Annotated in this window: 53 protein-coding genes and 1 tRNA gene (2 of these 54 cut by a window edge); 33 read left to right on the top strand and 21 right to left on the bottom strand. The window is 61.9% G+C overall.

The genetic code is table 11. The annotated features are described in order from the left end of the window. The 3 genes in view from A4A58_RS04695 to A4A58_RS04705 are tightly spaced (at most 56 nt apart) and all read right to left on the bottom strand, a layout consistent with a single transcriptional unit that may run on beyond the window. Positions 1 to 1,240 carry the 5' portion of a heme biosynthesis protein HemY gene (locus A4A58_RS04695; protein ID WP_068730183.1) on the bottom strand. Its footprint begins 476 nt before the window's first position, so 1,240 of the gene's 1,716 nt are visible here — the first part of the coding sequence; its start codon is at positions 1,238 to 1,240; the stop codon falls past the left edge of the window. A gap of 7 nt (positions 1,241 to 1,247) precedes the next feature. Beyond that, entirely contained in the window at positions 1,248 to 2,411 is a 1,164-nt protein-coding gene (locus A4A58_RS04700) for a COG4223 family protein (RefSeq protein ID WP_068730184.1), read from the bottom strand. Between the two features lie 56 nt (positions 2,412 to 2,467). Continuing rightward, the gene (locus tag A4A58_RS04705; RefSeq protein ID WP_068730185.1) at positions 2,468 to 3,214 is read right to left on the bottom strand and encodes a uroporphyrinogen-III synthase; all 747 of its coding nucleotides are present in this window, start codon (positions 3,212 to 3,214) and stop codon (positions 2,468 to 2,470) included. A 145-nt stretch (positions 3,215 to 3,359) separates the two neighbouring features. Here A4A58_RS04705 and tsaD point away from each other — a divergent pair, with 145 nt between their 5' ends. The 5 genes from tsaD to A4A58_RS04730 are packed head-to-tail and all read left to right on the top strand — an operon-like array spanning position 3,360 to position 7,065. Beyond that, on the top strand, positions 3,360 to 4,433 hold the full coding sequence (gene tsaD, locus A4A58_RS04710; protein ID WP_068730186.1) for a tRNA (adenosine(37)-N6)-threonylcarbamoyltransferase complex transferase subunit TsaD: 1,074 nt from the start codon (positions 3,360 to 3,362) through the stop codon (positions 4,431 to 4,433). Between the two features lie 10 nt (positions 4,434 to 4,443). Beyond that, complete coding sequence (locus tag A4A58_RS04715) at positions 4,444 to 5,424, top strand: NAD(P)H-dependent glycerol-3-phosphate dehydrogenase (RefSeq protein WP_068730187.1); 981 nt, start codon at positions 4,444 to 4,446, stop codon at positions 5,422 to 5,424. 2 nt (positions 5,425 to 5,426) lie between these two features. Next, positions 5,427 to 5,966, top strand: a complete 540-nt coding sequence (locus A4A58_RS04720; RefSeq protein WP_244499659.1) for a L,D-transpeptidase family protein — start codon at positions 5,427 to 5,429, stop codon at positions 5,964 to 5,966. Positions 5,967 to 5,977: 11 nt separating this feature from the next. Then, entirely contained in the window at positions 5,978 to 6,391 is a 414-nt protein-coding gene (locus A4A58_RS04725) for an EVE domain-containing protein (RefSeq protein WP_068730189.1), read from the top strand. Then, positions 6,388 to 7,065, top strand: coding sequence for a class I SAM-dependent methyltransferase (locus A4A58_RS04730; RefSeq protein ID WP_244499660.1), 678 nt, complete (start codon positions 6,388 to 6,390; stop codon positions 7,063 to 7,065). The genes A4A58_RS04725 and A4A58_RS04730 overlap by 4 nt, the downstream gene beginning before the upstream one ends. A gap of 1 nt (position 7,066) precedes the next feature. On the opposite strand, the gene A4A58_RS04735 is transcribed toward A4A58_RS04730, so the two are convergent. Further along, positions 7,067 to 8,173, bottom strand: coding sequence for a DNA topoisomerase IB (locus A4A58_RS04735; RefSeq protein WP_068730190.1), 1,107 nt, complete (start codon positions 8,171 to 8,173; stop codon positions 7,067 to 7,069). 352 nt (positions 8,174 to 8,525) lie between these two features. On the opposite strand from A4A58_RS04735, the gene acs reads away from it, so the two are divergent. The 3 genes from acs (at position 8,526) to A4A58_RS04750 (ending at position 12,426) form a co-directional block, all read left to right on the top strand. Continuing rightward, positions 8,526 to 10,475 carry an acetate--CoA ligase gene (acs, locus tag A4A58_RS04740; protein ID WP_068730463.1) on the top strand — a complete coding sequence of 650 codons (1,950 nt, stop codon included), beginning with the start codon at positions 8,526 to 8,528 and terminating at the stop codon, positions 10,473 to 10,475. Positions 10,476 to 10,514: 39 nt separating this feature from the next. Continuing rightward, positions 10,515 to 11,636 (top strand): Kelch repeat-containing protein, encoded by a 1,122-nt coding sequence (locus tag A4A58_RS04745; protein WP_068730191.1) that lies wholly within the window; start codon positions 10,515 to 10,517, stop codon positions 11,634 to 11,636. 274 nt (positions 11,637 to 11,910) lie between these two features. After that, entirely contained in the window at positions 11,911 to 12,426 is a 516-nt protein-coding gene (locus tag A4A58_RS04750) for a L,D-transpeptidase (protein WP_068730192.1), read from the top strand. 63 nt (positions 12,427 to 12,489) lie between these two features. Here A4A58_RS04750 and A4A58_RS04755 read toward each other — a convergent pair whose 3' ends face one another. Both A4A58_RS04755 and A4A58_RS04760 read right to left on the bottom strand, forming a co-directional pair. Further along, a complete protein-coding gene (locus A4A58_RS04755) occupies positions 12,490 to 13,053 on the bottom strand; it encodes a thermonuclease family protein (protein WP_081421705.1) in 564 nt (187 codons plus the stop codon). 63 nt (positions 13,054 to 13,116) lie between these two features. Further along, entirely contained in the window at positions 13,117 to 13,347 is a 231-nt protein-coding gene (locus A4A58_RS04760) for a DUF1674 domain-containing protein (protein ID WP_068730465.1), read from the bottom strand. 195 nt (positions 13,348 to 13,542) lie between these two features. Between A4A58_RS04760 and A4A58_RS04765 the strand changes: the two genes are divergently transcribed. From A4A58_RS04765 to purH, 3 genes are all read left to right on the top strand, one after another. Continuing rightward, positions 13,543 to 14,883 carry an RsmB/NOP family class I SAM-dependent RNA methyltransferase gene (locus A4A58_RS04765; protein WP_068730193.1) on the top strand — a complete coding sequence of 447 codons (1,341 nt, stop codon included), beginning with the start codon at positions 13,543 to 13,545 and terminating at the stop codon, positions 14,881 to 14,883. 183 nt (positions 14,884 to 15,066) lie between these two features. Further along, positions 15,067 to 16,758, top strand: coding sequence for a heparinase II/III family protein (locus tag A4A58_RS04770; protein WP_068730466.1), 1,692 nt, complete (start codon positions 15,067 to 15,069; stop codon positions 16,756 to 16,758). A gap of 100 nt (positions 16,759 to 16,858) precedes the next feature. Continuing rightward, positions 16,859 to 18,451 (top strand): bifunctional phosphoribosylaminoimidazolecarboxamide formyltransferase/IMP cyclohydrolase, encoded by a 1,593-nt coding sequence (purH, locus tag A4A58_RS04775; RefSeq protein WP_068730194.1) that lies wholly within the window; start codon positions 16,859 to 16,861, stop codon positions 18,449 to 18,451. Between the two features lie 59 nt (positions 18,452 to 18,510). Here purH and A4A58_RS04780 read toward each other — a convergent pair whose 3' ends face one another. Further along, positions 18,511 to 19,899: an MFS transporter gene (locus A4A58_RS04780; protein ID WP_068730195.1), complete on the bottom strand. Its 1,389-nt coding sequence runs from the start codon at positions 19,897 to 19,899 to the stop codon at positions 18,511 to 18,513. A 106-nt stretch (positions 19,900 to 20,005) separates the two neighbouring features. Between A4A58_RS04780 and ggt the strand changes: the two genes are divergently transcribed. Next, the gene (ggt, locus tag A4A58_RS04785; protein ID WP_068730196.1) at positions 20,006 to 21,751 is read left to right on the top strand and encodes a gamma-glutamyltransferase; all 1,746 of its coding nucleotides are present in this window, start codon (positions 20,006 to 20,008) and stop codon (positions 21,749 to 21,751) included. A gap of 7 nt (positions 21,752 to 21,758) precedes the next feature. On the opposite strand, the gene A4A58_RS04790 is transcribed toward ggt, so the two are convergent. Beyond that, positions 21,759 to 22,424, bottom strand: a complete 666-nt coding sequence (locus A4A58_RS04790; protein WP_068730197.1) for a glutathione S-transferase family protein — start codon at positions 22,422 to 22,424, stop codon at positions 21,759 to 21,761. Between the two features lie 111 nt (positions 22,425 to 22,535). On the opposite strand from A4A58_RS04790, the gene A4A58_RS04795 reads away from it, so the two are divergent. The 5 genes from A4A58_RS04795 (at position 22,536) to panE (ending at position 27,137) form a co-directional block, all read left to right on the top strand. Continuing rightward, entirely contained in the window at positions 22,536 to 23,141 is a 606-nt protein-coding gene (locus A4A58_RS04795; RefSeq protein WP_244499662.1) for a DUF2239 family protein, read from the top strand. An 88-nt stretch (positions 23,142 to 23,229) separates the two neighbouring features. Beyond that, the gene (locus tag A4A58_RS04800) at positions 23,230 to 24,594 is read left to right on the top strand and encodes an MATE family efflux transporter (protein ID WP_244499663.1); all 1,365 of its coding nucleotides are present in this window, start codon (positions 23,230 to 23,232) and stop codon (positions 24,592 to 24,594) included. Between the two features lie 102 nt (positions 24,595 to 24,696). Beyond that, positions 24,697 to 25,311: a 2-hydroxychromene-2-carboxylate isomerase gene (locus tag A4A58_RS04805; protein WP_068730469.1), complete on the top strand. Its 615-nt coding sequence runs from the start codon at positions 24,697 to 24,699 to the stop codon at positions 25,309 to 25,311. 12 nt (positions 25,312 to 25,323) lie between these two features. Next, positions 25,324 to 26,061, top strand: a complete 738-nt coding sequence (locus tag A4A58_RS04810) for an SDR family oxidoreductase (protein ID WP_068730198.1) — start codon at positions 25,324 to 25,326, stop codon at positions 26,059 to 26,061. Positions 26,062 to 26,213: 152 nt separating this feature from the next. Further along, positions 26,214 to 27,137 carry a 2-dehydropantoate 2-reductase gene (panE, locus tag A4A58_RS04815; RefSeq protein ID WP_068730199.1) on the top strand — a complete coding sequence of 308 codons (924 nt, stop codon included), beginning with the start codon at positions 26,214 to 26,216 and terminating at the stop codon, positions 27,135 to 27,137. 54 nt (positions 27,138 to 27,191) lie between these two features. Here the strand turns inward: panE and A4A58_RS04820 are convergent, their stop codons facing one another. From A4A58_RS04820 to A4A58_RS04835, 4 genes are all read right to left on the bottom strand, one after another. Next, positions 27,192 to 27,782 (bottom strand): c-type cytochrome, encoded by a 591-nt coding sequence (locus A4A58_RS04820; protein WP_068730470.1) that lies wholly within the window; start codon positions 27,780 to 27,782, stop codon positions 27,192 to 27,194. Positions 27,783 to 27,858: 76 nt separating this feature from the next. Further along, positions 27,859 to 29,127 carry a PQQ-dependent sugar dehydrogenase gene (locus A4A58_RS04825; protein WP_068730200.1) on the bottom strand — a complete coding sequence of 423 codons (1,269 nt, stop codon included), beginning with the start codon at positions 29,125 to 29,127 and terminating at the stop codon, positions 27,859 to 27,861. Positions 29,128 to 29,386: 259 nt separating this feature from the next. Then, a complete protein-coding gene (locus A4A58_RS04830) occupies positions 29,387 to 29,836 on the bottom strand; it encodes a hypothetical protein (RefSeq protein WP_068730201.1) in 450 nt (149 codons plus the stop codon). Between the two features lie 160 nt (positions 29,837 to 29,996). After that, a tRNA-Gly gene (locus tag A4A58_RS04835) sits at positions 29,997 to 30,071 on the bottom strand. 298 nt (positions 30,072 to 30,369) lie between these two features. Here A4A58_RS04835 and trxA point away from each other — a divergent pair. From trxA to A4A58_RS04850, 3 genes are read left to right on the top strand one after another with little or no spacing between them, the layout of a single operon-like run. Beyond that, a complete protein-coding gene (gene trxA / locus A4A58_RS04840) occupies positions 30,370 to 31,308 on the top strand; it encodes a thioredoxin (protein ID WP_068730202.1) in 939 nt (312 codons plus the stop codon). 30 nt (positions 31,309 to 31,338) lie between these two features. Then, complete coding sequence (locus A4A58_RS04845) at positions 31,339 to 32,013, top strand: LON peptidase substrate-binding domain-containing protein (protein ID WP_068730203.1); 675 nt, start codon at positions 31,339 to 31,341, stop codon at positions 32,011 to 32,013. Between the two features lie 47 nt (positions 32,014 to 32,060). Then, positions 32,061 to 32,261 (top strand): Trm112 family protein, encoded by a 201-nt coding sequence (locus tag A4A58_RS04850; protein ID WP_068730204.1) that lies wholly within the window; start codon positions 32,061 to 32,063, stop codon positions 32,259 to 32,261. Positions 32,262 to 32,433: 172 nt separating this feature from the next. Here A4A58_RS04850 and A4A58_RS04855 read toward each other — a convergent pair whose 3' ends face one another. Beyond that, complete coding sequence (locus A4A58_RS04855; RefSeq protein ID WP_068730205.1) at positions 32,434 to 33,654, bottom strand: ubiquinone biosynthesis hydroxylase; 1,221 nt, start codon at positions 33,652 to 33,654, stop codon at positions 32,434 to 32,436. 142 nt (positions 33,655 to 33,796) lie between these two features. Between A4A58_RS04855 and tesB the strand changes: the two genes are divergently transcribed. The 8 genes from tesB (at position 33,797) to A4A58_RS04895 (ending at position 43,455) form a co-directional block, all read left to right on the top strand. Next, the gene (gene tesB, locus A4A58_RS04860) at positions 33,797 to 34,672 is read left to right on the top strand and encodes an acyl-CoA thioesterase II (RefSeq protein ID WP_068730206.1); all 876 of its coding nucleotides are present in this window, start codon (positions 33,797 to 33,799) and stop codon (positions 34,670 to 34,672) included. A gap of 167 nt (positions 34,673 to 34,839) precedes the next feature. Next, the gene (locus A4A58_RS04865) at positions 34,840 to 35,178 is read left to right on the top strand and encodes a P-II family nitrogen regulator (RefSeq protein ID WP_068730207.1); all 339 of its coding nucleotides are present in this window, start codon (positions 34,840 to 34,842) and stop codon (positions 35,176 to 35,178) included. Between the two features lie 467 nt (positions 35,179 to 35,645). Continuing rightward, positions 35,646 to 35,984: a P-II family nitrogen regulator gene (locus A4A58_RS04870; RefSeq protein ID WP_068730208.1), complete on the top strand. Its 339-nt coding sequence runs from the start codon at positions 35,646 to 35,648 to the stop codon at positions 35,982 to 35,984. Between the two features lie 54 nt (positions 35,985 to 36,038). Beyond that, on the top strand, positions 36,039 to 37,478 hold the full coding sequence (locus tag A4A58_RS04875; RefSeq protein WP_068730209.1) for an ammonium transporter: 1,440 nt from the start codon (positions 36,039 to 36,041) through the stop codon (positions 37,476 to 37,478). 295 nt (positions 37,479 to 37,773) lie between these two features. Then, on the top strand, positions 37,774 to 39,003 hold the full coding sequence (locus A4A58_RS04880) for an aminotransferase class I/II-fold pyridoxal phosphate-dependent enzyme (protein WP_068730210.1): 1,230 nt from the start codon (positions 37,774 to 37,776) through the stop codon (positions 39,001 to 39,003). A gap of 38 nt (positions 39,004 to 39,041) precedes the next feature. Further along, the gene (locus A4A58_RS04885; RefSeq protein ID WP_068730211.1) at positions 39,042 to 41,525 is read left to right on the top strand and encodes a DNA translocase FtsK; all 2,484 of its coding nucleotides are present in this window, start codon (positions 39,042 to 39,044) and stop codon (positions 41,523 to 41,525) included. A 193-nt stretch (positions 41,526 to 41,718) separates the two neighbouring features. Next, on the top strand, positions 41,719 to 42,573 hold the full coding sequence (locus A4A58_RS04890; protein WP_244499664.1) for an outer membrane lipoprotein carrier protein LolA: 855 nt from the start codon (positions 41,719 to 41,721) through the stop codon (positions 42,571 to 42,573). A gap of 66 nt (positions 42,574 to 42,639) precedes the next feature. Continuing rightward, positions 42,640 to 43,455 carry an exodeoxyribonuclease III gene (locus A4A58_RS04895; protein WP_068730212.1) on the top strand — a complete coding sequence of 272 codons (816 nt, stop codon included), beginning with the start codon at positions 42,640 to 42,642 and terminating at the stop codon, positions 43,453 to 43,455. Between the two features lie 6 nt (positions 43,456 to 43,461). Here A4A58_RS04895 and A4A58_RS04900 read toward each other — a convergent pair whose 3' ends face one another. After that, entirely contained in the window at positions 43,462 to 43,911 is a 450-nt protein-coding gene (locus A4A58_RS04900; RefSeq protein WP_068730213.1) for a cyclic nucleotide-binding domain-containing protein, read from the bottom strand. A 72-nt stretch (positions 43,912 to 43,983) separates the two neighbouring features. After that, complete coding sequence (locus A4A58_RS04905; protein WP_068730214.1) at positions 43,984 to 44,670, bottom strand: response regulator transcription factor; 687 nt, start codon at positions 44,668 to 44,670, stop codon at positions 43,984 to 43,986. Between the two features lie 249 nt (positions 44,671 to 44,919). On the opposite strand from A4A58_RS04905, the gene A4A58_RS04910 reads away from it, so the two are divergent. Continuing rightward, positions 44,920 to 45,429, top strand: a complete 510-nt coding sequence (locus A4A58_RS04910; protein ID WP_433993603.1) for a L,D-transpeptidase family protein — start codon at positions 44,920 to 44,922, stop codon at positions 45,427 to 45,429. 9 nt (positions 45,430 to 45,438) lie between these two features. On the opposite strand, the gene A4A58_RS04915 is transcribed toward A4A58_RS04910, so the two are convergent. Beyond that, the gene (locus A4A58_RS04915) at positions 45,439 to 46,167 is read right to left on the bottom strand and encodes a YggS family pyridoxal phosphate-dependent enzyme (RefSeq protein WP_081421708.1); all 729 of its coding nucleotides are present in this window, start codon (positions 46,165 to 46,167) and stop codon (positions 45,439 to 45,441) included. 75 nt (positions 46,168 to 46,242) lie between these two features. Between A4A58_RS04915 and A4A58_RS04920 the strand changes: the two genes are divergently transcribed. After that, the gene (locus A4A58_RS04920) at positions 46,243 to 47,940 is read left to right on the top strand and encodes a diguanylate cyclase domain-containing protein (RefSeq protein WP_068730216.1); all 1,698 of its coding nucleotides are present in this window, start codon (positions 46,243 to 46,245) and stop codon (positions 47,938 to 47,940) included. 3 nt (positions 47,941 to 47,943) lie between these two features. Here A4A58_RS04920 and A4A58_RS04925 read toward each other — a convergent pair whose 3' ends face one another. Together A4A58_RS04925 and A4A58_RS04930 are read right to left on the bottom strand one after the other, a co-directional pair. Next, positions 47,944 to 49,311, bottom strand: a complete 1,368-nt coding sequence (locus tag A4A58_RS04925) for a hypothetical protein (protein ID WP_068730217.1) — start codon at positions 49,309 to 49,311, stop codon at positions 47,944 to 47,946. Further along, a complete protein-coding gene (locus A4A58_RS04930; protein WP_139069780.1) occupies positions 49,308 to 49,937 on the bottom strand; it encodes a hypothetical protein in 630 nt (209 codons plus the stop codon). The genes A4A58_RS04925 and A4A58_RS04930 overlap by 4 nt, the downstream gene beginning before the upstream one ends. A 227-nt stretch (positions 49,938 to 50,164) precedes the next feature. On the opposite strand from A4A58_RS04930, the gene leuS reads away from it, so the two are divergent. Genes leuS through holA form a run of 3 tightly spaced genes read left to right on the top strand, consistent with a single transcriptional unit; the run spans position 50,165 to position 54,419 of the window. Beyond that, positions 50,165 to 52,843: a leucine--tRNA ligase gene (gene leuS / locus A4A58_RS04935; RefSeq protein WP_068730219.1), complete on the top strand. Its 2,679-nt coding sequence runs from the start codon at positions 50,165 to 50,167 to the stop codon at positions 52,841 to 52,843. Next, positions 52,830 to 53,381, top strand: a complete 552-nt coding sequence (locus tag A4A58_RS04940; RefSeq protein ID WP_068730220.1) for an LPS assembly lipoprotein LptE — start codon at positions 52,830 to 52,832, stop codon at positions 53,379 to 53,381. Before leuS ends, A4A58_RS04940 begins: the two co-directional genes overlap by 14 nt. A gap of 9 nt (positions 53,382 to 53,390) precedes the next feature. After that, the gene (gene holA / locus A4A58_RS04945) at positions 53,391 to 54,419 is read left to right on the top strand and encodes a DNA polymerase III subunit delta (protein ID WP_068730221.1); all 1,029 of its coding nucleotides are present in this window, start codon (positions 53,391 to 53,393) and stop codon (positions 54,417 to 54,419) included. Here the strand turns inward: holA and A4A58_RS04950 are convergent. The 3 genes from A4A58_RS04950 to rsmG all read right to left on the bottom strand — a co-directional run. Then, positions 54,416 to 55,306 (bottom strand): ParB/RepB/Spo0J family partition protein, encoded by an 891-nt coding sequence (locus A4A58_RS04950; RefSeq protein ID WP_068730222.1) that lies wholly within the window; start codon positions 55,304 to 55,306, stop codon positions 54,416 to 54,418. The genes holA and A4A58_RS04950 overlap by 4 nt on opposite strands. 148 nt (positions 55,307 to 55,454) lie before the next feature. Beyond that, positions 55,455 to 56,309, bottom strand: a complete 855-nt coding sequence (locus A4A58_RS04955) for a ParA family protein (RefSeq protein WP_068730223.1) — start codon at positions 56,307 to 56,309, stop codon at positions 55,455 to 55,457. After that, positions 56,296 to 56,448: the end of a 16S rRNA (guanine(527)-N(7))-methyltransferase RsmG gene (gene rsmG, locus A4A58_RS04960; RefSeq protein ID WP_068730224.1), read on the bottom strand. 558 nt of this gene lie beyond the right edge of the window; 153 of the gene's 711 nt are visible here — the last part of the coding sequence; the start codon falls outside the window, past its right edge — the gene reads right to left on this strand; the stop codon is at positions 56,296 to 56,298. Before rsmG ends, A4A58_RS04955 begins: the two co-directional genes overlap by 14 nt.

Genomic DNA, 56,448 nt, shown 5'->3' on the forward strand with positions numbered 1-56,448 from the left:
GTCCGGTGACCGGCGATACCGGCCGCCAGCGATCGGACACATAGCCGTCGGCGGTCCAGACCGGATCATGCAACGCGCGCACGGCACGCAATGTCCAGGCGCGGGCGCGGCCGCTGTCGCCATGTTCGGTACGTTCGATTTCCGCCATCAGCATAGCAACGCGCTGCGTGGAGTCGGTCGTGAACGGCGCCAGTGCTTCGCGGGCGCGCGTGAATTCGGCGGCATCGATGGCCGCACGGGCGATCGCCAGCGCGCCTTCGATATGGCCTGGCGCTTTCGACGCCAGCGTCTCGACACGCACCAGTCGCTGCCGTGCGGAATCACCGAGCTTCACATGGGCATAGGCATCGGCGAGATCCGGATGCGGCTGCGCCAGCCACGCTGTCTCGATGATCTTCATTGCCCGACGGGTCTGATGCGCCTCGCTCTGGAATCGGCTGGCGAGAACGGCGGCTGGCACCAAAGTTGGCGCAAGCTTGATCGCTTCGGTCACGCTGTCGCGGGACAGATCGCGATCTTGTGTCTCAAGCTCCAGCGCACGCGCGGTGAGCAGTACGCCGCGCTGCCGACGAAACGCTGCGCGATCGATCAGGCCAGAGGCAAAATTGTTGTCGAGGATTTTCAGCGCGCCGGTCCAATCGCTCTGCGCGCAGCGGAAGCCAAGAACGGCTTGCGACGCCCATGTCGATGCCGGCGATAATTTCAGCGCTTCTTCGGCAATCGTCACGGCGGCGACGGGATCGTCGCTGCGCTGCGCCTCGATGAACAGACCGCGCAGACCCAACAATCGCGTATCGCCACGCTCGGCCATCGCCTGAAACGCACGATGCGCACCGGCGCGATCGCCATCGAGCTGGGCGGACTGGGCATGCAGCAACAGAGCGAGTGGATCGTCAGCCGTTAAACGTTTGGCGATATCGGCATGACGCCGCGCGGCGTGGCCATCGCCCTGCCCGATCGCGAGCAGACCATGGGTGATGGCCTGACGCCCGCGCGCCTGACGCTTTTCATGGCGGCGACGGCGCATTCGCTTCGGCGCGCCCCACAAACCACGCAGGAGCGACCAGGCGAACACCACCGCGACGATTGTCAGGCCGAGCACCAGCACAAACACCGGCACCGACGGCGAAGCGCGCCAGACGCCCCAGGATATCACGACATCGCCGGGCTGATCGGCGACCCAGGCCGCACCAGCGGCCGCAAGCGCTATCAACACAAGAAACAGAATGATGCGAAACATCGGATTCCTATGGCGCCGGTTTGGAGAGCGCCGCCATCGCGTCGGCTGCGAATTGACGTGAAGCGGCCAGCGCTGCATCGCGCATATCGACCTTATCGAGCCAGGGCTGAACCACGGCACGATCCGCCGGCGACAACGTAAGCAACTCACGTTTGGCTGTGGCGATGTCGTTGCTACGTGCAGCGGCGTCCGCGCGCGAGACCGCGCCGCTGTTGTTGCCTATACCGACAGCGTCGGTGCGCTCGATGCGGACCAGCTTTGCAGCGCCGGCCTGCAGGCGGTCCATGAAACCTGCACCTGCGGCTGGCGCTTCCGCCGGTGCCGGCGCCAGCTTCGGCAACACTGCGAACAGTTCGCGGCTGAGCGCGACTGCGTTTGGTACGCCCGTTGTTGCAAACGCATCGAGCGGCTTCAGCTGATTGGCATTGCCGGCAAGCGGTTTGACGGCCGCAAGTGCGGCCGCATAGGGCTCGCCCTGACGCACCGACGTATCGAGCAGTGATGCGGCAACGACACGGCGCAAGGCTGTGTCATCGACGGGTTTGGTATTCTGTTGGGCGGCCGAAGACTTCAGCTCGCTGGCGGCACGTTCGATCTGCCCGAGCCGCTCATTGATCGGCCCGAGATCGACCACACCGGCGGTCGGGCGCGGCGTGGATTTCAGTTGATTGAGATCAGTGACGACACGATCCGATTGCGTTTTCGCAGCAGCAAGATCGCCACGCAATCCCGCGATGGATTTCTCGAGCGTATCGATCCGCGTCGCCAGCCCTGTATCCGGCGCAACGGCAGGGCGCGCTTCGATCTGCGCGATGCGAGAAGCCAATGCATCCACATCGGCCTTATCGCTCGATGCGCTCCCGCTCAGACCGAACCAGGCGATGCCGGCAACAAGCGCGCCGGCGACCGCACCGACGGCGGCGGGAACCAGGACAGACGTGCGCGCAGGCGATGCAGGCGCGGACTTTTCGGCCGCAGCCTCCCCGGCAGGTTCGAACGGCGGCATATCCGATGGCGCGGTATCGATCGGCTCTGGCGATGTTTCTGGTGCAGCGGATTCCGCCGCAACGGGGCGCTCGGTGACGTCGGCAGCCGTCAATTCGATGGTTGGCGGCGGGCGTTTGGGCCGACCGGCATCCGGAGACGATCCTGTATCGCTATCGTCGGCCATCGCGTCGGTTCCCTCGTGACATGCCCGATCCCTACCGGGATTTGGTCACAGCTGTCTTAACGCGATAATGGCGGGATGGCACGGTCCAGCGCCGCGAACAGGGCATTTTCGTCCGGGGTCTGCGCCACCACGACCTGGGTGGCCCCGGCATCATGCGCGATCGTGCCGACGGCTGCCGACAGGCAGTAATGCGGAACTGCGAGCGCAGCGATTTCGACGCCCGACAGCCCCGCCGCCTGGAAGAATGCCCGGGCGCTCCGCCGCGAATAATGCAGCACGGCCTCGATCTGGCCGGCCACGAAGGCCGCAGACACATCATCCGGCAGATCGGCCACCGGCATCATCCGGTAAGTGGTCTGTGTCACCACCGTGAAGCCGCGCGCACCGAGTTCGCCGGCGAGATCCCGCGCCAGATCGGCCCCCGCCAGATACAGAAGCGGACGGTCCTTGTTGAGCAACTTGCTCTTGCTGCTCTCCGTCAATAGGTCCCGCAGCGCCGCAGCATCACCTTCGGCGGACATGACCTTGGCAAAGCCGAGATTGCGCGCGGCCTCTGCGGTCCGGTCGCCGACTGCGAATAGCGGCAGAGGAAGCAGGGCTGCCTGCACCGGCTGATCGGCCAGCGCGCGCAGCGCATTGGCCGACGTGACGATCACCGCCCCGAAATCCGCGTCCATATCAATGGACAGCATCACCTTTTCGAAGCGCAGCATCGGCGCCGCTAGCACCTCGAAGCCCCGCGCGCGCAAGGCTGCGACGGTGCTGGTATTGTCCGGCTGCGGGCGAGTGACGAGAATAGCCATATCTGAGGTCCGGTTTCGGGGGTCTCGCATGCCACACAGGGCATCGAGTGATTGCACCTTGCGACCCCGCAATGCTACGCCGGGGACAGGAAAAGCCCGGATTTGGCTGATTTAGCAAGGACCGATAGTGACCACCGACCAACCGATGCTGGTGCTGGGAATCGAGACGACCTGCGATGAGACCGCGGCCGCCGTTATCGAACGCCAGCCGGACGGCAGCGGCAAGATCCTGTCCAATATCGTGCATTCGCAGATCAGCGACCACGCGCCCTATGGCGGCGTGGTGCCCGAGATCGCCGCGCGCGCCCATATCGACCTGCTCGACGGCATCGTCGGCCGCGCCATGAAGGACGCCGACGTCAATTTCGCGCAACTGAGCGGTGTGGCCGCAGCCGCCGGACCCGGACTGATTGGCGGCGTCATTGTTGGTCTCACCACCGCAAAAGCCATCGCCATGGTGCATGACACGCCGCTGGTGGCCGTGAACCATCTCGAAGCCCATGCGCTGACGCCGCGGCTGACCACTGCGCTGGCGTTTCCGTATTGCCTGTTTCTCGTTTCCGGCGGTCATACCCAGATCGTCGCGGTGCTTGGCGTCGGCCACTATGTCCGGCTCGGCACCACCGTCGATGACGCCATGGGCGAAGCCTTCGACAAGGTCGCCAAGATGCTCGGCCTGCCCTATCCCGGCGGGCCGCAGGTGGAACGCGCCGCATCGGGCGGCGATCCCAAGCGCTTTGCGTTTCCGCGGCCGATGCTCGGCCGGCCCGATGCGAATTTCTCGCTTTCTGGTCTCAAGACTGCTGTGCGCAACGAAGCCAGCCGTCTCATTCCGCTGGAAGAGCAAGACATCGCCGATCTCTGCGCCAGCTTCCAGGCGGCGGCGCTGGAATCGACGGCAGATCGATTGAGCGTCGGTCTCAGACTGTTCGAAGAGCAATTCGGCCCGCCACATGCGTTGGTCGCAGCCGGCGGTGTCGCCTCCAACCAGGCGATCCGCGGCGCGCTGCAGGCCGTCGCCGCGAAAGCACAGACCACGCTGATCATTCCACCGCCGGCACTCTGCACCGACAACGGCGCAATGATCGCCTGGGCCGGCGCAGAGCGCCTTGCGCTAGGACTCACCGACACGATGGAAGCACCGCCCCGCGCGCGCTGGCTGCTCGACGCTGACGCCAAGGCGCCGGCAGGCCATTCCAAATCCCGCGCGGCTTACTGACGGGAACATCATGGCCAACTTCAACTCAGTGGCGGTGATCGGCGCTGGTGCTTACGGCACAGCGCTGGCCGATGTCGCTGCACGTGCTGGCCGCGAGGTCGTGCTCTATGCGCGCTCGGCTGCAGCCGCCGAACTGATGCAATCGTCGCGCGCCAACCCGCGACTGCCCGGCGCTGCCATCGATGACTCTGTCTTCGTCACCGCCGATCTTTCGCTGGCAGCACGCGCCGATATCATTCTGCTCGCCGTCCCGTCGCAGCAATTACGTGACGCACTGACCGCGCTCGCGCCGCTATTGCCTGCGGGCATTCCGGTGGTCGCCTGCGCCAAAGGCATCGAGCGCGGCAGTCACAAATTCATGACGGAGGTCATTGCCGACGTCGCACCGCAGGCGATCCCTGCCATTCTGTCGGGACCGAATTTCGCTGACGATGTCGCGGCTGGCTTGCCCACGGCCGTGACGCTCGCTTGCGCCGACGAGGATGTCGCTGTCGCACTCGTGCAGGCCTTGGGTTCGGCGACGTTCCGTCCCTATCACTCCACCGATGTGCGCGGCGTCGAGATCGGCGGCGCGGCGAAGAACGTGCTGGCTATTGCTGCCGGCATTGTCGCGGGCAAACAGCTCGGCGCGTCGGCACTGGCAGCTTTGACCACGCGCGGCTTCAGCGAATTACTGCGACTAGGCATCGCATGTGGCGCGCGCACCGAGACACTGTCGGGCCTGTCAGGATTGGGCGATCTGATCCTGAGTTGTTCGAGCGCCCAGTCGCGCAATTTTTCGCTCGGCGTTGCATTGGGCCGCGGTGAGCAGCCTGCACGCGACAAACTCGCCGAAGGCGAATTCACGGCGCCGGTGCTGATCGAGCTTGCGGCATCGAAGGGCGTCGATATGCCGGTGGCAAAAGCCGTGGCGGCGATTCTGGCCGGAGAGGCGACCATCGATCAGGTCATCGAGGGCCTGCTGACGCGGCCATTCAAGGCAGAGGGATAATCGTGCGCCGCCCGGTCATCATTGCTGGCGCCGTCGTACTGCTGGGATTCGCGGCCTATACCGGCTGGGAATTTCTCCAACTTGGCCGCACCGTTCCTCCACTGGCCTCCGCTGAGGTGCGCGCCACGTCCATCGTCGTTGACAAGCAGACGCGGCGCATCACCCTGTTGCGAAACGGCGAGGCCCTGAAATCGTACGAGATGTCGCTCGGCGGCAATCCCGTCGGTCACAAGCAACAGGAAGGCGATAGCCGGACTCCCGAAGGCAACTATGCTGTCGACTCGAAGAATCCGCGCAGTCGATTTCATCTGGCGATGCACCTGTCCTATCCCAATGCATCCGACCTTGATGGCGCTCGTCGCCGCGGCGTATCTGCCGGCGGCGACATCATGATCCACGGTTTGCCCAACGGCCTCGGATGGCTGAGTGACTGGCATCTCCGCCGTGATTGGACCGATGGCTGTATTGCCGTCACGAATGCGGAAATCGAAGAAATCTGGGCCATGGTCGACATCGGCACCGGCGTACAGATCAAGCCCTGAACGGAGACAAGATGAAATACTGGCTGGTGAAATCCGAGCCTTCGGTGTGGTCGTGGGACCAGCAGGTGGCGAAGGGCAAGAAGGGCGAAGCCTGGACCGGCGTGCGCAACCACAGCGCCAAGCTCAACATGATGGCCATGAAGAAAGGCGATCGTGCCTTCTTCTATCATTCCAACGAAGGCAAGGAAGTCGTTGGAATCGTCGAGATCGTGAAGGAGCACTATCCAGATCCGACCGATGAATCCGGCAAGTTCGTCTGCGTCGATATCGCTGCCGACAAACCTTTGAAGACACCAGTGACGCTTGTTGCCGTGAAGGCAGAGAAGAAACTCGCCGAGATGGCGCTGCTGAAACTGTCGCGGCTCTCGGTGCAGCCGGTGACCGCGGAGGAGTGGAAGCTCGTCTGTAAAATGGGCGGATTGTGAGCGCCGACGGCGCGGCCAATCTTGCAATCACTGATCCCGTAGCTTTCATCCGCGCCAATACGCGCCTGCGACCGGTGCCACTGGTGCCGAACATTGTGCTGCACACAGCCGACGAGGCCGTACCGCTGTGGAGCAAGACTGAGGAAGAACTCGGCGAAGCCGGACTGCCGCCTCCGTTTTGGGCCTTCGCCTGGGCCGGCGGACAGGCGCTGGCGCGCTTTGTTATTGATCATCCCGGGCATGTTGCTGGAAAGACCATCATCGATCTCGCATCGGGATCGGGGCTTATCGCTATCGCCGCGATAAAAGCGGGTGCAAGCAGCGTCTTCGCCTATGACATCGACGCCTTTGCGCGCACGGCGATCGCACTGAACGCGGCTGAAAATGGCGTTACGATCAACGCTCGCGGTGACAATCTGCTAGGCGGCTCATCTGTTCCGACCGCACAAACGATTCTGGCAGGCGATATTTTCTATGAACGCGACACCGCAGAGCGCGCCTTTGCATTTCTTTCAGCGCAGGCGGTGCGCGGCACGACGGTACTGATCGGCGATCCCGGTCGCAGCTATCTGCCGAAGGACAAATTGCGAAAGATGACCGAATACAAGGTTCCGGTGACGCGCGATCTCGAAGATGCGGATATCAAGAACACTGCGGTGTGGACGCTCGCCTGACTCAACCCGCCTCGGCCACTACCTGCGCCAGAAGCTGCTCGCGCTTCGATTGCGAGCGATAGCCCGTCTGCGTCGCGGCGATGCGGGCAAGGACGCCGTCCTCGAAGGCCGTAACGATGGTGTCGTGCACATAGCTCTTGCGGCAGATCGCCGCCGTGTTCTGCAACTCGTCTGCCGCCGAACGCACGGCGTCGAGCACCTGCTTCTTGCGACCGCGCACGCTCGCTGCCGGCTCGATCCGTGACAGGGTTTCAGCCACCGTCGCCGACGCCATCAGAGTGCGGAAATCCTTCAGTGAAATCTTGATGCCGGCGATATCGCGCAGGAAGGCGTTCACTGCTGCTGTGTTGACCTTGTGAATGCGGCCGGCATTGTCGCGATACTGGAACAGGCGCTTGCCCGGCACGTCGTGCAGAATACCAATCGCGCGGACGAGCTTCGACGCGTTGGACTCCTTGCGCACTGCCTTGCCGCCCTTGGCCTTGAAGGTGAGCACGATGCAATCGTCTTCGAGCTGCACGTTCGACTTCATCAGCGTTGTAGCGCCGCGGGTGCCCGACAGCTTCATGTAGCTCTCATTGCCGGCACGGATCGCGGTGCGCGTGACGAGTTCGATGACAGCGGCGAGCGCGAACTCACGCGTCGGCTCGTCGCCAGCCAGAAGCGCCGAGACGCTGCGGCGGATCTTCGGCAGTGCCGCCACCAGCTTCGCCAGCCGATGCGCCTTGCGTTGCTCGCGGACCTTCTCCCAGTCCGAGTGATAGCGGTATTGCAGCCGGCCGGCCGCGTCGCGGCCGACGGCCTGCAAATGCGACGTAGGATCAACGGCATAGCGGACCTCGGCATAGGCCGGGGGCACCGCCATGGAGTTCAACCGCTTGATCGTGCCGATATGCTTGATCGGGGTGCCGTTGGCCCTGACGAAGGAATAAGATTTTCCGCGCTTGAGCCGGCGGATCGTCAGCTCAGACTGATCTCCAAGCTTCAGGCCCATTTCACGAGCCAAAACCTCCACACTCGCGGGGCTTGGCTTGGCCATACGGGCTAGCCGCGCGACGGAACGGGCGGAAACGGCCCGGGAAGGCGCGAAATTCTGCTGTTCCATCATAGTGTTATCTGCCTCGTCGGCCCTGTGTCTCTGCTAATGCCGTTTATTGATTTTTGGTTCCGGACCGCTTGGCCGTCCCTGCGAGGGCGATTTAGGGGCTTCCCGCAACTATTGCGAGTCCACAGGCGCGCAATTTCGGTTACTGGTTACCGTTGATCGGCCAAATTGGCTTTATGATGAAGGTTTGGAGGCCGTCAAAACGCGAACGTGATCGGGGCAGCGACCTTGCGGACCGACCAAAGGCCTAGTCCGGCCCCGCTTGTCCAGCTATCTCGCGCCGGCGCATATTGCGCGCAACGAGAACCGGCTGGCGGCGAATTCGCGCAGCGGTCGCACGGTGGTGGAGGGGACGATGTCCGACAAGATTTACGACGTACCGGCTGAGTGGACGACGCGCGCCTTCGTCGATGACGCGAAATACAACGAGATGTATGCGCGCTCGATTAGCGATTCCAACGGCTTCTGGGCCGAGCAGGCCAAGCGCCTCAACTGGACCCACGCCCCCACCAAGATCGAGAACACGTCCTTTGCCCCAGGCAAGATCTCAATCAAGTGGTTTGAGGATGGCGTATTGAACGCCGCCTATAACTGCATCGACCGCCATCTACCGAAGCGCGCCAACCAGACCGCGATCATCTGGGAAGGCGACGACCCCTCGCAGTCGAAGCACATCAGCTATCAGGAGCTGCACGACGAAGTCTGCAAGATGGCCAACGTATTGCGCAACCGCAATGTCGGCAAAGGCGACCGCGTCACGATCTATCTGCCGATGATTCCGGAAGCCGCTTACGCGATGCTGGCCTGCGCGCGCATCGGCGCGGTCCATTCGGTGGTCTTCGCCGGCTTCTCGCCGGACTCGCTGGCGCAGCGCATCACCGACTGCCAGTCTAAGATCATCATCACCGCCGATGAAGGCCTGCGCGGCGGCAAGAAGGTGCCGCTGAAGAACAATGTCGATGCTGCCGTCGCCAAGGCTGGCGGCGTCGACTGGGTCGTCGTGGTCAAGCACACCGGCACGCCGGTGAACATGGATCCCGCCCGTGACTTCTGGTATCGTGAGGCCGCCGAAGTCGTGACCACCGAATGCCCCTGCGAGCCGATGAATGCGGAAGATCCGCTATTCATCCTCTACACGTCGGGCTCCACCGGCCAGCCCAAGGGCGTGCTGCACACCACTGGCGGCTATCTGCTGTTCGCCTCGATGACGCATCAATATGTGTTCGACTATCATGAGGGCGATATCTACTGGTGCACGGCCGACGTCGGCTGGGTGACCGGTCACAGCTACATTCTCTACGGGCCGCTGGCCAACGGCGCGACCACGCTGATGTTCGAAGGCGTGCCGAACTATCCGTCGATGTCGCGCTTCTGGGAAGTGATCGACAAGCATCAGGTCAATATCTTCTACACCGCGCCGACTGCGATTCGCGCGCTGATGCAAGCCGGGGACGAGCCGGTGAAGAAAACCTCGCGCAAGAGCCTGCGATTGCTGGGATCGGTCGGCGAGCCGATCAATCCGGAAGCCTGGGAGTGGTACTATCACGTCGTCGGCGAGGCGCGTGCGCCGATCGTCGATACCTGGTGGCAGACCGAGACAGGCGGCATTCTCATCACGCCACTGCCCGGCGCGACGAAGCTCAAGCCCGGCTCGGCGACGCGGCCGTTCTTTGGTGTCGTGCCCGAGATCGTCGATGCCGATGGCAAGGTGCTGGACGGCGAGACTTCGGGCAATCTCTGCATTGCCAAGTCGTGGCCGGGCCAGATGCGCACAGTCTATGGCGACCATGCCCGCTTCGAACAGACCTATTTCTCGACCTACAAGAACAGGTACTTCACCGGCGACGGCTGCCGCCGCGATGCCGACGGCTATTACTGGATCACCGGCCGCGTCGATGACGTCATCAACGTCTCCGGCCACCGCATGGGCACCGCCGAAGTGGAATCGTCGCTGGTCGCGCATGAGAAAGTGTCGGAAGCCGCCGTGGTCGGCTATCCGCACGACATCAAGGGCCAGGGCATCTACGCTTATGTCACGCTGATGAACGGCGTCGAGCCGACGGAAGAGCTGCGCAAGGAGCTGGTAGCCTGGGTCCGCAAGGATATCGGCCCGATCGCCTCGCCGGACCTCATCCAGTTCGCGCCGGGCCTGCCGAAGACCCGCTCCGGCAAGATCATGCGCCGCATCCTGCGCAAGATCGCCGAAGACGAACCGTCATCTCTGGGTGATACATCGACACTGGCCGATCCCGCCGTGGTCACCGACCTCGTCGAGCATCGGCAGAACAAGAAGCCGGGGGCGTAACAACTCACCCCAGTCTATCGGCAGGCGCGGAGTGATGTGATGGATCGTCGGTCATTCGTGTTGGGAAGTGTTGCAGTTGTCGCGGGCGGAGCCTCGGCCCGTGCGCAACATGCCGGTCATCCCGCATTGCCTGCGGCGCCGTCGTCGAAAGAGCCCTACGCCAAATTGCAAGGTGGCGTGCCGCATCACATGACGCCCGAGCAGGAAGCGCAGCGCGTCACGGAGAGTCCCGCGCCGAAAGGGCCGCAAGGCAAGTGGATATCGTGCGCTGCGCTGCCATTGCCGCGAAGCGAGATGGCCTGGGCGACGTCATGGGCCGATCGCATGCATATCGTCGGCGGCTACGGCGAAGGCCGCGTCGACCGGCCCTATCACCACGTCTACGACCCCGCGTCAGATCAGTGGCTCGACGCCGCGCCGCTGCCGCGCGGGGCCAATCACGTCTCGGTCGCCGCCGATGCCGGACGGGTCTATGCGCTTGGCGGCTTCATGCAGCAGAACCGCGGCTCGGATCAGAACGCCTATGCCTACGATGTCGCCGCCAACCGCTGGGATACGATCGCGCCGTTGCCGAGACCGCGCGGTGCCGGCGCTGCGGTCGCGCTGAACGGCAAGATCCATCTGATCGGCGGCGCGTCGGAACCCGCGGCAGAGCGCGCCAGCGTCAGCTGGCATGAGGTCTATGATCCCAAAACCGACAAATGGGAGACCCGCAAGGCACTGCCCGGTGCGCGCGACCATGTCGGCTGCGTCGCCGCTCGCGGCGTGATCCATGTAATCGGCGGGCGTTTCAATACGTTCGAGTACAATACCGATCTGCACCATGTGTATCTGCCCGAGCGCGACACATGGGAGCTGCGCGCCGCACTGCCGACAACCCGTTCGGGCCATGGCCTTGTCGTGTATCGCGACCGGCTGTTTGCCATGGGCGGAGAATCCGGCGTGGTGCAGAACGGCCAGCTCACCCAGGGCAAGGTGTTCGGACAGATGGAAAGCTACGATCCGGCCTCCGACACCTGGCAGAGCCACGCGCCGATGCTGACCCCGCGCCATGCGGTCGGCGCCACAGTTATTGGTGACTGGATCTATGTGGCCGGTGGCGGCGCTGTCCTCGGCGGCGCGGTACAATCCGCCATCCATGAGGCGTTTACGCTGGCCTGATGACCTCCTATGCATCGCATCTGACTGCCCTCACGCGATTGTCAGGAGCAGATGGCCGCTGCTGGCCAATTTAGAGCGAGTGTTGTTTTCCGGGCATTTACTTTGTTCAGCGGATTTCCTCTTTAGGCGCTCGTTGGCGCACTCCCCCCGCGCCGGCAGAGACCGGTTGTTTACGCGACTGGTTGAGAATTTCCCGTGTGCAATTGTTTTCGTCGCCTTGAGAGGCGGCACGACCTCGTCGGCCGCTACCGGCCGGGCCGAACTGGAGAGATCGATGTCCTTGAAGATTGCTAGTGCGCTGGCAGCCACCGTTGTCGTTGGCGCCCTGATGTCCCCCGCCGCGCAGGCAGCGCCCAATGTGGTCGGCTTCCACGGCGACTATGCCCCCGGCACCATCGTCGTGAAGACCAATGAGCGTAAGCTGTATCTCGTGCTCGAACAGGGTCAGGCCGTGCGCTATCCCGTCGGCGTCGGCAAGCCCGGCAAACAGTGGGCCGGCGCCACCAAGATCGACGGCAAGTACCGCCAGCCGGCCTGGGCTCCGCCAGCCGACGTCAAGCGTGACAATCCGAATATCCCGGACGTGATTGCGGGCGGTTCGCCAGCCAATCCGATGGGCGTTGCAGCGATGACCCTTGCCGGCGGCGAATATGCCATCCACGGCACCAACCGCCCCAATTCGATCGGCGGCTATGTCTCTTACGGTTGCGTGCGCATGTACAATGAAGACATCACCGACCTCTATTCGCGCGTCTCGGTCGGCACGCCGGTGATCGTCACCCAGCGCTGATCGCTGGCAGCTTCGCTATTCTGAAAAGCCGCGCATGATGCGCGGCTTTTTGTTTTGCTGATCTCATCGGCTATCGCACCAGCCGCTACGATGACCGCCACCATACGGGCGCGCGTGCCCTGCGTTGAGCATTGCTGCAGACACGTTGGGCGTTTGCCTGGTCGCGACATCGGCGACCACGCGGCCGGGATATTTGTCAGGCCCGATATTGTAGATCGTGAGGCCTCCCTCGCGGAGCAACTTGGTCAGTGCAGCCGTCGCGGTTTCTGCTTTCTGAATCTCGCGCGCGCATTGCCCCTTCAGCTCTGGCGCATCGATGCCACGCAAACGAATGCGCACGCTGACGTCTTCACCCGACCCAAGATGCACGCGCGCGCCAAAAGTATCGCCGTCGATGGCATAGCGCATCTCGATCGGGTAGCGCGCTTCAGCATTACCGGCGCGCCTGACGATCGCTTCGGAATCGCGGGCGGCCTCGGTCTGATCCGCGCCGGGCAGGAACGGCAGCCAGCGCTTCACCGGCAGCATGGTGCCGGCGGCCAGGCCAAGCACGAATACCCACGGCATCGCCGCGGACATGCGGGATCGCCACGGCGACACACGATGAATGCGTGATGCTGGGGTCATCGTCCTGCGATAATGTGAGTCGAAACAGCCGGCCAGAAGAATCTGGCCACAATTACGCGACGGCTAGAAGTCAGACGCAATACCCTTGCGCTCCCAGTCGCCAAAGCGCGTCGGCTCAGGACCTTCAGGTCCCTGAAACTCTTTCGCTTTCGCCGCAGTATGTGCTGCTGCAGTCGCGGCCCGGCGTTCTTCTGCCTCGGCCAGCGCGCGCTGCGCGGCGGGCGTCAAAACTTTCTTCGGTGCCGGCTCACGCTCCGGCAAAGGCGTTGCGGACTCGGAAGGAATGTCGTTCATCTCAGGTTTCCTGCTGAACCGGCAAGGGCGGCACGCGTTACATAAATCAATGTCGAACAGTTGCCGTTCGACTGTGAGCATATAAGGGCGATTCTTACATTTGGCATATTCGCATGCGACAGAATCGCTCCCATCCAGTGGCCGCATGCTGAGCCTGCCCGCGCCATTGCCCGCCCTCCGTCGTGATGTTTTTGCATGTCGCAAGTAAGATACGCACCGCCAACCGAGGTCCCCGGCCTCGCCGCGCGACGGATTGCGGCGGATATTCTCGACGGCGTCTTGCACAAGCATCGGACCCTCGACGACCAGCTCGAAGGTGCGGCCGCCCATCCCGGCCTGAAAACGCTGTCCGACCGCGACCGCGCGCTGATGCGACGTCTGGTTGCGACGATCCTGCGCCGGCTCGGTACGCTCGGGCATATTCTCTCCCGTCTGCTCGACCGCGGTGTTCCTACAGATGCCCCGCGTGCGCAAAGCGCGCTCCTGATCGGCGCGGCCCAGATCCTCTGGATGGACGTGCCGGATCATGCCGCCGTCGATCTGTCAGTCCGCATGGTGCAGTCCGATCGCCGTGCCGCGAAATACGCCGGGCTGGTCAATGCCGTATTGCGGCGCTGCGCCCGCGAAGGCCAACCGCTGATCGACGAAGTGGCCGCCCAGACTCTCGACATCCCGCCATGGCTGATGGCGCGCTGGACGGCGCATTACGGCGAGACGGCCACGAAGGAAATGGCCGTGGCGCTGAGCCATGAGCCGTCACTCGATCTCACCGTCAAATCCGAAGCCGATGCCTGGGCCACGCGCCTGCATGGTGAGGTACTCCCCACGGGCTCCGTCCGAACCTTGCTGCAGGGCTCGGTGACCATGCTGCCCGGCTTCGATGACGGCCAGTGGTGGGTACAAGACGCCGCGGCGGCACTGCCCACACGACTGTTCGGCGACCTCAAAGGCAAACGCATCGTCGATCTCTGCGCCGCGCCGGGCGGCAAGACTGCGCAATTGGTCCAGGGCGGCGCGCAGGTCACTGCTATCGACCGCTCGCCGAACCGTGTGGCGCGGCTGCGCGAAAATCTGGCGCGGCTGTCGCTTGAGGCGGAAACCGTCGTCGTCGACGGCACCGAATATCCCGGCGAGGGTTTTGACGGCGTGTTGCTGGACGCGCCCTGCTCCTCCACCGGCACCATCCGACGGCACCCCGATGTCGCCTGGCTCAAGCAGGACTCCGACATCGTCATGCTGACCGCGCTGCAACGGCGCCTGCTGCAGAAGGCGGCCTCCATCCTGAAGCCCGGCGGAACCCTGGTCTATTGCACCTGTTCGCTGGAGCCCGAAGAAGGCGAACAGGCCATCGCCGACCTGCTGGCCAAGGACTCCAGCATGCGCCGCGCCCCAGCCGATGCCAGCGAAGTGGCCGGTCTTGCCGAGATCGTCACCCCCGATGGCGATCTGCGCACTCTGCCGAGCCATCTGCCCCATGCCGACCCCCGGCTTGGCGGGCTCGACGGCTTCTATGCGGCGCGACTGATTAAATCCTGATATTCACAGAGTAATCTCCCGATTCGCGAGGCTTCCACAGGGGGCTTCCTTGTACTGTGTGCGGATCGCGTTTCCGGCTAAAAGGATTCGCAACAACCCTTTCTCTTCCAGTTCAAGGCGCGCGTGGTCGCACATCGCAGACGTATCTCGGGGCTGATCCTCGGCCGCTTCGCGCGGAGCGCGATGTCGCGCGCGTCTGGCGGATCGGCAGCGCTGGCCCGGCTCTGGCCCGGACGCACCGATCGCCTGATCATCGCGCCGCATGACCTGCGCACCACCGACGCCACCCGCGCCGCCGAGATCTATGCCGGGCGCTTCGTCTTCGCAGGCAAGATCGTCACCTGCCACGGCCGCTCGATCTTCGATCTGGAGCCGCCATCGGAAGACTGGGAAGTTTCGCTGCTCGGCTTTGGCTGGCTGAGGCATCTGCGCGCCGCCGACACCGCCATCACCCGCGCCAATGCCCGCTCGCTGATCGACGACTGGATGTCTAATCCGTCGCGCAAGCGCCCTGTCAGTCGCCGCGCCGACGTCATCGCCCGCCGCGTGATCTCGCTGCTGTCGCAGGCGCCCCTGGTGCTCGGCGACACCGACGGCAAATTCTATCGCCGCTATCTGCGCTCGCTCAGCCGCGAGATTCGCTCCCTGCGCTACGCGCTGTCGCATGCACCCGACGGCGTGCCAAAGCTGCAGGTACTGATTGCGCTGTGCTATGCCTCGCTCTGCCTCGCCAACCAGGCGCGCCACATCCGCACTGCGACGCGCAAACTTTCCGACGAATTGCAGCGCCAAATTCTACCGGACGGCGGGCATATCTCGCGCAATCCGGGCGCGTTGATCGAATTGCTGATCGATCTGCTGCCGCTGCGGCAGACTTTTGCCGCCCGCAATATCGCGCCACCGCCGGCGCTGCTGAATGCGATCGATCGCATGATGCCGATGCTGCGATTCTTCCGTCATGGCGACGGCTCGTTCGCACTGTTCAACGGTATGAGCAATGCGCCATCGCATCTGCTGGCGACGCTGCTGGCCTATGACGACACGCACGGCGTCCCGATGGCGCATATGCCGCATACCGGCTTCCAGCGTCTTGAGGCCGGTCAGATGACCGTGATCATCGACACCGGCCCGCCACCACCGTCCAGTGTGAGCCACGACGCCCATGCCGGTACGTTGTCGTTCGAACTGTCGTCCGGCCCGAGCCGCATCGTCATCAATTGCGGCATGCCGTCGACCGGGCGCGACAACTGGCGCGCTTTCGCGCGCGGCACGCCCGCGCATTCGACGATGACCTATCACAACACCTCGTCGTGCCAGTTCATCGAACGCAGCGCGATGAAGAAGTTTCTGCAGGGCGCGCCGATCGTCAACGGCCCGCATGTGGTGGAGAGCTATCGCGAGATCACCTCCAACGGCACCATACTGACCACCTCGCATGACGGCTATCACCCGCGCTTCGGCGTGACGCATCGCCGCGTGCTGATGATCTCCGAGGACGGCTCGAAACTCGAGGGCGAGGACATCGTAGCGGCCGCGCCCGGCGCGCGGCTCAAGGGCAGTAATACCGACTACGCCCTGCGCTTCCACCTGCATCCCTCGGTGAAAGCCAGCCGGCTCAGCGACGCCCGCGGTGTCATGCTGGTATTGCCGAACCGCGACGTCTGGACCTTCGAGGCGCTCGACGACAAGGTCGAACTTGAGGACAGCGTGTTCCTGGCCGGCAATGACGGGCCGCGCCGGACCGCCCAGATCGTGATCCACCAGAACGCCCAGCAGACCTCCAGCATCCGCTGGAGTTTTGCCCGTTCGGCCTCCTCGCCGTCGCAGACCACGGCCCGCCGCAATGCCCGCCGCGAGCCGGAATTGCCGTTGTAAATCAGGCCTTCACGACGAAATTGCTGGCATGCAAGCCCTTGCGGTTTCTTGCACCACGAAACCATGCTACGCGGCGTCCTTCTCCCACGGGATACGCATCATGACCGACCATCCGCGCAAGGTTACTCGCGCTCTATTGTCCGTTTCCGATAAGTCCGGGCTGATCGAATTCGCGCGGGCGCTGGCCGCTCACGGCATCGACCTCGTTTCTACTGGCGGTACCGCCAAGGCGATCGCTGCGGCGGGCCTGAAGGTCTCCGATGTGTCCGATCTCACCGGCTTCCCGGAAATGATGGATGGCCGGGTCAAGACGCTGCATCCCAAGGTTCATGGCGGCCTGCTCGCGATCCGCGACAATGCCGAACACGCCAAGGCAATGAAGGATCATGGAATTTCGCAGATCGATCTGCTCGTCGTGAACCTCTACCCGTTCGAGGAGACCGTCGCGAAGAACGCGTCCTATGAGGATTGTATCGAGAATATCGACATCGGCGGTCCGGCAATGATCCGCGCAGCCTCCAAGAACCATGACGACGTCACCGTCGTCGTCGAGCCCTCCGACTATCAGTCGGTGCTCGACGAACTCGCCACCAACAAGGGCGCGACCACGCTGACGCTGCGCCGTCGTCTGGCAGCCAAGGCCTATGCGCGCACCGCAGCTTATGATGCTGCGATCTCGAACTGGTTTGCCGATCAGCTGAAAATCGACGCGCCGGATTTCCGCGCCGTCGGCGGCAAGCTGGTCGAGGCGTTGCGTTATGGCGAGAACCCGCACCAGACCGCTGCGTTCTATCGCACGCCCGAACTGCGCCCTGGTGTGTCTTCGGCGCGGCAGGTGCAGGGCAAGCAACTGTCCTACAACAACATCAATGATACCGATGCCGCTTATGAATGTATCGCCGAGTTCGACGCCAAGCGCACCGCAGCCTGCGTCATCGTCAAGCACGCCAATCCCTGCGGCGTGGCCGAAGGCAGCAACCTGATCGACGCCTATCGCAAGGCGCTGGCTTGCGATTCTACTTCGGCCTTCGGCGGCATCATCGCCATGAACCGCACACTAGACGCGGAGACCGCACAGACCATCACCGAGATCCTGACCGAGGTGATCATCGCGCCGGATGCCACCGAAGAAGCAATCGCCATCATCGCCAAACGACGGAATATCCGCCTGCTGCTGGCAGGCAGCCTGCCTGATCCGCGCGCGCCGGGCCTGACCTACAAGACGGTGGCCGGCGGCCTACTGGTACAGAGCCGCGACAATGCGGTGGTCGATGACATGATCCTGAAGCCGGTCACCAAACGACAGCCGACGGATGCTGAATTGCGCGACCTCAAATTTGCATTCCGTGTGGCCAAGCATGTCAAATCGAACACGATCATTTACGCGAAGGACCTTGCCACCGTCGGTATCGGTGCGGGCCAGATGAGCCGGGTCGATTCCGCTCGGATTGCCGCACGTAAGGCGCAGGATGCTGCTGCCGAACTGAAACTCGCCGAGCCTATGACCAAAGGATCGGTCGTCGCATCGGATGCGTTCTTCCCCTTCGCCGACGGACTATTGGTGGCGATCGAGGCCGGAGCCACGGCCGTGATTCAGCCGGGCGGTTCGATCCGCGATGATGAAGTGATCAAGGCTGCCGATGATGCCGGCATCGCCATGGTGTTCACTGGCGTCCGGCACTTCAAGCACTGATCTTTCTTACCTCTCCCCGCAAGGGCGGGGCGAGAGAGCGCACGGTCATCGCCCGGTAGCTACTGCCGCACTCGTGCGAGCAGGCCGAGGCCTCCGACAAAGAACAGCACCAGCACCGCCATGCCGGCCTTCTGGCTGGCGGTGACTGCGGTGACGAGGCCGATCAATAGCGGCCCCATGAAGGACGTTACCTTCCCTGTCAGCGCGAACAGGCCGAAGAACTGCGCGATGCGATCTTGCGGCGCCAGCCGGATCAACAGCGTGCGCGATGCCGCCTGCAGCGGACCGCCCGCCATGCCGATTAGGCAACCCAGCGCGAGATAGGCCTTCTCCGCAGGCGCCGCGAACAGGCCGCCGCCTGGCACCGGCGGCGCGACCTTGATGAAGAAGATGGTTTCGCGATCAATCAGCAGGATCGCAATGATCGAGGTCAGCAGCAGCAGGATGCTGCCGGTGATCACACGCTTTGGTCCGAACGCATCGTCGAGCTTGCCGCCCATGAAGGCACCGAATGTGCCGGCGACCGCGAGCACTATGCCGAACGTGCCTATCTGAATCGTATTCCAGCCGAAAGTGCCAGCCGCATAGATGCCCCCGAAAGCAAACAGCGACACCAGCCCGTCGGTGTAGATCATGTTGGCAATCAGGAATGCCATCATCGAGCGATGCTTCGGCAATTCGCTTAGCGTGTGCCTGAGACCGGTCAAACCTGCACGCACGGCGTTACCGGGCGAAACCTTCGCAGGAAAATCCGGCGTCAGCAGAAACATCGGCAGCACAAAGACGACGAACCACAGACCCGACAGCGGCGCTGAAATACGATCGCCTTCGAAGGTCGCGGGGTCGAGGCCGAGGATCGGGACCAGGCCGAACAGCGTGCGTCCCGTCGTCGGATTCGCGGCCATGAAGCCGAGCACGATGATCAGGCTGAGAATACCTCCGACATAGCCGAGCGCCCAGCCTGAGCCGGACAGGCGACCGATTTTATCCGGCGGCACCAGCGTCGGCATCATCGCATTATTGAAAACGGTGGCGAATTCCACCCCGATCGTCGCAAATCCGTAGGCAATCAGCAGCGGCAAGATCAGCGCGGGATCGCCGGGTTTGCCGATCCACATGATACAGGCGCCGATCACGAAGATTGCGCCGAAGCCTGCGATCCACGGTTTACGCCGACCGCTCGCATCGGCAATCGCGCCAAGCATCGGCGACGCCAGCGCGATGATCAGCCCGGCGGCGGCGGTGGCGAAGCCCCACAGAGATTGCCCGGTGGCAGCATCGGACGCCACGCGCGTGGCGAAATAAGGCGCGAAAATGAAGGTTGTGATGAGACTGAAGTAAGGCTGGGCCGCCCAATCGAAAAACATCCAGCTGATCACCGCAGAGCGCGGTGGATAGGTCTTTGGGGCGGCGGTCACAGAGGCTGATGAAGCGGCGGCGACCGCCATGCGTGGTATCCCCCGCGAATCACAGAGTGTTGTCTCGTACGTTTCACAAGCCATATAGCATTCGAGACGGCGATGCGATCATGTCCGCTGTCAGCCGGAGTGATCGATGGCACTGTTTGCTTTCCTGCGTTGTACGTGCGTCGCAGCACTCGCATTTATACTCGTCGTCCCGGCATCGACAAACGCGCAGCAGGCGCGTGACATCTATACCCCCGCACCGCCAGACACACTCAAACCCATCGCTGCCAAGCATGGCATGGTCGTCGCCCAAGAGAATATCTCCGCCAAGGTCGGTGCGGATGTCATGGCGCGCGGTGGCAATGCGATCGATGCGGCTGTTGCGAGCGGTTTCGCCATGGCCGTCACCTATCCGCGCGCCGGCAATATCGGTGGCGGCGGCTTCATGGTGATCCATACCGCCGCCGGCGAGGACATCACTATCGACTATCGCGAGACCGCGCCGGCCGCTGCCACCCGTGACATGTTTCTCGGCAGTGACGGCAAGCCGGATATAGCGAAATCGCGTGACTCCGCATTGGGCATCGGCGTCCCCGGCACGGTGGCAGGGCTGTCACTTGCGCTGGAAAAATATGGCTCGGGCAAGTTCACATTGTCGGATCTGTTGCAGCCCGCGATTGCGCTGGCGCGCGACGGCTTCGTCGTGGCGGACGATATCGCCGCCACGCTGCCCGATCTGCAACGACGCACCGCGCGCTGGCCATCATCGGTCAAGATCTTCTCGCGCCCCGATGGCACAGCGCTGCAACCGGGCGATACGCTGATCCAGAGCGACCTTGCTGCGACGCTGACGGCAATCGCCGCGCAAGGGCCACGCGGATTCTACGAAGGCCCGGTGGCGCAGAGGCTGGTCGATGGCATCAACAAGGCTGGCGGCATTTTCGCGATCGAAGACCTAAAGGCCTATCAACCGGTGATCCGCCAGCCGGTGCGCGGCAGCTATCGGGGCTACGATATCGTCTCGATGCCGCTGCCATCATCCGGCGGCACGGTGCTGCTGGAAACACTCAACATTCTCGAAGGCTTTCCAGTGGCAACCTTGCGGCAAGGCTCGGCGCCGTCGCTGCATCTGCTGATCGAGGCGATGAAACGCGCTTATGCTGATCGCGCGCGCTATCTTGGCGATCCTGCATTCGTCAACGCGCCGATTGCGATACTGACATCGAAAGACTACGCCGCCAAACAGCGCGCCTCGATCGATCTCGACAAGGCGACGCCATGGACCGATGCGCTCTCTGCGGTGCCGCCGCGTGAAGGGCAGAATACAACCCACTATTCCGTGGTCGATGCAGCCGGCAATGTTGTGAGCAATACCTATACGCTCAACTTTCCCTACGGCGTCGGCCTCGTCGCCGACGGTACGGGCGTGTTGATGAATAACGAGCTCGACGATTTCACCGCAGCACCCGGCGCCTCGAATGCCTTCGGCCTGGTCGGCTTCGAAGCCAACTTGCCCGGCCCCGGCAAGCGGCCGCTGTCATCGATGTCGCCGACCATCGTGCTGAAGGACGGCAAGCCGGTGCTCGTCACGGGCTCCCCCGGCGGTAGCCGCATTATCTCGACGGTGCTGCAGGTGATCGTCAATGTGATCGACTACAGAATGGACGTGATGTCAGCCGTGGCCGCACCGCGCCTCCACCACCAGTGGCTGCCCGATGAAGTCCGCACCGAACGCGGCTTCAGCGAAGAGGCTCTCAACGCGCTGCGTGCGATGGGCCACAAGGTGATCGAGCCGATGGGGCAGACGTCGGCCAATTCTATTGTGGTGACGCCAGACGGCTTGCTCGGCGCACCCGATCCGCGGACGCGCGGCGCCGAGGCAGCCGGCTACTGAAGCTCAATTATTTCCCCACCGAATACGGCCCGCCCTTCTCCAGCGCACGCTGATAGGCGGGCCGCGCATGGATCTTCGCGAGCCACGCCATTGCCTTGGGATGTCCTTGCTCCAGCCCTGCGCGCGCGGACGCTGCTTCGAGCGGGAAGCTCATCTGGATGTCGGCCGCAGTGAACTCGCTGCCGGCGAACCATTCGCTCTTCGACAGCTCGCCTTCCCAGAAGACCATGTGCTGTTTGAGCTGCGGATCGGCCAGCGTGTTCAGCGCTTTCGCGGCGATGGCATTGACCACCGGACGCATCAGCAGCGGCGCGCGCTTCGGCAGCATCATGAAGATGAGCTTCAACAGCAGCGGCGGCATCGCCGATCCCTCGGCATAGTGCAGCCAGTAAGTGAAGCGCAGACGCTCCGGCGTATTGTCGGCCGGGATCAACCGGCCATTGCCATAGGTCTTGACGAGATATTCGACGATCGCACCGGACTCGGCGATCGTGTTGCCGTTGTCGGTAATGACCGGCGACTTGCCGAGCGGATGAATCGCTCGCAGCTCCGGCGGCGCCAGCATGTTGGGCTGCCGGTTGTATCTGACGATCTCATAGGGAGTGCCGAGCTCTTCAAGCAGCCACAGCACGCGCTGGGAGCGCGAGTTATTCAGGTGATGAACGGTGAGCATGGCGGTCCTTTACGGGGCGTGGCACGGCGAAATATCGCCCGGGTAATATTGACAGATATATTATCCGGGTATAATTAGCGTCCATCTTGATGACGAGACGGACTGATTCCCATGACTGAAATGACTGTTCCTCTCTTTAGCGCCTTTGCCGGCCCGAAGCTGCTTGCTTCCGGGCCGTTGGCCGAGGTGGCCATCGCAATCAAGATCGCGACCGGCGCAATCGCCGACCCGATCATCATTTTCGACAATGCCACCGGCAAGTCCCTCGATATCGATTTGCGCGGCAGCCATCGCGAGGTCGTCGCCCGTCTGCCTCAGCCAACAACCATCGAGCCGGAAACCGACGCGCCCGCTGAGCCCCGTGGCCGTGGCCGGCCGAAGCTCGGCGTCGTCGCCCGCGAGATAACGCTATTGCCGCGACACTGGGATTGGCTCGGCGCACAGCCGGGCGGTGCCTCAGTCGCGCTGCGCAAGCTGGTAGAAAATGCCCGCCGCGCGAGTGGCGACAGAGATCGTCAACGCGCCGCGCGCGATGCGGCCTATCACTTCATGTCGACCATGGCCGGCGATCGGCCGGGCTTCGAGGAAGCGTCGCGCGCGCTGTTTGCCGGCGACCGACAGCGCTTCACCGAACTCATCGCGAATTGGCCAGTCGATATCCGCGATCACATCGTAATACTCGCATTTCGTGATCAGGCCGCCGCCCCACCGGCCTGATCACCCGGCCCCATCGACCACCACAACACCGTGCGCATCAACGCGCGCAAACGTACCGTTATGTCTTCGCGCCAACCGAGAACCCGCTATGTCTGAGCCCTTGCCGATGACGCCGCGTCCTTTGTGGAGGACGTTTCTCACCTTCCTTGCACCGATGATGCTGAGCAATATTCTGCAATCGCTGTTCGGCACCATCAACAGCATCTATGTCGGCCAGATGATCGGCGTCGATGCGCTCGCGGCGGCATCGGTGTTCTTTCCGGTAATGTTTTTCTTCATCTCCTTCGTCGTGGGATTGGGAGCGGGCGCGTCGGTGCTGATTGGCCAGGCCTGGGGCGCGGGCGAGCGCCACAAGGTAAAGGCGGTGGCCGGCACGACCCTCGCTGTCGCCCTTCTGCTAGCGGTCATCATCGCGGTGTTCGGCGGCCTGTTGAGCCGACCAATGATGGTTGCGCTTGCGACACCGGCGGATGTTCTCGACCAGGCCAGCGCCTATGCCCGGATCATGATGCTGGCGATGCCGGCGACCTTCATCTTCATTCTGATGACATCGATGATGCGCGGCGTCGGCGACACCGTGACGCCGCTATGGGCGCTGGCACTATCCACATTCATAGGCCTCACCGTCACACCGGCGCTGATCCAGGGCTGGTTCGGCCTGCCGCGGCTTGGCGTGGCCAGCGCCGCCTGCGCCGCGGCCGCGTCGAGCGCGTTCACGCTGCTCTGGCTCGCCATGTACCTGCGCCGCAAGAAACACGCGCTCGCGCCCGACGCAGAGTTCCTGCGCAGAATACGGCTTGACCCCGCGCTGCTGCGCAAGGTGTTGCGGATCGGTATCCCTTCTGCGATCGGCATGGCCGTAATGTCGGTGGCCGAACTTGTGCTGCTCGGCCTCGTCAACGGCTTCGGCTCCAACGCGACCGCCGCTTATGGCGCGGTCAACCAGATTTTGAGCTATGTACAGTTTCCGGCCATTTCGATCTCGATTACGGCCTCGATCTTCGGCGCGCAGGCCATCGGCCGCGGCCAGGCCGACCGGCTCGGCGCCATCGTCCGCACCGGATTGCTGATGAACCTCGTCCTGACCGGCGGACTGGTGGCGATCGCCTACCTGTTCTCCCGCACCCTCATGAGCTTTTTCATTGTCGATCCCGCGGTCCTCGAACTCGCACAACGATCGCTTCACATTGTACTGTGGAGTTCGGTCCTGTTCGGCATGGCCACAACATTCTCCGGAATGATGCGTGCCAGCGGAACGGTATTCGCACCATTGGCGCTTCTGGTTTTCGCCATCGTTGCCATCGAGGTGCCCTCGGCCGTCATCCTCAGCCGCACTATCGGTCTCGATGGCGTCTGGGCCGCCTACCCCATCACCTTCTGCGCCATGTTTGTTCTGCAGATGAGCTATTACATGCTGGTGTGGCGCAAACGGACCGTACAACGTCTGATCTAACACTGTGCGTCGTCAAGCCATAGCATTACGGTCATCATAAAAGATGTGGACGCATCGCACGTGCTGCGCCACACTGCGCCCAATAAAATTCGGGAGACCGCCTTGACCAAGACGTCGCCACAATTTCTGTTCGATTTCGGCAGCCCCAACGCCTATCTCAGCCATCTGGCGATCCCGGCGATCGCAGTGCGCACCGGCGTGACATTCGAATATGTCCCGGTCCTGCTGGGGGGCATCTTCAAGGCGACCAATAATCGCTCGCCGGCGGAAACCTATGCCGGCGTCAAGAACAAACGTGAGTTTCATCAAATCGAGACCGAGCGGTTCGTGAAGCGCTTTGGCGTCAAGCCCTACACGATGAACCCGTTCTTTCCGGTCAACACACTGAACCTGATGCGCGTCGCTATCGCAGCACAGCTTGAAGGCGTGTTCGAGAAATATGTCGAGGCGGCATTCCATCACATGTGGGGTGAGCCAAAGAAGATGGATGACCCCGAAGTTGCCATCAAGGCGCTCACCGACTCCGGTCTCGACGGCGCAAGACTGTTCGCACGCGGACAGGAGCCCGAGGTGAAGGCAGTGCTGGTGGCGAACACGCAGACCGCCGTCGAGCGCGGCGCCTTCGGTTCGCCGACCTTTTTCGTCGGCAACGAGATGTTCTTCGGCAAGGAACAGCTGCGCGAGGTCGAGGAACTGATCATCGGCGCCAACAAGTAACGGGAGAGTTTCATGCAGAAGCGCAACGCGACTGTCGCGGTCATCGGCGCCGGGGACTATATCGGCGCCGAGATCGCCAAGAAATTTGCCGCCGAAGGTTTCACAGTGTTCGCCGGCCGTCGCAACGGGGACAAGCTCGCGCCTTTGGTGGCGGAGATCGAGGCCACGGGTGGCACGATCGTGGCGCGCTCGCTGGATGCCCGCAAGGAAGACGAAATCGCCACCTTTCTCAATGACGCGGATGCGCATGCACCATTGGAAGTCTGCATCTTCAATGTCGGCGCCAACGTCAATTTCCCGATTCTGGAGACGACCGAACGGGTATTTCGCAAGGTCTGGGAGATGGCCTGCTATTCCGGATTTCTGGCCGGGCGCGAAGCAGCCCGGTTGATGACAGCGCGTGGCCAGGGCAACATTTTCTTCACCGGCGCGACCGCGAGTCTGCGTGGCGGCAGTGGTTTCGCGGCGTTTGCATCGGCTAAATTCGGGCTACGCGCCGTGGCACAGGCGATGGCCCGCGAACTCGGACCGAAGAACATCCATGTCGCCCATCTGATCATCGATTCCGGCGTCGATACCGCCTGGGTACGCGAGCGCCGCGAGCAGATGTGGGGCAAGGAGGCACTGAACAATCCCGATTTGTTGATGCCGCCCGCGTCGGTCGCGGAATCTTACTGGCAGCTCTACAGCCAACCGCGCAGCGCCTGGGCGTTTGAACTGGAGATTCGCCCGTTCGGGGAGAAGTGGTAGCGAGCACCTTCTCGCAGCCGTCATTGCTGGTAGCTCTTGCGGCGAAGCAATCCAGCCCTGCATCGACAAGGAACTGGATTACTTCGTTTCGCTCGCAATAACGGGCTACTGTTTGACAGCATCACGTTCCAATCCAACATGGACTCATCTCAATGCGTATTCTCGTGGTCGGCGCCGGTGCCATCGGCGGCTATTTCGGCGGCAGGCTGTTGCAGGCCGGCAATGACATCACTTTCCTGGTTCGCCCGAAGCGCGCCGGTGAGCTGGCAAGCGCCGGCCTTGTCATCAAGAGCCCGCATGGCGACGTGACCCTGAAGAATCCGCCGACGGTGCAGGCCGACACGATCAAGGAGAAATTCGATGTCGTGCTGCTGAGCTGCAAGGCGTTCGACCTGGACGATGCCATCGCGTCCTTTGCACCGGCGGTTGGGCCGAACACGGCCATCATTCCGCTGCTCAACGGCATGAAGCATCTCGACGTACTGGAGAAGAAGTTCGGCGCCGAGAATGTCATGGGCGGCCAATGCCAGATCGCAGCGACGCTCAACGAGGCGCGCGAGGTCGTCCAGATGGCGCCGATGCAGTTGCTGAGCTTCGGCGAGCGCAAGGGCGGTAGCTCCGACCGCACGAAGGCGATTGCAGCGATCATGGCGACCGGCAATTTCGGCGGCTCGCCCTCCGACAACATCATGCAGGACATGTGGGAGAAGTGGGTATTCCTGGCGACGATTGCCGGTTCGACCAGTGCGATGCGCGGCGCGGTTGGCGATATCGTGGCGGCCCCCGGCGGCCGGGACTTCATCCTGGGCGTGCGCGATGAGATGAGCGGCGTCGCCAAGGCCAACGGCTTCGCACCGCGGGCAGCCTTTCTCGAACGCACCGAGGGCATGCTGACGGCTGAAGGTTCGAAGATGACCGCCTCGATGTATCGCGACATCCTCAACAAGGCGCAGATCGAGGCCGACCAGATCGTCGGCGATGTCATCGCTCGCGCCGATGCCGCCAAGGTCGCTGTGCCACGGCTGCGGATGATCTACACGCATCTCAAGGCGTATGAGCATCAGCGGGTCGCGTAAGATCACCACGTGGCCCGGATTAAGCCAATCGCCATCCGGGCTACGGACTTCCCCTCATAGATGCGCCAGATAATGCGCCAGCGCGGTGATCTCTTCTTCACTCAGCGAATAGGCAACCTCGGCCATCGCGGCCATGCCGCCACCGGCGCGGACGCCGGACTTGTAATCACGCAGCGCCTTGACGAGATAGTCCTCGCGCTGTCCGGCGATCCGTGACACCGCCTTGGTGCCGGCATAACTCTCCGTGTGACACGACGCACAGCGCCGGCCGGCGGCGGCCTGCGCGCCCTTGGCCGACAGATCCGGATTGTCATCGGGCTTCTTGCCCTCCGGCGGTTTCAGCGAGGCGAAATAGGCGCCGAGATTGCGGATGTCGTTGTTGTCGATCTGCTCCAGGATCGGCTGCATCTGCTCGTTCTTGCGCGTGCCCGAGCGGAAGAACACCAGCTGCCACTGGATAAACAGATCCGGCTGTGCGGCGAGCGAAGGGACGTTCTCCATTTGCGAGATGCCGTTTTCGCCGTGACAGCCGCTGCAGAGCTCAGCCTTCTCCTTGCCGGCGGCGATATCGGCGGCATCGATCGGACCGGAGCCAGAACCAAGAACGAGAAAGACAAGAACAGCCGCGATTGCAGAACGATGCATGAGCCACATTCCCATTCCAGAATACATGAGGCTGGAGTTGCAGATGACGCAACTCCAGCCTCACGCAATTCGCGACTTACTTCGCGTAGCTGATGCGGTAGATCGCGCCTGCCCAATCGTCGGCAATCAGCAGCGATCCATCCTTGGCGAGAACGATATCGGCAGGACGGCCGAGATAACCCTGGTCACCCTCGATCCAGCCGGAGGCGAAGATCTCCTGCTTGGCGTTCTTGCCGTCCGGCCCGGCGATCACACGCTTGATGCGTGCGCCCTGATACTTGTGTCGATTCCAGGAGCCGTGTTCGGCAATGAAGATGTTGTTCTTGTACTCGGCGGGAAACATGCTGCCGGTATAGAATTTCATCCCCAATGGAGCGACATGGGCGCCGAGATTCAACACCGGCGGCGTGAATTCCGAGCACTTGTGCCCCATGGCAAATTTCGGATCCGGCATGTTGCCCTGATGGCAATGCGGATAGCCAAAATGCTCGCCGAGTTTCGAGATCATGTTGAGCTTGTCGCTCGGCATGTCGTCGCTGATCCAGTCGCGGGCATTTTCGGTGAACCAGTATTTTCCGGTGCGTGGATCGACGTCACCACCCACCGAGTTGCGAACACCGAGCGCGACGATTTCGGCATTGCCGGTCTTGGGATCGACACGGCGGATCTGCGAGAGGCTGGTCGGCGGAATGCCGATGTTGAAGGGAGGTCCGAACGGAACGTAGAACCAGCCGTCCTTGTCCGGCGCGAGATACTTCCAGCCATGTGCCGCGAATGACGGCATATCGTCATAGACCACCTTGCCGTCACCGAGCTTGTCGAGGTTCGCCTCGGCGTTCTCGTATTTGATCAGCTTGTTGATATCGATCACATAGAGCGCACCGTCCTGGAAGGCGAGACCGGTCGGCATCTTCATGCCCTTGAGGACGGTCTTGACCTCTTTCTTGCCGCCCTTGTCGGTGATCGCATAGACGTTGCCGAGGCCGAACGAGCCGACAAAGAGCGTGCCTTTATCGCCCCAGGCCATCTGCCGCGCGGCCAGCACGCCGGATGCATAGACCTCGATCTTGAACCCGGCAGGCAGCTTGATCTTCTTCATCATGGCTGCAAGTTCGGCATCGGACGCACCGGTCGGCGGACCCGACGGCGGCGCGAGGCCCTTTTGCGCTTCGGTCTCGTCGCCGAGGAACCAGTCGTCCGGTGGGTTGGTCCAGAATTCCTTGGTATCGGATTTGTAGCTCTTGAGCTTCTGCTGTGCGCTCGCTTGATTGAGCGAGGCCATGCCGATCGCCGTAGCGAGGATGGCGGCGCACGCAACAACGGATCGACCAGTCATCGATTTCATCGCGTCACTCCCTGTGCAGCTCATTGCGGCTGCTATGTCTTATTAAACGTTCGAGACGAACTTTATTGGCCTGTGATTTTCTCAGACAGTGAGATGCTAGCACAAATGTCACAGGTGAAAAGCGCAACTAACGCTCGCGCAAATGAAAGACGTCGCCATCACGACGACATCCTGAAAAGCCATTTTTGAAAGTTAGTTTCAGTGGCCTGATGCAATTGGCGCACCGCACCGCATCATCGCGCTATCACTGCTACGCTTTTTAAAGGCTGCCCTTGCTGAGATAGCGCCAGGCCACGGCCAGCACGATCAGCGCGATGAAGATCAGCGCTGCCGGCAGCTTCTTCTTTTCTCGCGGGGGCGGCGGCGTGTTGGGCTTGATCCGGCGGAAAGGCGTGACGTTGTTATTGTTGTCGTCGGGCATTGGTCTTGATCTCGAAGCCGTCTTGATGATGGGCGCGGTGCCGGTGCCGCCCATGCGGGAATAATAGCTGCGGTAGACAGTCTGGATGGTGGCTTCGGCCGCGGCCGGCTCGGATTGCTTGCCACGTGCGAGCAGCGCGAGATAGCCGGCATAGAATGTCTGGGCTTCCTGCGGCAGCGCGTCGAGGCTTTTCAGCTTAGCCATCATCAGCCAGGTCGCAAAATCCGCCCGCGCCTCGTCATTGGCACGCTTGGCAATTTCCAGGTTGGAATCCGTGGTCGACGGCATCGTCAGTCTCGTACCCGCTTCGCCAGTGGATTGTCTGCCCAACGCCCGATGATTTCAAGCGATGCGGGGCGGATCTGCGTGCCTGCGGATCACAACCGACAAGGCCGCCTGACGGCGGCCTGTGATCGATAAAACTGATGCCAAAAAACCAGGAAAATTCTGGAGCGGGCGAAGGGATTCGAACCCTCGACCCCGACCTTGGCAAGGTCGTGCTCTACCACTGAGCTACACCCGCATCCGAGAAGACAGGCGGCGATTGCTCGCCGCCGACGCGCAGACCTATGCCAAATGCCGGTGGCGAATGCAACAGTTAGACTGCATCTCGGATCGCGGCGAGTTAATCGCGGTTTATGGCCCTTTAAACCCGATTTTGCCCAGAAAACGGGTCAAAACAGCCAAATGTCACCTCTCGGGTCGAATCGGTCCCTGCCGGACCTATTTCACCGGATTGCAAATTACTGTCACGAACGCCATTTAATCGCTCAGGCCATGCTAGAAGCAGCCAAATTTTTCAGACATCGAGCGAGGTTCACGTGACCATCATGGATCAGGGCGGCGCACAGGCGCCGCAGGCAGGTTCGACGCCGCAGGCAGCAACCGCTCTCATCAAGGACACGACCACCCGCACCTTCGTGCAGGACGTCATTGAGGAATCCAAGCGCCAGCCGGTCCTGATCGACTTCTGGGCGCCCTGGTGCGGTCCGTGCCGCCAGTTGACTCCTGTCATCGAGAAAGCCGTGACCGCCGCCAAGGGCAAGGTAAAGCTGGTCAAGATGAACATCGACGAGAATCCGGAGATTCCCGGCCAGATGGGCATCCAGTCGATCCCGGCCGTGATCGCCTTCGTCAACGGCCAGCCGGCCGATGGCTTCATGGGTGCGGTTCCGGAGAGCCAGGTCACAGCGTTCATCGATAAATTGACTGCCGGCATGCCCGGCGCCGAGCCGACGGCTGCCGAATTGCTGCAGGAAGCCGAAGCCATTCTCGCAGAAGGCGATCCGGCCACCGCCGCTTCTATCTACGGCGAGGTGATCGCCGCCGACGCCGGCAACATCGCGGCCATCGCAGGCCTCGCCCGCTGTTACGTCGAGACCGGCGCCATCGAACAGGCCAAGCAGACCCTCGAACTCGTCCCCGCTGCCAAGCGTGAGGACGCCGCGGTCAAGGCCGTGCAGGCCAAGATCGATCTGGTCGAACAGGCCAGTGCGCTCGGTCCGGTCACCGAACTGGAACAGAAGGTCGCGGCAAATCCGCTCGACCATCAGGCCCGCTTCGACCTTGCGATCGCGCTCAATGGCGCCAACCAGCGCAGTGAGGCTACGGGTCATCTGCTCGAAATCGTCAAGCGTGACCGCAAATGGGATGACGACGGCGCCCGCAAGCAATTGATCCAGTTCTTCGACGCCTGGGGACCGACGGACGAGGCCACCGTTGACGGTCGCAGGCGGTTATCGACTATCCTGTTCTCGTAATTCTTCTCGCGTGACGAATCGGAACCGGACATGCCCATCAATGCCGACTATCGCGGGCCTGCCGAACTTCCCGAGGTGATCCCGGTCTTTCCGCTGCCGGGCGCGCTGCTCCTGCCGCGCGGTCAGATGCCACTGAACATTTTCGAGCAGCGCTACCTCGCGATGATCGACGATTCGCTTCGCGACGGGCACCGGCTGATTGGCATGATCCAGCCCGATGCGGCGCATTCGCCGGATGAGGCCAAGCCGGCACTGTTCAAAGTCGGCTGTGTCGGGCGCATTACCCAGCTCGCCGAATCCGGTGACGGCCGCTACATCCTCGAACTGACCGGCGTTTCCCGTTTCGAGGTGGTGCAGGAACTCTCGGTGCTGACCGCGTACCGGCAGTGCAAGGTCGACTACTTCCCCTTCATCGACGATTTCACGGCACGCAAGGGCGAAGATGATGTCGATCGGGCCGCGCTGCTCGCGGTACTCACCGACTTCCTCAAGGCCAACAACCTGAAAGTGGATTGGGAAGGCATCGACAAGGCCCCCAACGAGGCCCTGGTGAATGCGCTGGCGATGATGTCGCCCTATGGTCCGCCCGAGAAGCAGGCGATGCTCGAAGCGCCCGATCTCAAGACCCGCGCCGAGATCCTGATCGCTGTCACTGAAATGGATCTGGCCAAGAAGCGCACCAGCGGCGACCCACCGCTGCAGTAATTCTGATAAATAACCATGATCAACGACCGCATCACCGGAGCGCACCCATGACCACACCGCCAATCGAGCGCGCCGAAAGCACCGTCGACGCCAAGCTGCTCGAGATTCTGGTGTGCCCGCTGACCAAGGGCCAACTCGAATTCGATGCCGCCCGCCAGGAGCTGATCTCGCGCCAGGCCAAGCTCGCCTACCCGATCCGCGACGGCATTCCGATCATGCTGCCGGAAGAAGCGCGGAAGATCGATTAGGGCACAAGCGCAACCTCAAACTTCGTCATGGCCGGGCAAAGCGCGGCTTCGCTTGATGAACCGGCCATCCATCTTCTTCGCGTGATCGCCAAAGGTGGATTACCGGGTCAAGCCCGGTGATGACGACAGAGTGCCGGGCAGGTCCACAGCGTCATTGCAGCCCGCGGCCAATCTACAGCGCCTCGCCCTTCAATAGCCGCGGCACCTCGCCGGACAATCCCGCCGCCTGCTTGATGAACGCGCCCTTCAGCGGCGGCAGGCGATCGACGATGCCGAGACCGATGTCGCGGATGCTGCGCACGAATGGCAGGTCGTTCGAGAACAGGACATTCAGCACATTCGTGGCGACACCCATTGTCATGGTGTCGAAGCGGCGCCAGCGCTGGTAGCGCTCCAGCACATCGCTCTGGCCGAAATCCATGCCGAGCCGAGCAGCATCAACGATGGTCTCTGCCAATGCCGCGACGTCCTTGAGACCCATATTAAGTCCCTGCCCCGCGATCGGATGGATCACATGCGCGGCGTCACCGATCAGCGCCAGCCGTTCGCCGATGAAGGAGCGCGCGACGAAGTAGCCGAGCGGAAAGGCGCGCGGCTTGTCGAGTGCTTTGACCTCGCCAAGGTGTAGGCCGAAGCGCTGCTCGAGTTCGGCGTGAAACTCTTCATCCGGCAGCGCCACGATGCGTGCGGCTTCGGCGCGCTTTTCGGTCCACACCAGGGACGAGCGCTTGCCCGTCAGCGGCAGGATCGCGAACGGCCCGGCGGGCAGGAAATGTTCTTCGGCACGGCCTTCATGGTCGCGTTCGTGGCCGACGGTGACGACAATTCCCGATTGGTCGTAATCCCAGCCGTGGGTGGCGATCCCCGCGCGCTCGCGCAGCTTGGAGCGCGCGCCGTCGGCAGCAACCAACAAGGCAGCCTCGATCACGCTGCCATCGCCAAGCGTCACGCTGACGCCATCGGGACGCGCATCGAAGGTGGTCACCGCAGTCGCACGCAGATCGACGCCCGCCGCTTCAGCGCGGATCACGAGTTCGTCGATCAGCCGGCGATTCTCGACCATATGTGCGAACGGCTCGCCCGGTTCCACATGACCGCCGAAAGTCAGGAAGGTCGGACGGGTGGCGTCTTCCAGCTTGGAATCAGTAACGACCATGTCAAGGATCGGTTGGCTGTGGGCAGCCACAGCATCCCAGACACCGAGAGCATCAAACAGCCGCCGACAGGCAGCAACGATGGCCGTTGCGCGCGGATCGCGGCTCGGCCTGGCCGCCAGCGCGGGATCGGCGACAATGATTGGCAGATCGGGGCCAAGCCCCTGCCGCAACGCCAGCGCCAATGCCAGCCCGGCAAACGCTCCGCCGCCGATGACAATGCCTCGTTGTGCCGCCATGATATCCGTTCTCGCTGTTGCCACGCGCTTATAGCTGGGCGAAACAGGATCGCGAAACAAGGGCGGCAATGGGACCGGGGCCTGCACGGCCAAGGTCTTGGTAAACCTCCCTTAATATTGCCGCCGACGGAAAGATGCCGACATGTCCAAGAGCCTGATCGATCTGATCGATATCCTCGATCTCGAGACCATCGAGGTGAACATGTTCCGCGGCCGCAGCCCGAAAACGCGCTGGCAGCGGGTGTTCGGCGGCCAGGTGATCGGCCAGGCCATGGTGGCTTCGTGCCGCACCGTCGAAGGCCGCATGCCGCATTCGCTGCATTGTTATTTCATCCTGCCCGGCGACCCGCAGATTCCGATCGTCTACGAGGTCGAGCGGCTGCGCGATGGCAAGAGCTATTCGACCCGGCGCGTCACCGCGATTCAGCACGGCCACGCGATCTTCTCGATGATGGTGTCGTTCCACGCCGAGGAGGAGGACTCGTTCAACCATCAGGATCCGATGCCGGACGTGCCACCGCCGGACAAGCTCACTGCGGAAGAACTATCGAAACATCCGATCATCGAGAAGATGCCCGATTTCATCCGCCGCTATTACGAGTCCGATCGCCCGATCGAGCTGCGTCCGGTGGAATTCCAGCGTTATGCTGGCGAGAAGGTTCCGGAGGGCCGGATTAATTTCTGGATTCGTACCGCCGCGAAGCTGCCGGACGATCCGGCGCTCCATATGTGTGCGCTGGCCTATGCGTCGGACTTTTCGCTGCTCGATTCCATCATGGCCCGCTATGGCCGCACGCTGTTCGACGGTCAGGCGATGGCGGCCAGTCTCGATCACGCCATGTGGTTTCACCGCCCGTTCCGCGCCGACGAATGGCTGCTCTACAGCCAGGATTCGCCGAGCGCCCAGAACGGTCGCGGCCTCGCGCGCGGCCTGATCTTCAAGCCTGACGGCACGCTGGTCGCGACCGTGGCGCAGGAGGGCTCGGTACGAGAGCGACGCGAGAAGCCGACGGCGTAGGCCTCTCCGCTTCCAGCTGAATACCGCTTCGCCATCTTGGCGTGCAAACGGCCTGCCCTGGAGGCAGGGTCGCCGCCCAATTTCCACGCGTCATGCCAACGGGGATGGCATAAAGCTGTCTGATTGCGTAAGCAGGGTCGTACACCGTCCCCGAAGAGGAAGCCTGCATGAAGCTCGTGGTCGCGATCATCAAACCCTTCAAGCTCGATGAGGTGCGTCAGGCTCTGACGGCCATCGGCGTCCACGGCATGACGGTGACCGAAGTGAAGGGCTATGGCCGCCAGAAGGGCCATACCGAAATGTATCGCGGCGCCGAGTATATCGTGAATTTCCTGCCCAAGCTGCGGCTCGAAATCGCTGTGGCGTCCGACCTCGTGGCCAAGGCGGTCGAGGTCATCTCCACCGGAGCCCGGACCGGCCAGATCGGCGACGGCAAGATCTTCGTGACCCCGATCGACCACGCCCTGCGTATCCGCACCGGCGAGACCGACAGCGACGCGCTTTAGGCAATACGCCAGCGCAGGTCCCTCCTGTCGGGAGCTGCTGACGGTCAGCTCGGATACATCCAGAGAAGCCCTCCGTTGCTTTTCCAGTTGAGCAAGATCAACTCTGCCCGCGTTGGTTGGAGGGCCTGCAGATTAGACAATTTCGAGGTTTTTGCCTCGAATTGACGTATTTGGACACCTCCGGGCTGCCCGCGGCCTGAGCAGGAATATGTCGAGAGCCTGTCATGCTTCCCTTTTGGGCAGAGTTGGCTAGAGTTTGGGCGCGACCGAATAGCGCACTCTGTCTCAATGCGTGAGAAACGCGAAAAGCTGGGGATTCATAAACCGTTAGAGAATTCCACCGATCTGGCACGGCATTTGATTCTATCTGGTCTGGCTGTGCCCGCGTAGTGAACTTCTCCGCGTGGTGAACCTCAGTCGAGATCGCCCGGTCGGTTTTCGGTCGGGCCCAAGCGGGGATAGGACCCATGAAAATTGTTATGGCGATCATCAAGCCATTCAAGCTTGAGGAAGTCCGTGATGCCCTGACCGCCATTGGCGTTCATGGTTTGACGGTGACGGAAGTCAAAGGATATGGCCGACAGAAGGGCCACACGGAAATTTATCGCGGCGCTGAATATGCGGTGAGCTTCCTGCCCAAGATCAAGATCGAGGTGGCTGTCGCCTCCGATCAGGTCGACAAGACCATCGAAGCCATCACCACGGCCGCCAAGACCGGCCAGATCGGCGACGGCAAGATCTTCGTCATCAACCTCGACCACGCAGTTCGCATCCGTACCGGCGAGGCCGATGCTGCAGCCCTCTAAGTCGAATTCCTCGGATTTCGCGCTCACCCATTCTTCAATCAGGAGTCAAACACAATGACGTTTAAGCGTCCCTCTGGCGCGGGATTGGCGGCACTCGCCGTTGGCCTGTTCGCCGCAACTGCGGCTTACGCCGATCCGACGGTCAACAAGGGCGATAACGCCTGGATGATGACCTCGACGGTGCTGGTGCTGTTGATGACCGTCCCGGGCCTCGCCCTGTTCTATGGCGGCCTCGTCCGTTCCAAGAACATGCTCTCGGTGTTGATGCAGGTTCTCTACACCGCCTGCATCGTGATGGTGCTCTGGGCCCTCTACGGCTACAGCATCACCTTCACGGGCGGTTCGGCCTATATCGGCGGTTTCTCGAAGGCGTTCCTCGCCGGCGTGACACCTGATTCGATGGCTGCTTCGTTCACCGCAGACGCCAACATCTCGGAACTCGTCTACTTCTGCTTCCAGATGACCTTCGCTGCCATCACCCCGGGCCTGATCGTCGGCGCCTTTGCCGAACGCACCAAGTTCGCGGCTGTGGCGCTTTTCGTGCCGCTCTGGGTGACGCTGATCTACTTCCCGATCGCGCACATGGTCTGGTACTGGGCTGGTCCGGACGCCATTGTCGCAGCTGCCAAGGCTGTCGCTGCAGCGGCTCCCGATGCGAAGGCTGCGGCTCAGGCCAAGCTTGACGAAGTCATGGCCGATGCCGGCCAGGTGTTCCTCTGGGGCGCTCTCGACTTCGCTGGCGGCACCGTCGTTCACATCAACGCCGGCATTGCTGGCCTCGTGGGCTGCCTGATCATCGGCAAGCGCACCGGCTACGGCAAGGAGCTGATGGCTCCGCACTCGCTGACCATGACCATGATCGGCGCGTCCCTGCTGTGGGTTGGCTGGTTCGGCTTCAACGTCGGTTCGAACCTCGAAGCCTCGGGCACTGCCGCTCTCGCGATGACCAACACCTTCCTCGCAACTGCGGTTGCGGCGATGGCCTGGATGTTCGCGGAGTGGATGACCAAGGGTCACCCGTCGCTGCTCGGCGCAGCATCGGGCGCGGTTGCCGGCCTCGTCGCCGTCACCCCGGCTTGCGGCTTCTCGGGCCCGATGGGCGCGATGGTTCTCGGTCTGGTCGCAGGCGTCGTCTGCCTGTTCTTCTGCACCGTCGTGAAGAACTCGCTTGGCTATGACGACTCGCTTGATGTGTTCGGCGTCCATTGCGTCGGCGGCATCATCGGCGCGCTCGGCACCGGCATCCTGGTCAACCCGGCCCTCGGCGGCACGGGCGTCATGGACTACGTCGCCGGCAAGATCGGCGACTACGACATGGTCACCCAGATGATCGCGCAGTGTAAGGCTGTCGCGACCACGCTGGTGTGGTCGGGCGTCGGTTCGGCGATCCTGTTCAAGGTCGTCGACGTGATCGTCGGTCTCCGCGTCAATGTTGAAGTCGAGCGCGAAGGCCTCGACGTCACCGAGCACACCGAACGCGCCTACAACATGTAAGCGTCACGAGCCATCCCGGATCATCGGTCCGGGATGCTCACAAAGGGATCGGTTGGGGCACTACCCGGCAATGTCCCAACCGTCGAAGGGCTCCAGCGCAAGCTGGGGCCCTTCACTTTTTGGGGTGCCATTCTGATCCCCGCGTAGGCCTGGACGGCCGCTGAACGCGTGATAGCAAGGCCGGCCCCTCGATGGTTAATCGCGTCTTAACCTCGCCGTATCTATGGTGGTTTGATCCCGTTTCGGCCGATCTCATGGGGCGATCGGCTGCCTTGAAAGTACTGGCGTTTTCCTGATGGCACTCACCGCTCCTCCTTCCGCGGCGCAAGGCGCTGGCAGCCGGACCTCGGCTGGGCCCGATGGCGAGCGTTCGCCGTTTGCGCGGCTGACGGAATTGCTGGCGCCGTATCAGCCCGGCCAACCGCTGATCACACTGTCACTGGGCGAACCGCAGCACCCGGTGCCAGATTTCGTTGGACCCGTTCTGGCCAAACACACCGCCGATTTCGGCCGCTATCCGATCGCCAAGGGCATCGAGCCGTTCCGCCGCACCGCAGCCACATGGATGAGTACGCGCTTCAATCTCCCGCGCGCCCTCGATCCGGAAACCGAAATACTGGTGTTGAATGGCAGCCGTGAAGGCCTGTTCTTCGCCGCGATCACGGCCGCGCGTTTTGTCGGCCCGCGCAAGGGCACGCCGGCGATCCTGCTGCCGAATCCGTTCTATCCAGCTTACGGCGCCGGTGCGCGCGCTGCGGGTTGCGAGTCGATTTTCATGCCGACCACAGTGGCCAACGGCTTCCTACCCGATCTCGATGCACTCGATGAGGTGACGCTGTCGCGCACGGTGGCGATGTACATTGCATCGCCGGCCAATCCGCAAGGCGCCGTCGCGACGCCCGCTTACTTCAAGAAGCTGCACGACCTCGCGCTGCGCTACGGTTTCATCGTGCTGTCCGACGAATGCTATTCGGAAATCTACACGCAGGCCGCGCCCGGCAGCATGCTGGCGTCAGCCGGACCTGACTACACCAATGTCGTTGCGTTTCAGTCGCTGTCAAAGCGCTCGAACCTGCCCGGCATGCGCGTCGGCTTCGTCGCTGGCGACAAGAGATTCCTGAGCGCGTTTCACGAATTGCGCAACGTGGCCGCGCCGCAGGTGCCGGTACCGCTGCAGCAGGTCGCAGTTGCCGCCTATAGCGACGAAGCGCATGTGGAAGAGAATCGCAGACTCTACCGCTTGAAGTTCGATCTTGCGGATCAGATCCTCGGCAATCGCTTCGGCTACAAGCGACCCGCCGGCGGCTTCTGTCTGTGGCTCGATGTCTCCGCATATGGCGGCGACGAAGAGGCAACCGTGAGACTGTATCGCGATGGCGGCGTGCGCGTGGTGCCCGGAAGTTATCTGGCGCGCCCGCAGGCCGACGACAGCAATCCCGGCGCCGGCTATATTCGTTTGGCCATGGTGCAGGACAGTGAAACGACAGCCGAAGCTTTGCATCGGCTGGTGAAGATCTTGAATTGAAGATCCTGGATTAATGCAGGGCGCATGAGCACGACCGTATGAGCACCACGATCGAACGCGTCATTCCTCTCGTCGGCCATCTGCCCGCGTCGATTCGCGAGATGCTGGGACGACGGCTGCGTGAACTGGCGGGCTTTGGCCTGGTCTGCGCCGCAGGTGTCGCGGCGGCGGCGATGATGACCTGGTCCGTGCAGGACCCGAGCCTGAGCCATGCCACCTCGCGCGCGATCCGCAATGTCGCCGGTTATCCCGGCGCGATCGGTGCCGATCTGTTGATGCAGATCCTCGGCCTCGGCGCGATCATGATGATTCTCACCATCGCCGTCTGGGGCTGGCGGATGATGACCCATCGGCATTTCGATCGCGAAGCACTGCGCATCGGTTGCTGGGTCCTTTGCACCATTATCGCATCAGGTTTTGCCAGCTGCTGGCAGCATGGCGGGTCATGGCCCCTGCCGACCGGCGTCGGCGGCGTGGTCGGCGACGCATTGTTTCGCGCGCCCGCGGTCGTATTCGGCCCCGTAGGCTTCATCTATCGATTCGTACTCGGCTTTATTCTCTGCGCGGCGATGATCGTGACCTTCTTCATCGCCTGCGGTTATGGCGCGCGCGCCAGGGAAGAGTTCGCCGAGATCGATATCGAGGAAGATGACGAGCCGTTCGAGGAAGATGAAGCTCGCGATCGCAGCTCAATTTCGGTTTCGCTGGGCTGGGCCGCGCATGCCGTGATGAGCGCGAAGGCGCGTCTCGGCCGTTTCCTCTCGTTGGTCTATGGCAAGATGGTTGCAAGCGAGCCCAAGGCGCGCGCGGCATCCTTCGAGCGTCAGGAACCCAATCTCGGCGGTCGCCGCAACAGTCCCTCCATCGCGCCGCATGACGAAGACGAGAGCGGTCACGACGAGGACGAAGAGCACGACTACGAGGAAGAAGAGGAAGAGGAGCCCGCCCCGAAGGCGCGCAAGAAATCCTCGGCCAAGGAGCCGGTGCGGAAATCCAACGGCAAGTTCGAACTGCCCTCCGTCGGCATGCTCACCGCGCCGAAGGCCGCCGATCGCAAGCCGCTCAGCAAGGCCGAACTCGAAGCCAATTCGCGCGCGCTGGAAGGCGTGCTGCAGGACTTCGGCGTGCGCGGCGAGATCGTCAAAGCCAATCCCGGCCCCGTCGTCACGCTGTACGAACTCGAACCCGCACCAGGTATCAAGTCGTCGCGCGTGATCGGCCTTGCCGACGATATCGCGCGCTCCATGAGCGCGCTGTCCGCCCGCGTCGCCGTCGTCCCCGGTCGCAACGCCATCGGCATCGAGCTGCCGAACGCGCATCGCGAAAACGTCTACTTGCGCGAACTGCTGACCGTGCAGGACACCAATGACGGCAGCATCAAGCTGCCGCTCTGCCTCGGCAAGAATATCGGCGGCGAGTCGATCATCATCGATCTTGCGCGCACGCCGCATATGCTGATCGCCGGTACCACCGGTTCGGGCAAATCAGTCGCGATCAACACCATGATTCTCAGCCTGGTCTACCGGCTGCGACCGGATCAGTGCCGCTTGATCATGGTCGATCCGAAAATGCTCGAACTCTCCGTCTATGACGGCATCCCGCATCTGCTGACGCCGGTCGTGACCGATCCGAAGAAGGCCGTGGTCGCACTGAAATGGGCGGTACGCGAGATGGAAGAGCGCTACAAGCGCATGGCCAAGCTCGGCGTGCGTAACATCGACGGCTATAATGCGCGCCTCGTGGAAGCCAAGGCCAAGGGCGAGGAGCTCTCGCGCACCGTTCACACCGGCTTCGACAAGGAAACCGGCAAGGCGATCTACGAGGAAGAGAAGCTCGATCTCGCGCCGTTGCCCTATATCGTCATCATTGTCGACGAAATGGCCGACCTGATGATGGTCGCCGGCAAGGACATCGAAGGCCTGGTGCAGCGTCTCGCGCAGATGGCACGCGCCGCCGGTCTGCACGTCGTCCTCGCGACGCAGCGCCCCTCGGTCGACGTCATCACCGGCACGATCAAGGCGAACTTCCCGACGCGCATTTCCTTCCAGGTCACGTCGAAGATCGACAGCCGCACCATCCTCGGTGAAATGGGCGCCGAGCAACTGCTCGGCCGCGGCGACATGCTCTATATGGCTGGCGGCGGTCGCATCTCGCGCGTACACGGTCCTTTCGTGTCGGATGAGGAAGTCGAGAAGGTCGTGCGCCACCTGAAGACGCAGGGCGAGCCGGAATATCTCGAGGCGGTCACTGCCGAAGAACCGGAAGAAGGCGAGGACGGCGCGGTATTCGATTCGACCGGCATGGGTGCCGATGGCGGTGGTGGCGATCTGTTCCAGCAAGCCGTTGCCATCGTGAAGCGTGACCGGAAGGCGTCGACCAGCTACATCCAGCGCCGGCTGCAGATCGGTTACAATCGCGCAGCGTCATTGATAGAGCGGATGGAAAATGAAGGCATCGTCGGTCAGCCAAACCATGCCGGTAAACGCGAGATTCTAATCGAAGAAGAAGAAAGCGGGTTCTGAGAGTTTGACCCTGCCGATGGACAATCCCGCTTTCGAGTCGCGAAATCGCCACAGCTCCGGGTTAGCGCCTGCGCTGGTGGCGCCAGCCGCGACGGGGGCGCAAGAGACCGCCGGCCGGACCGCAAAACCGGTACCCATTCTGACGCAAAGCGCGGTAAAATGCGCCGAACCCGCCGAGCAGGACGACGCCTTGATGAGACGCCCGACCCATCACGCCGCAGACCGGTCTTTCCTGCGCATCGGCGCAGCCGGCCTCGTCGCGACGTTTGTCGCCGCCATTGTGGCGCCCTCGGCCTATGCCCAGACAATCCCCTTGCCGCGACCTGCACCGCAGGCGCGCAGCAATGGCAGTTTCCAGATGTCGGCCTCCGAGCCCCAGGCCGTTCGGCCGCCAGTCGCAATCGCACCCAAGACATCGGCGACGACATCCACGCCGCCGAATCCGATCATTCCGGATCCGCGCCGCAACGTTCCCGCCAGCATTTTCATGAGCTTCGACGCCAATCAGAAGGCGCAGGCGAGCAAAGTCAGCAGCTATCTGTCATCGCTCAGCAATCTGAGCGGTAACTTTGTTCAGGTGGGCCCGGACGGCAGCCGCACCACCGGTGATTTCTTCATCCAGAAGCCCGGCAAGGTCCGTTTCGAATATGATGCGCCGACGACCATCGCCATGGTGTCCGACGGACAGTCGCTCGCCATCCGCGACTCCAAGCTGGCGACCCAGGACATCTACCCGCTGTCGCAGACACCGTTGCGCTATCTGCTGTCCGATCGCATCGACCTGATGAAGGACACCAATGTGGTCGCCGTCAGTGCTGACGACCTCTATACGTCGGTGACCATCGAGGAAAAGAACGCACTGGTCGGCACCTCGCGCCTGATGCTGATGGTCGGCACCAAAGATGGCCAGCTCAAACAATGGACCGTCACGGACCCGCAGGGCTATGACACCACGGTCGCGATCTACAATCTCGATACCGCGAAAAAGCCCGACCCGGGGCTGTTCAAGATCGACTTCACCAAGTATCCCACCAGCGGCGCGAATTAGTTTTCGCTGCAGGTGATGCCCTCATGATGAGCAGGCGCGCTTGCGCCGTCTCACCATCGGATTTCCATGCGTTTTTCCCTGACCACCTGGAATATCAATTCGGTGCGATTGCGCATCGACCTTGTCGCCAAGTTTCTTGAAGAGATGCAGCCGGATGTGCTGTGTCTGCAGGAAACCAAGTGCCCAGACGATGCCTTTCCGCTCAAGCGCTTCAAACAGCTCGGCTATGACCATGTCGTGCTGAACGGGCAGAAGGGCTATCACGGCGTCGCCATCGTCTCGAAACTTCCGTTCGAGAGCAGCGACATCCGCGTGTTCTGCAACAATCTGGACTCACGCCACATCTCGGTATCGTTCGGCGAAAAGGCCGGCATGGCCGTGCCGCTGATCGTGCATGATTTCTATGTGCCTGCCGGCGGTGACGTCCCGGATCCGGACGTGAACGCGAAGTTCGCGCACAAGCTCTCGTTCCTCGACGAGATGAAGACCTGCGAGCCACTGCACCCGCGCGGCGATGCGCGTCATATCCTGGTCGGCGATCTCAACGTGGCGCCGCATGAAAATGACGTGTGGTCGCACAAGCAGATGCTGAAGATCGTGTCGCATACGCCAATCGAGTGCGAAAAGCTGCTCGCTGTGCAGAGCGAGGGCAACTGGATCGACGTCGCACGCGAACGCATTCCACTGTCGGAAAAGATCTACACGTGGTGGAGCTACCGCGCCGCCGACTGGGCGGCGTCGAATCGCGGCCGCCGCCTCGATCACATCTGGGTGTCGTCTGCGCTGAAAGATTCGATCCGCGACTTCACCGTCACGTCAGATGCACGCGGCTGGGAGCGGCCATCGGACCACGTACCGGTCACGACGGTGCTGGAGCTTTGATATCAGTTACTGGCTGAGCTTGGCGCCGATCAGCGTCACGTCGCTGGCGAGCTGGCTGACGCGGGTCGCCATGTCGTCACGCAGACGGCGCGCGGCCGCAGGATCGCTGTCGAGCACGCGCTGAAACAGGCTGCGTGTGATCCGGATCGTGCTGGAATATTCCGTGGCGACCGCCGTCGAGGGCCGCTGCATCGCCACCAGTAATGCAAGTTCGCCCATCAATGTACCGGGGCCTGCAATTACTTCATGATCGCTGCCGTTGTCGAGGCTGATGCGGAATGCGCCGTTCTGGACGACATAGCCGCAATCGGCATCGTCGCCCTGTCGAAACAACACCGACCCCCGCGAGAATTCCTGCTGCTCGGAGCCGATCGCGATCACGCGCAAAGCGGCGATACCCAACAAGCGCAATGTCGGGACGCGCTCAAGCAGGGCTACATCATCATCGATCGACATGCAGAACCGTGTGATCGGGACGCGCGAAGGAGGATACCGAACAGCTAATGGCGAATCGGCTCCCGAATCGTATCACGGCACCAACTTGTAGCCACCGGCTTCCGTCACCAGAATTTCAGGATTGGCGGCGTCCTTCTCGATCTTCTGACGCAACCGATAGATATGCGTTTCCAACGTGTGTGTGGTGACGCCGGAATTGTAGCCCCAGACTTCCTGCAGCAGCGTTTCGCGCGACACCGGCAACTGGCCGGCGCGATACAGGAAGCGCAGGATCGCGGTTTCCTTCTCGGTCAGGCGAACCTTCTTGGCATTGGCGCCGGTGAGCATCTTGGAGCCGGGCCGGAAACTATAGGGACCGACGGTGAAGACGGCATCTTCGCTGGCTTCGTGCTGACGGAGCTGGGCGCGAATACGCGCCAGCAGCACCGCAAAGCGGAACGGCTTGGCGACGTAATCATTGGCGCCGGATTCAAGACCGAGAATGGTGTCGGAATCGGTGTCATGGCCGGTTAGCATGATGATCGGCGCCTTGAAGCCACCCTTGCGCAGGCTGCGCACGACTTCGCGACCGTCCGTGTCGGGCAGGCCAACATCCATCAGCACCAGATCGGGGGAATTGGCCTTGGCTGCAGTGGCGCCCTTGGCGCCGGTGTCGACGGCGGAGGCCTCGAACTCTTCATGCAGCGACAGCTGCTCGACCAGCGCCTCGCGCAAATCAGTATCGTCATCCACGATCAAGATCTTGCGGGCATTGGGCATTGCGACAATCCTTTGAACGGCTGCGGCGGAGCGTTGTTCGCCGCGCTGAAACAGTGGGCCAGAAATCGTGACAGGCTTCGCCGTTACCGCATATTCTAGCGCAAAATCAGCGACATTCCCGGCGAATGTACTGCTGCAGCGCGAAATAGAACATTTGCGGTAAATAGCAAGGCGGAGTTCGCGATTCGGATGGGAAGTCTCGTTATTTCAGACACTTATCGAACAAGCTTACGTGATCGGCCGCTAACTATGGTTCACATTCGTGCGTCAGCCGGAGACAGACTCCGTGGATGGCTGACGACCGATCACGCAACCATACCCGTCGCGCTCGGCCGCGGCGGAATCAAGGCGAACAAACGCGAAGGCGATGGCGGAACGCCGCGTGGGACGTTTCGCCCCATCCGGCTGTGGTGGCGAGCCGACCGTAATCCACGTCCGCGTAGCTTTTTGCCGATCCGCCCCATCACGCCGATGGATGGCTGGTGCGAAAATCCGTCGGACCGGCATTACAATCGGCCGGTCCGACTCGATCGTGGAAATGACGGCGACCGACTGGCGCGTGCGGATCACCTCTACGATTTCATCATCGAGATCGACCAGAACACCCGACCACGGATCGCCGGGCGGGGAAGCGCAGTGTTCCTGCATCTGGCCCGCCCGAAATTCGCGCCGACCGCGGGCTGTGTGGCGATGACCAAGCCGGCGATGCTGCGGCTGCTGGCCCGGATCGGACCGAAGACGAAGATCGTTATCGGCTAGGCCGATGGCCTAGCGACGTCCGAAGATCGCCGAGCCGACGCGCACATGAGTGGCACCGAACTGGATGGCGATGGCGAAGTCAGCGCTCATTCCCATGGATAATTGCGTGAGCCCGTTGCGTGCAGCGATCTTGGCGGTGAGCGCGAAATGCGGGGCCGGCGCATCGTCAACCGGCGGAATGCACATTAGTCCGGAAATCGTCAGCCCGTAGGTATCGCGGCAACGGGCGATGAAATCATCGGCCTCGCCCGGCGCGATACCGGCCTTTTGCGGCTCCTCACCGGTGTTGAGCTGTACGAACAGCTGCGGCGTCCGCTGCTGCGCCTTCATCTCCTTGCTTAACGCTTCGCAAATGCTCGGGCGATCGACCGAGTGGATTGCATCGAACAAGGCGACCGCTTCCTTGGCCTTGTTGGACTGCAAAGGCCCGATCAGATGCAACGCAATCGCGGGTTGAGTGGCGATCAGCGGAGGCCATTTGGATTTTGCCTCCTGGACGCGATTTTCGCCGAATACACGCTGACCGGACTGGATCACGGGTGCAATTACGTCAGCCTCGAAGGTCTTCGACACCGCGATCAATGTCACAGAACTGCGATCCCGCCGTGCTTCGTTGCACGCGCGGAAGATATCGTACTCGACCGATGCGAGTCCGTCAGTTGGTAAAGAAGGCGTTACGCCCGACGACTCTTGCACGGATTTATTTTCAACCAAGGCGCGAACTTTCTTGAGATCCATTGCAGTTTAACGAATCCGGGAAAGGCTTTTTGAAGGCTTTGGAGTACCTATGTCCGCGGGGCTTAGGGATCGAAGATGTCACGCATCGGTATTAACCGCAATAAAGCGAGGCTCAGGGGAGCTCTCGGTATTCGCGCTCGACTGGTCCTGTTGGCCCTCATTCTGGTCGGGCCATTAATGGCGGAGCGAATTCGATCACTCGATGCGACGCGTACCCACCAGATCGCAATGGCCGCGCGTGATTTCGCTGGCGTCGCCCAGCACAGCGCCGATGCGCAGCGCGAGGTATTCGCCTCGATCGAGGCCGTGCTGAAATCATCCGCCTACATCTATACGTCGGCCGCTCAGGTCAATCGCAGCTGCGCCATCATGCGGGCAAGCCTCCGCGGCGACATGCCGTGGCTGCGCAGCCTGACGGTGGCCGGTGCGGACGGTATTGCCAGATGCTCAACCTGGCCGGAAGTCATCGAGCAGAGATTCGATTTCAGCGATCGCCCCTATTTCAAGAAGGCCGTCGAGACAGGCGAATTCGTCGTCAGCGACTACCTCTTCAGTCGTCTCACGAATCAGCCGACGGTGATGGCTGCCTATCTCGCACCGGGCCTGACCAAGGACGACGATGCCGTGGTTCTGGCGGCGGTGAATCTCGACTGGATGTCGAAGATCATGGGCAATCTCGGCGACCGGCCCGGCGTCACGACACTGCTGGTCGATCATGCGGGCACCGTGCTTGCAGCGCCCCCGACCGACGCCAGCGCGATTGGTCGCCCAATGGAAGACCTCGCTTTACTGCCAATGATCGAAACGCATTTGCGTAATACGGACAAGCAGACTGGTTCGCTGTCATTCAGCGCCAGCGATGGTTCGCAGCGTGCCGTATCATTCGCGACGATCCCGGGCACTGGCGCACAACTGATCGTCAGCGTCGATGAAGCCCGGGTCTCGGCCGTTGCCAATCACGAGATCCGTACGGCCTATCTGCAGCTCGCTTTCGTCTGCCTGTTCGTTCTGCTTGGCGCGCTGGTGGTTGCAGAGCGACTGATCATCAAACCGATCCAGATGATGGAGACCATGGCGAAGAGGTTTGGCCGCGGTGACTGGTCGGCGCGCGTTGCGCGCAACACGCTGCCGGCCGAGTTCGTGCCCCTGGCGCGTGCATTTTACGGCATGGCAGCGCAACTACGTGGCCGCGAACGTGAATTGCGCGCCAGCAACGAACAGCTCACCGTGCTCGCCTCAATCGATATGCTGTCTGGCCTGGCCAATCGGCGCGGCTTCCAGAGTCGCCTCGATTTCGAATGGCTGAAGGCCCAGCAGTCCGGCGACCATCTGACGCTGCTGATGATCGACGTCGATCACTTCAAACTCTTCAACGACACCTATGGCCATCCCGAGGGCGATGCTTGCCTGGCACGCGTCGGCGAAGCTCTCTCCAGCCTGGCCGATCGCTGCTCGGGCTTTGCCGGGCGCTATGGCGGCGAGGAATTCTGCCTGCTGCTGCCGGGCACCGAGGTCGCCCGCGGCATCCAGATCGGCGAAATGGTCCGCGCGGCAATCTGGAACCTGTCAGTCTCCCACGCCACCAGCGCACATCAGCGGGTCACGGTCAGTGTAGGCGTGGCCTCGGCAACGCCAGCGGCGCTGGAGACGGCAAACGATTTGATCGAGGCAGCCGATGCCTCGCTCTACGCCGCCAAACGGCGTGGCCGCAACACCGTGGTAGAGCACGGCTTCGTCCGGGCATATGGCACGGCCGTGTCGCTGGCGGGGTGAGCGTTAGAATTTGGCGGAGAGACCCGTGGTCCACATCTGAACGCGTTCGGCTGTGTCTACGTTCCGTCCCTTGCTGTATGCGAGCGTGAACGCAAAATTACTTGTGCTATCAAAATAGAATGACAGGTCGGTTTCGAACAGATCAAGTTGCCTGAGGCTACCCGAGAATCCGTAAAGCAAGGTTTCCGTGACGTTGAGAACGAAGTGCCCGTATGATTGCGGTGAGGCATAAGAAAAGCCGAATCTCGTACCGCCACGATGGTACGACTGATTTGCGAGAGCTTGAACTGGATCGATCCCGACGTTTGTATACTCGCCGATGTAATCTCGGACGTCGAAGAGGGGCGTCAGCCATCCGGCGTTGCCCAAGTGACCAATTCTAATATCGGTATTAAGCCGCAATTGCCCCTGTATGTAGGGCGTGTAGATGAAATTCAAATTCGCAATCTCACTCTTGTCTTTGGTGTTCCAAATATATTGCGGCTTTGCTGAAAGCGTGTTGTCGACACCGCTGGCGACACCCTTCAGAATTCCTTCGATGTTCAGCAGAGCTCCTGCCGCCACCGTGTTGCTGTCGGAATAGACTGAGGGCTTTCCGGCTGCTTTTGTAATTGTTTGGGTAGCCGAAATAAAAGGAACGATTTCTCCGTCAAAATAACGAAAGCTGTCAGGACGCGGGATCTGAATCGGATAGCCAATCGCAGCCTGCATACGCGCGACGTTCGTCCTGGCCACACCGTCTTGCGTATAAGTTATCGTCGCTGGCTTTACCCTCGGAAACACACTCTTCACTTCTGGTCTTTGATCGTTCCTGTCGATCCCAAGGTCATCCGAGTTCGCGCGCAAACGAACAGGCAAGGCAATTTTGTAGGGCTTTTCAGCGACGGGGTAGTCCGGGCCCACACACTTGATCACCGTGTTGTCCGAGGCGCTGAGATATTTAAGACCAATGGTCGAATTGGGCATGGAGTAGTATCGGCCGTTGACCGAGGTTTCCATCGCATCGGCAAATCCCTCACGCAGATTCCGCAGCGTTTTCTTTGCGGCCGTGTCGTCAATCACGGGCTTCCCGTTAACCGGCTTTTCAGTGATCGATGGTCCTTCGCATCCAGGATCCCCTACGCAAAACTGCTTATCAAGAAATATCCGCCGCCATTGAGGCTTGAATTCAGCCGGTCTCGTCGCGCCGTCATCCGCATTGATAAAGAGATTCTTCGCGTCAGGGCTTTGAATGATCATGGCCTTCGCCAGTTTAGCTTTGCTTACGACGCCACCCTCACAGATTTCGGACGGAGCCGGAAAATTGAAAGCCGCAGCAATGCCGGGTGTTGCGAGCACTACAAAAAGCCCTCCAAGCAGGCTCCGCTTCATTTGGTTGCCCCCTTAACTGGGCCTGCGGCGTCTCTGATTTCTTGCTTGGCTTCCGAAACAGTCGTGTCGCTGTGTACTGTTTGCCCCAGGCTGGTCGCGTCGAACGTATAGCCGAACTTCTCAAGACACTCGGCAACGCCGGCCAAGAATAGAGCCACATGGACATGAAGGTCGCCCAGCGTCTTGTCATTGCCACCGCCGTCATCATTCCATTCCGGCTCGACGCTTTGCAGATAATCATTCACGCAGCGCGTAACTGCCTGAGCGAGCGTGGGCCTTAGAGCGACTGCGGCTGGTGCTGCTGAAGCAGCATTCGGCAGATTAATCAAAACAGGTGATTTCTCGAGGAATTTACCCGGAGCAACTGAGGGCTTCGCCGGTCGAGGCGCCCGAGTAGTCTCGGCTTTCGGCCTCGATGCCGCCTTTTTCGCCACAGTCTTCTGTGTCTTTGCAGTCGGTCGCTTCGCTTTCACCGACTTTTTGACGGTGGTCTTGCTAGATGTCCTGGCTCCAGCTTTGGCGCCTCGCACGGTCTTCTTCGCTTTGCGCTTGACCGTTTTGGCCTTTGCGACTTTTTTCTTTTTTGCCTTTGTTACCTTGCGTGCCTTTTTCACTGTCTTCGCCACCACACCCTCCTCCCGGCTCAAAGAACAACCTTAGGGCGAGATACGCGTTGGAATATCCGCTATTTAACGTTTCGTTAGGAATCTCGGCGTGAGTCACAGAATTGCCACAGTTGGGGCACTCGCCGTGCATGTCGAGTCGACCGAAACAGCTTTAGCCGGTTGACCGGAATCCTGCTTCATGGCCTAGTCCCCGGCCTCATAAGCCTCGGAACAGACTGCCTAATCCCATGAGCAACGAACGTTACAACGCCCGCGAGACCGAACCGCGCTGGCAGCGCGTCTGGGACGACAAGGCGATCTTCGCCACCAAGAACGACGATCCGCGCGAGAAGTATTACGTGCTCGAGATGTTCCCGTATCCGTCGGGGCGCATCCATATGGGCCATGTCCGCAACTATACGATGGGCGACGTGGTTGCGCGCTTCCAGCGCGCGCAAGGCAAGAACGTGCTGCATCCGATGGGCTGGGATGCCTTCGGCCTGCCCGCCGAAAACGCCGCCATCGAGCGCAAGGTCGCCCCGAAGGCCTGGACCTATGAGAACATCGCATCGATGAAGAAGCAGCTGCAGACCATGGGTCTGTCGCTGGACTGGTCGCGCGAATTCGCAACCTGCGACCCCACCTACTACAAGCATCAGCAGAAGATGTTTCTCGATTTCATGCGGGCAGGTTTGGCCGAGCGCAAGAAGTCCAAAGTGAATTGGGATCCGGTCGATCATACCGTGCTGGCCAATGAGCAGGTGATCGACGGCCGCGGCTGGCGCTCCGGCGCGCTGGTCGAGCAGCGCGAGCTGACCCAGTGGTTCTTCAAGATCAGCAAATATTCCGACGAGCTGCTCAGCGCACTGGATACGCTGGACCGCTGGCCCGACAAGGTGCGCCTGATGCAGCGCAACTGGATCGGCAAGTCGGAAGGCCTGCATTTCCAGTTTGGACTGATCGGCGCGCCCGCCGGCTTCGACAAGCTGCCCGTCTTCACGACCCGCGCGGACACGATGTATGGCCCGACCTTCTCGGCGATCTCGCCGGACCATCCGCTAGCGAAAGCGCTGGCCGAGAGGGATCCGAAGGTTGCCGCCTTCATCGAGGAATGCCACCGCATGGGCACCTCGCAAGCTGAGATCGACACCGCCGAGAAGCTCGGCTTCGACACCGGCATCAAGGTCACGCATCCTGCCGACGCGTCCTGGACGCTGCCGCTGTACATCGCGAACTTCGTACTGATGGATTACGGCACCGGTGCCATCATCGGCTGCCCGGCGCACGACCAGCGCGATCTCGACTTTGCCCGCAAGTACGACCTGCCCGTGCTCGACGTATTCGTGCCGGTCGGCAGCGACGAGCGGGTCGGCGATGTCGCCTTCGTGCCGGCCAAGACCGACACCGTGCAGTATATCCGCTGGGTCGGCGAGCCCGGCGTGATGACCTGCGAAGAAGCCATGAAGCGGTCGCTCGAAATCTTCGAGAAGGACGGCTGGGGCAAGCGCGAAATCAATTTCCGCCTGCGCGACTGGGGTATCTCACGGCAGCGCTATTGGGGTTGCCCGATCCCCATCATCCACTGCCCGACTTGCGATATCGTGCCGGTGCCGGACAAGGACCTGCCGGTCGTGCTGCCGGAGGACGTCTCCTTCGACAAGCCGGGCAATGCGCTGGACCATCACCCGACCTGGAAGCACGTGAAGTGCCCGAATTGCGGCGCGGATGCGCGGCGCGAAACCGATACCATGGACACGTTCGTGGACTCGTCCTGGTACTTCACGCGCTTCACCGATCCGTGGAACACGACCGAGCCGACAACAACGTCTGTCGCCAATCGCATGATGCCGGTGGATCAGTACATTGGCGGCGTCGAGCACGCGATCCTGCATCTGCTCTACAGCCGCTTCTTCACCCGCGCGATGAAGGCGACCGGGCACGTCAATTTCGACGAACCGTTCGCCGGCATGTTCACGCAGGGCATGGTGGTTCACGAGACCTACAAGAAGCAGGACGGCAGCTTTGTGTCACCAGCCGAAGTATTAATTGAGACCGTCAAGGCAGACTTGGTCGAAGTGTCGATTCCTAGTTTGTCAAAGTCGATCATGGCCGAGAATCAGGTCGATACTTCGCCTCGAAGGGCTACTTTGATCGCGAGCGGCGAAGACATCACCATCGGCGCGATCGAAAAGATGTCGAAGTCGAAGCGCAACACGGTCGATCCCGACGACATCATAGGCACCTACGGCGCCGATACCGCCCGCTGGTTCATGTTGTCGGATTCGCCGCCGGACCGCGACGTGATCTGGAGCGAGGAAGGCGTCAAGGGCGCCTCGCGTTTCGTGCAGCGCCTGTGGCGGCAGATCAACGAATCGGCCGCCCACGGCAAGTCGGCGCCGGCAGCCCGGCCGGCTGAATTCGGCCCTGATGCGCTGGCGATCCGCAAGGCCGCTCATGGCGCGCTCAGCAAGGTCTCGACCGAGATCGAAAAGTTGCATTTCAATGTCTGCCTCGCCCATATCCGCGAATTTTCCAATGTGCTGGGCGAAGCTTTGGCGCGTCCGGGAACCCCCGCCCCGGATGTCTGCTGGGCGCTGCACGAGGCCTCGGTCATCCTTGTTCAACTGTTTGCGCCGATGATGCCGCACCTGGCCGAGGAATGCTGGGGCGTGCTGGGGCAATCGGGCATGATCTCGGAAGCCCGTTGGCCGCAAATCGAGCCCAATCTGCTAGTTGAAGACACCATGACCCTGCCGGTACAGGTCAATGGTAAGAAACGTGGAGAAGTCACAGTGGCCCGGGAAGCGACGAACCCGGAAATTGAGGCTGCCGCTCTGGCACTCGATGCTGTAAAACAAGCGCTGGACGGCAAGCCCGTCAAGAAGGTCATCGTCGTCGCCCAGAGGATCGTGAATGTTGTCGGCTAAATCCCGCATTGCCGCCCGGCTCATGGTCGTCGCCACCTTGGCGGCGCTGACGGCCGGCTGCTTCCAGCCGATGTATGCCGAGCGTGGCGACGGCAAACCCGGCCTGCGCGAGAAGCTGCAGGGCGTCGAAGTTCCGCCATTGGAATATCCCAATGCATCGCCGCAGGCCCGCGTCGGCGTGAACATCCGCAATGCGCTGATGTTCAAGATGTATGGCAGCGCCACCGGTCTGCCGCCGACCTATCAGCTGAAGATCCGCTTCAATCCGAGCCGGACCTCGCTGATCGTCGATCCGAATACCGCGCTGCCGACCAGCGAAAACTACGGCATCGATGCGACCTATGGTCTGATCGAGATCGCCACCGGCAAGCAGGTCCTGACCGGCAGCACCTTCTCCCGCGTCACTTATGACATCCCCGGCCAGCTGCAGCGCTTCGCTCGCGCGCGCGCCTATCGGGACGCCGAAGACCGTGCGGCCGGTGAGATCGCCGACAACATCAATACCCGTCTGGCGTCGTTCTTCTACGCCGGCACCTAAGCACCTCGCGTGGTCGCGCTCCGCGGAAAAGACATCGACACGTTTCTGGCGCGGCCGGATGCCGGCCGGCCGATCATTCTGCTCTACGGAGCTGACGCTGGACTCGTCCGCGAACGCGCCGATGCGCTGATGAAATCTGCGGTCGACGATCCCAATGATCCATTTTCGCTGGTTCGCATGGACGGCGATGATTTAGCCGCCGAGCCGTCTCGTCTCGTCGAAGAAGCCATGACGGTTCCCCTGTTCGGCGGGCGGCGGGCGATCCGCGTGCGCGCAGGTTTGAAGAATTTTTCCAGCGGCGTCGATACGCTCGCCGACTCCGACATCAAGGACTGCCGCATCGTGATCGAGGCTGGTGAGCTTCGGCCGGAATCGCCACTGCGGAAAGTCTGCGAGAAGGCCAGGACCGCGGTGGCGATCGCCTGCTATCCGGACACCGAGCGCGACCTTGCAAAGCTCATCGACGAAGAACTCCGCGTCTCCAATCTCCGCATGGCGGCCGACGCACGCGCCACACTGATGTCGCTGCTTGGCGGCGATCGGCAGGCGTCGCGTAATGAACTCCGCAAGCTGACGCTCTATGCGCATGGTACCGGCGAAGTCACGCTCGACGATGTGATGGCCGTCGTTGCCGACGCGTCCGAACTGAAGATCGATCCGATTGTCGACGGCGCCTTTGCCGGAAATCCGACGGCCGTCGAAGTCGAGTTCAACAAGGCGATGATCGCCGGGACTTACCCCGGCATGATCATGATGGCCGCGCAGCGTCAGGCCGCACTGCTGCACAAGGCGAGCCTGCTGGTCGAGGCTGGTAGTTCGGCATCGGCAGCCGTGGAAAGCGGATTTCCGCGGCTGCATTTTTCCCGCAAGGGAACGGTGGAAGCAGCGCTGCGAAATTTCTCGGCGCAGCGGCTGGTCAACATCATCGACCAGCTTGCCGTCGCTGCTCTCGACGTGCGCAAGCAAAACGCCCTCGGCGCGGTGATCGCACAGAGGGCGTTGATGTCGATTGCCGTGAATGCAAGGCGACGCGGTTAGCTCTCCGAATCCAGCCGCTTCAGAATTTCGTCGAGCTGATCGAGATCACGATACTTGATGATCACGGTGCCGCCGGGATCACGGTGATCCACCGACACTTTCAGCCCGAGCACGTCGCTAACCCGTTTCTCCAGCGCGATCGTATCGGCATCCTTCGCCGCCTTGGGAGACGAGGTGCGTGGCTTCTGCGGCGCACGCTCCGGCACGCCCTCTTCATGCGCGAGTGCTTCGGTCTGACGAACGTTCAGCCCCTCGGCGATGATCCGCTTCGCGGCGCTCGATGCGTCCGGCAGGTTGATCAGCGCGCGGGCATGACCGTTGGACAACTGACCGGAAGCGATCAGGCCCTGCACGTCCTCCGGCAGCTTGGTGAGGCGCATCATGTTGGCAACATGGCTGCGACTCTTGCCGACGATTTTCGCGATCTCGTCCTGGCTGTGTTTGTAGGTCTCGGCGAGCGCATGATAGCCTTGCGCCTCTTCCATCGCATTGAGATCTTCGCGTTGGACGTTCTCAATGATCGCGATTTCCATCGCGGCCGAATCCGTCACGTCGAGCGGCACGATCGGCACTTCATGCAGACCGGCGATCTGCGACGCGCGCCAGCGGCGTTCGCCGGCGATGATCTCGAAGCGATCGTTGCTACCCTTCACCGGCCGCACCACGATCGGCTGAATCACGCCATGCTGCTTGATCGACGCCGCGAGTTCGCTGAGCTCCGCATCCGCAAAGGCCCGCCGCGGATTGCGCGGATTGGCCTTGAGAAATTCGATAGGCACTTTGCGCTGGTTGCGCGAAGGACGCTCGACATGCGCGGCTTCGCCACCGACATCGCCGATCAGACTTGCAAGACCGCGGCCCAGCCGCGAACGCGCTTCATCAGCCATCGCCAATCCCTTCGAACTCATCGCGCCACTCCGTACTCAAACTTGAAATTCGGTTACAGGCTGGGCAAAGGCGCACTTGCGCCGTGCCTGCCATTATCGTTTGCCATCCGCTGTTGTGGGCACACTGTGCTTTGCCCACCCTACTTGCTCAGTGAGCGGTGCGCAGGTCGCGCTCGCGCTGGATCACTTCGGTCGCGAGCCGCAGATAGGCTTCGGAGCCCGAGCACTTCAGGTCATAGACCAGCACCGGCTTGCCGTAGGACGGCGCTTCCGAAATGCGGACGTTGCGCGGAATCATCGTCTCATAGACCTTGCTGCCCATGAATTCGCGTACGTCGGCGACGACCTGATTTGACAGGTTGTTGCGCGAGTCGAACATGGTCAGCACGATGCCATGGATCGACAGGTTCGGGTTCAGCGTCGAGCGCACCTGCTCCACGGTCTGCAGCAATTGCGACAGACCTTCGAGCGCGAAGAACTCACACTGCAGCGGAACGAGAATCGCATCCGACGCGGCCATGGCATTGACGGTGAGAAGGTTGAGCGATGGCGGGCAATCGATCAGCACGTAAGTATAGTCGGAGCCCGGCGAGACATTGTTGTTCAACTCGCCGATCGCATCGCGCAGCCGGAAGGCGCGGTCGCGGGCCGAACCGAGTTCAAGCTCGAGGCCCGACAGATCCATGGTTGAGGCGGCTATGTGCAGACGCGGCACGGCGGTGACGACGACGGCATCGCGCAGCGGCGCTTCGCCGATCAACACGTCATAGGTCGAGCAGTTGCGATTGCGGCGATCGATGCCAAGACCGGTCGACGCATTGCCCTGCGGATCGAGATCGACGATCAACACGCGCTCGCCGATCGCGGCAAGTGCGGTGCCGAGATTAATCGCAGTCGTCGTCTTGCCGACGCCGCCCTTCTGGTTGGCCAGGGCCAGGATGCGCGGATGGCCAGGCACCGTATTTGACGTATGCTCTTGATATTGCTGATCAATTACGGTCATTGGTGTGGCCATTTTGGTTTGCGGACGGGGTCAATCGCTCGATCCGGTCGAGTTCGACGATCCAGCCTTGTCCGCCGGTCAGGCTGGCATGCAGGCGCGGGCTTATATTCCAATATCTAGTAGCTTCGGTCAATTCCGA

The sequence above is a fragment of the Tardiphaga robiniae genome (assembly GCF_001618955.1).
In the GTDB taxonomy this organism is placed as follows: Bacteria; Pseudomonadota; Alphaproteobacteria; order Rhizobiales; family Xanthobacteraceae; genus Tardiphaga; species Tardiphaga robiniae_A.

Coding starts and splice junctions, on each gene's coding strand:
- A4A58_RS04700 (WP_068730184.1), bottom strand. CDS start 2,411: ATGGCCGACGATAGCGATACAGGATCGTCTCCGGATGCCGGTCGGCCC.
- A4A58_RS04705 (WP_068730185.1), bottom strand. CDS start 3,214: ATGGCTATTCTCGTCACTCGCCCGCAGCCGGACAATACCAGCACCGTC.
- tsaD (WP_068730186.1), top strand. CDS start 3,360: ATGCTGGTGCTGGGAATCGAGACGACCTGCGATGAGACCGCGGCCGCC.
- A4A58_RS04715 (WP_068730187.1), top strand. CDS start 4,444: ATGGCCAACTTCAACTCAGTGGCGGTGATCGGCGCTGGTGCTTACGGC.
- A4A58_RS04725 (WP_068730189.1), top strand. CDS start 5,978: ATGAAATACTGGCTGGTGAAATCCGAGCCTTCGGTGTGGTCGTGGGAC.
- A4A58_RS04735 (WP_068730190.1), bottom strand. CDS start 8,173: ATGATGGAACAGCAGAATTTCGCGCCTTCCCGGGCCGTTTCCGCCCGT.
- acs (WP_068730463.1), top strand. CDS start 8,526: ATGTCCGACAAGATTTACGACGTACCGGCTGAGTGGACGACGCGCGCC.
- A4A58_RS04745 (WP_068730191.1), top strand. CDS start 10,515: ATGGATCGTCGGTCATTCGTGTTGGGAAGTGTTGCAGTTGTCGCGGGC.
- A4A58_RS04750 (WP_068730192.1), top strand. CDS start 11,911: ATGTCCTTGAAGATTGCTAGTGCGCTGGCAGCCACCGTTGTCGTTGGC.
- A4A58_RS04755 (WP_081421705.1), bottom strand. CDS start 13,053: ATGACCCCAGCATCACGCATTCATCGTGTGTCGCCGTGGCGATCCCGC.
- A4A58_RS04760 (WP_068730465.1), bottom strand. CDS start 13,347: ATGAACGACATTCCTTCCGAGTCCGCAACGCCTTTGCCGGAGCGTGAG.
- A4A58_RS04765 (WP_068730193.1), top strand. CDS start 13,543: ATGTCGCAAGTAAGATACGCACCGCCAACCGAGGTCCCCGGCCTCGCC.
- A4A58_RS04770 (WP_068730466.1), top strand. CDS start 15,067: ATGTCGCGCGCGTCTGGCGGATCGGCAGCGCTGGCCCGGCTCTGGCCC.
- purH (WP_068730194.1), top strand. CDS start 16,859: ATGACCGACCATCCGCGCAAGGTTACTCGCGCTCTATTGTCCGTTTCC.
- A4A58_RS04780 (WP_068730195.1), bottom strand. CDS start 19,899: ATGGCGGTCGCCGCCGCTTCATCAGCCTCTGTGACCGCCGCCCCAAAG.
- ggt (WP_068730196.1), top strand. CDS start 20,006: ATGGCACTGTTTGCTTTCCTGCGTTGTACGTGCGTCGCAGCACTCGCA.
- A4A58_RS04790 (WP_068730197.1), bottom strand. CDS start 22,424: ATGCTCACCGTTCATCACCTGAATAACTCGCGCTCCCAGCGCGTGCTG.
- A4A58_RS04795 (WP_244499662.1), top strand. CDS start 22,536: ATGACTGAAATGACTGTTCCTCTCTTTAGCGCCTTTGCCGGCCCGAAG.
- A4A58_RS04800 (WP_244499663.1), top strand. CDS start 23,230: ATGTCTGAGCCCTTGCCGATGACGCCGCGTCCTTTGTGGAGGACGTTT.
- A4A58_RS04810 (WP_068730198.1), top strand. CDS start 25,324: ATGCAGAAGCGCAACGCGACTGTCGCGGTCATCGGCGCCGGGGACTAT.
- panE (WP_068730199.1), top strand. CDS start 26,214: ATGCGTATTCTCGTGGTCGGCGCCGGTGCCATCGGCGGCTATTTCGGC.
- A4A58_RS04820 (WP_068730470.1), bottom strand. CDS start 27,782: ATGCATCGTTCTGCAATCGCGGCTGTTCTTGTCTTTCTCGTTCTTGGT.
- A4A58_RS04825 (WP_068730200.1), bottom strand. CDS start 29,127: ATGAAATCGATGACTGGTCGATCCGTTGTTGCGTGCGCCGCCATCCTC.
- A4A58_RS04830 (WP_068730201.1), bottom strand. CDS start 29,836: ATGCCGTCGACCACGGATTCCAACCTGGAAATTGCCAAGCGTGCCAAT.
- A4A58_RS04845 (WP_068730203.1), top strand. CDS start 31,339: ATGCCCATCAATGCCGACTATCGCGGGCCTGCCGAACTTCCCGAGGTG.
- A4A58_RS04850 (WP_068730204.1), top strand. CDS start 32,061: ATGACCACACCGCCAATCGAGCGCGCCGAAAGCACCGTCGACGCCAAG.
- A4A58_RS04855 (WP_068730205.1), bottom strand. CDS start 33,654: ATGGCGGCACAACGAGGCATTGTCATCGGCGGCGGAGCGTTTGCCGGG.
- tesB (WP_068730206.1), top strand. CDS start 33,797: ATGTCCAAGAGCCTGATCGATCTGATCGATATCCTCGATCTCGAGACC.
- A4A58_RS04865 (WP_068730207.1), top strand. CDS start 34,840: ATGAAGCTCGTGGTCGCGATCATCAAACCCTTCAAGCTCGATGAGGTG.
- A4A58_RS04870 (WP_068730208.1), top strand. CDS start 35,646: ATGAAAATTGTTATGGCGATCATCAAGCCATTCAAGCTTGAGGAAGTC.
- A4A58_RS04875 (WP_068730209.1), top strand. CDS start 36,039: ATGACGTTTAAGCGTCCCTCTGGCGCGGGATTGGCGGCACTCGCCGTT.
- A4A58_RS04880 (WP_068730210.1), top strand. CDS start 37,774: ATGGCACTCACCGCTCCTCCTTCCGCGGCGCAAGGCGCTGGCAGCCGG.
- A4A58_RS04885 (WP_068730211.1), top strand. CDS start 39,042: ATGAGCACCACGATCGAACGCGTCATTCCTCTCGTCGGCCATCTGCCC.
- A4A58_RS04890 (WP_244499664.1), top strand. CDS start 41,719: ATGAGACGCCCGACCCATCACGCCGCAGACCGGTCTTTCCTGCGCATC.
- A4A58_RS04895 (WP_068730212.1), top strand. CDS start 42,640: ATGCGTTTTTCCCTGACCACCTGGAATATCAATTCGGTGCGATTGCGC.
- A4A58_RS04900 (WP_068730213.1), bottom strand. CDS start 43,911: ATGTCGATCGATGATGATGTAGCCCTGCTTGAGCGCGTCCCGACATTG.
- A4A58_RS04905 (WP_068730214.1), bottom strand. CDS start 44,670: ATGCCCAATGCCCGCAAGATCTTGATCGTGGATGACGATACTGATTTG.
- A4A58_RS04910 (WP_433993603.1), top strand. CDS start 44,920: ATGGTTCACATTCGTGCGTCAGCCGGAGACAGACTCCGTGGATGGCTG.
- A4A58_RS04915 (WP_081421708.1), bottom strand. CDS start 46,167: ATGGATCTCAAGAAAGTTCGCGCCTTGGTTGAAAATAAATCCGTGCAA.
- A4A58_RS04920 (WP_068730216.1), top strand. CDS start 46,243: ATGTCACGCATCGGTATTAACCGCAATAAAGCGAGGCTCAGGGGAGCT.
- A4A58_RS04925 (WP_068730217.1), bottom strand. CDS start 49,311: ATGAAGCGGAGCCTGCTTGGAGGGCTTTTTGTAGTGCTCGCAACACCC.
- leuS (WP_068730219.1), top strand. CDS start 50,165: ATGAGCAACGAACGTTACAACGCCCGCGAGACCGAACCGCGCTGGCAG.
- A4A58_RS04940 (WP_068730220.1), top strand. CDS start 52,830: ATGTTGTCGGCTAAATCCCGCATTGCCGCCCGGCTCATGGTCGTCGCC.
- A4A58_RS04950 (WP_068730222.1), bottom strand. CDS start 55,306: ATGGCTGATGAAGCGCGTTCGCGGCTGGGCCGCGGTCTTGCAAGTCTG.
- A4A58_RS04955 (WP_068730223.1), bottom strand. CDS start 56,309: ATGACCGTAATTGATCAGCAATATCAAGAGCATACGTCAAATACGGTG.